This window comes from Pseudomonas migulae, from assembly GCF_043225285.1.
GTDB lineage: Bacteria > Pseudomonadota > Gammaproteobacteria > Pseudomonadales > Pseudomonadaceae > Aquipseudomonas > Aquipseudomonas migulae_C.
Map to the genome: position 1 here is coordinate 2506740 of NZ_CP171224.1, position 56849 is coordinate 2563588.

The window sequence follows — 56849 nt, forward strand, 5'->3', positions numbered from 1 at the left end:
TGGAGAGCACGCTCCACATGGCGAAAAAGGCCACCGCAGCCACGGCGACAAAACCGGATAACGCCGTCCAGAGAACCGTGGCGGACACCCCGAGGCGTTCCAGCACGAAAATCAGGGCGCTGCCCATGATCAGCCAGCGTAAACCGCCCCGCAGCGGCATCAGCAACTGCGGTGGAAACGGGTAGCGCTCGCCCAGTCGAGTCAGGCCTTTGGCGACGAAGCGTTGCGCAAAATAGCCAGCCAACAGGATCAGCAGAATTTGCAAGACGAGCCAGACCGGTTCGATCCAGACCGCCGGCAGCGGCAGCTTGAACGCTTCCATCAGGACAGCGCCTCCAGCTCCGCCTGCATGCTCTCCAGCAACTCCAGGGCTTCCATCCAGGCTTCTTCCAGTTCGGCTTCACGCACCTTCAGCTTGGCTTGCTCAGCCAGCAGATCACGCAGGTCATTCTTGCGCGCCGGCTCGTAAATATCGCTGTCGCCGAGGCTGGCGTCGATCTTCGCCAGCTTCTCGTGCAGCTTGCCGAGCTCGGCTTCAAGCTTGTCGGCCTCGCGCTTGTGCGGTGCCAGTTGCTGGCGCAACGCGGCGGCGGCCTGGCGCTGGGCCTTCTTGTCCGTCTTGTCCGGGTTGACCGGCGTGTTGCTGACCGGTGCGTTGCGCTGGCGGTAGTCGACCAGCCAACGGGCGTAGTCTTCCAGGTCGCCGTCGAACTCCTCGACCTTGCCGTCTGCAACCAGATAGAAATTGTCAGTGGTGCTTTTGAGCAAATGACGATCGTGGGAGACCACCAGTACCGCACCACTGAATTCCTGCAGGGCCATGGTCAGTGCCAGACGCATTTCCAGGTCCAGGTGGTTGGTCGGTTCGTCGAGCAACAACAGATTCGGCCGCTCCCAGGCGATCAACGCCAGGGCTAGACGAGCCTTTTCGCCACCGGAGAAGTTCAGCACCGGCTCGTCGATACGCGCGCCACGGAAGTCAAAGCCACCGAGGAAGTCGCGCAAGGTCTGCTCGCGCTCGGTCGGCGCCAGGCGCTGCAAGTGCAGCAACGGGCTGGCCTTCGAGTCGAGGGAATCGAGCTGATGCTGGGCGAAGTAACCGACGACGGTATTCTCGCCACGGGTCAGCCGACCGGCCAACGGCGAGAGCTCACCGGCGAGGTTTTTGATCAGGGTCGATTTACCAGCACCGTTGGGGCCGAGCAAACCGATGCGCGCGCCGGGGGTCAGTTGCAGCTTGACCTTCTCCAGCACGGCTTTGTCGCCGTAGCCCAGACGCGCGTCGGACAGATCGATCAGCGGGCTGGAAATCTTCGTCGACTCGCGGAAGACGAAATCGAACGGCGAATCGACGTGAGCGGCGGACAGTTCTTCCATCCGCTCCAGCGCCTTGATCCGGCTCTGGGCCTGGCGGGCCTTGGTGGCCTGGGCCTTGAAGCGGGCGATGTAACTTTCCATGTGCGCACGCTGCGCCTGCTGCTTCTCGTAGGCTTGTTGTTGCTGGGCCAGACGTTCGGCACGGGCACGCTCGAAAGCGCTGTAGCCACCGCGATAGAGGGTGATCTTGCGTTGGTCGACGTGGGCGACGTGATCGACCACGGCATCGAGAAAATCCCGGTCGTGGGAAATCAGCAGCAAGGTGCCGGGATAGCTTTTCAGCCACTCTTCGAGCCAGATGATGGCGTCGAGGTCCAAGTGGTTGGTCGGTTCGTCGAGCAGCAACAGGTCCGAGGGGCACATCAACGCCTGCGCCAGGTTCAGGCGCATCCGCCAGCCACCGGAGAAGTCGCCGACCTGGCGATCCATCTGCTCGTTGGTGAACCCGAGGCCGGCCAGCAGCTTGCGGGCGCGGGCATCGGCGGTGTAACCGTCGGCGCTGTCGAGTTCCGAGTGCAGACGGGCCTGAGCGGCACCGTCATGCGCCGCTTCGGCGGCGGCGAGGTCACGCTGTACCTCGCGCAGACGCAGGTCGCCATCGAGCACATAGTCGACCGCCAGGCGTTCGAGCGTCTCGATTTCCTGGCGCATGTGGGCGATGCGCCAGTCGGCCGGCAGGAAGCAGTCACCCGAGTCCGGGTGCAGCTCGCCCCGGATCAAGGCGAACAGGCTCGATTTGCCGGCGCCGTTGGCACCGATGAGGCCGGCTTTGTGGCCGGCGTGCAGGGTCAGCTCGGCGTCTTCTAGCAGACGTTGCGGGCCACGCTGTAAAGTCAGGTTCTGAAGTCGAATCATAATGGCGGCGGAGTCTACCAGCTTCGCTCGCAACTGGCGCGAGTAGCACTATGTCCTCTGACCTGTGGAGCTTTTCCCTCGGCACTTACGCCCGTCCCGGCGTTGAGCAAGCGTGCCTGACCTTGCAGTCGGCAGACCTGAATGTGTGCCTGTTGCTATGTGGGTTGTGGCTGGGACAGCGCGGGGTCGCCTGCAACGAGCAACGATTGCAGCAGCTTCAAAGTGTGGCCGAGCCCTGGGACGCGGATGTCGTCAGGCCGCTGCGCGCCTTGCGCAGGCAATGGAAAGCCGTCGCGAGTGAGGATGCTGAACTGAAGGCATTGCGGGAACAAGTGAAGGCGCTGGAACTGGAAGCCGAGCGGCACTTATTGCTGCGACTGGAACGGGCGGCGATCAGTTGGCCGCAGAATGAGGCGACCGATTTAACGGCCTGGCTGGAAGGTGTGGCGGCGGGCGCCGCACACCTGGACCGCGACGCGCTGCATCAGCTGCGCGTCGCGGCAACCGGCACTTAGGAAGCGCTGGTTGGGGTGGTGCTGGTGCTCGACGACGCAACTGGCGTTGGCGCAGGGGTGGCTGTCGAGGTCGTGGCGGCTGGCGCAGGAGCGGCCGTAGCGGATGTCGCTGGCGTCGCTGGCTTGGCAGCAGGCGCCGGGGTCGGCTTGGCAACGGCAACCGGCTTTTTCACGGCAGGTTTTGCCGCTGGCTTGGCGGCTGGTTTTGCAGCCGGTTTGGCGGCGGCAGGTTTGGCTGCTGGTTTAGCGGCCGCTGGTTTCGCAGCGGTGGCTGGCTTGGCAGCAGCGGCTGGTTTTGCAGTCGCAGGTTTAGCGGCAGCAGTCCGGGTAGCGGCAGGCTTGGCAGCAGGTTTCGCAGCAGCAGTTTTGGCCGCTGGTTTGGCTGCAGGTTTTGCTGCAGGTTTTGCCGCTGGCTTGGCAGCGGTTTTAGCAGCGACTGGTTTGGCGGCAGGTTTGGCGGCAGGTTTGGCAGCAGGTTTCGCAGCGGCAGTTTTAGCGGCTGGTTTTGCAGCCGGTTTTGCAGCTGGTTTAGCCGCCGTTTTTGCAGCCGGTTTAGCCGCCGCAGTTTTCGCTACGGCCGGTTTGGCAGCCGTGGTTTTTGCAGCCGGTTTAGCGGCAGCTGTTTTGGCTGCGACTGGCTTGGCGGCTGGTTTTGCAGCTGCTGTTTTAGCTGCTGTTTTAGCGGCTGGTTTAGCAGCGCTGGCAGCGACTGGTTTTTTCGCTGCAGGTTTAGCAGCGGCTTTCACCGGTGCCTTGGCAGCAGGCTTGGCCGGTGCTTTTGCAGCAGCGGGTTTGGCAGCGGCTTTCTTGGCAGGCGCCGCAGCAGGCTTGGCCGCGCGCAGGGACAACGCCTTGCCGACAGCCTCTTGTACACGACCGACGCCCTGGGCCAGTTTCAGGCTTTCTTGAGCATCGCGTTTGAGTTGCAGAATGTAGGCGCGGGTGTCGGACTGACGATCCTTGAGGGCATCGAGCACGTCTTCGAGTTGCTGCACGCCGTCCTTCGCCTTGGCTTGTGCCTTGGCTTTGCCGGCCGCCGCAGCGTCCTGCAATTTGGTGCGGGATTTGTGCAATTTTTCCTGCGCTTTGCCGCGCTGTTTTTCCAGTTTGGCGAGCAGTTTTTCAGCATCAGCCAAGGCTTGGGAACAAGCGGTTTCCAAATGCTCGAGCAGGCTGCCCGAGAGTTGTTGGAGTAAATGCAACGGGGTATTTACAGGCTTCTTGGTGGCCGACATGGTTTACCTCCTGGCTGACGTGGGTGCGGCTCATACTAGACCTCTGCAGGGACCGCCGCTAGGGCATGTTGACAGTATCGAAAGCACTGCGTTGCAACGGATCGAAAATCTTCTGCGCTTGCGCAAAACAAGTTCACTGTCGAACGCATTCACACTGGCATAATCTGCCGCATCCCAGGTCGGAGAGTGCCGATGTCGCGCTACCTTTTTTTATCGCTGTGCGTGTTTTTCTCCGTGGCCCAGGCCGCCGAAAAAACCAAGGAAACCGAAGCTCACGATCTCGCTTACAGCCTGGGCGCGAGCCTTGGTGAGCGCCTGCGCCAAGAGGTGCCGGAGCTACAACTTCAGGCGCTGGTCGAAGGTCTGCAGCAAGCCTATCAAGGCAAACCCCTGGCGCTGAAAGACGAGCAGATCGAACAGATTCTGACCGAGCACGAAGCGCAGGTGTCGCTGCAACAAAGCGCGCCACAAAGCGAAGCCGTCCTCGAAAAAGAGCAGCGTTTTCTCGCCGTGGAAAAAGCCAAACCCGGCGTTCATGAACTGGCCGACGGCGTGCTGATGACTGAGCTGGTACCAGGCACCGGCGCGAAAGCCGGCCCGAATGGCAAAGTCCAGGTGTTGTACATTGGCCGTCTTCCCGACGGCACCGTGTTCGACCAGAACAGTCAGCCGCAATGGTTCAGTCTCGACAGCGTGATCAGCGGATGGCGCAGCGCACTGCAAAACATGCCGGTGGGTGCGAAGTGGCGATTGGTGATTCCATCGGCTCAAGCCTATGGCGCCGACGGTGCCGGCGACTTGATCGAGCCGTACACGCCGCTGGTGTTCGAAGTCGAATTGCGTGGCGCCACGAGCTGAATAGCGGAAACGAAAAACGGCGCGCATAGCGCACCGTTTTTGAGGGTGTTGCCGGAAGGGGTTCAGGCTTGAACCGAATCCTCTTCCTTGTGTGCGGTGTGCAGCACTTCGATCAGGCAGTCTTCCAGTTCGAAGCGTTCGTGCAACAGGCCGCCCAGCTCCTTGAATTTCTCCGCCACGCATTTGCCTGCATCGCACAGGTCGTTGAACGCGAGCAGCTTCTCGGTGATGACGTCGATGCGGGGGTAGATGGTCTCGGCGAGCTCCAGACCGCGCTTGTCGTTGAAAGCCTTGGCTTCCCCCGTCAGCTGTTCGTAGATCTCGAAGTGCCCGGCAGACACGTAATCGACCAGCACGCCGCAGAATTCCTGCAATGGCTTGCGGTTCTCGCCCAGTGCCTCAGGCTTGGCGCCGAGAGCATCATAGGCCCGAACCAGTTCGTGACGCTCCTGCAACCAGCGATCGATCAGCAGATGCACTCCACCCCAGCGTTCCTGAGCATTCTGACAACTTTCGAGCATGGTGATCTCTCTTCCCTTGTGGGTCATGCTGCCCTACACCTGCCGCACGCTTGAAGATCAAGGATCGGCCAGGCAGAGCGTCATTCGAGCAACATAATTCCAATGACACGTGCGGGCCAGATTATGCCCGCGCGACTGTCGCTTCAAGGTACGCAGGAGATAAAGTTCATACAAGTGTTTAATCGCCCGCCAGAGCCGGGTGCGACGACGCGCCGCTGAGCGGTCGCTGAAAGGCAATCCGAAGCAGGCGCAGCAACTGATAAACAGCCAGGATCGTCATGGCGAAAAAGAACAGCAGACTCCATTCCGGGACACTCAGGTCGAACAGTGTCCAGGTAATTCGCGCGCAGTCCGCCGTGCCGTTGAACATCTGCTGCAGCACCTCAAACCAGGTGTTGCTGGCCAGCAGATCGCTCAGGTCGGGCGAACAAGGGGACAGCTGTCGCTGCGGATCACCCTGCAGCAACACCTGACGCCACGCGGTCACCGTCCCCGCCAGGCTGCACAGCAAACCCAGCAGCCAATACAGGAACGAACCCACGCGGCCGGGCCCGTGCACCGAAGCCATCAGACAGACACCCGTGAACAACGCCAGGCAAAGCCGCTGCATCAGGCACATGCCACAGGATTGAAGGCCGACGGCATATTCTAGGTAATAGGACGTGCCCAAGGCCAGGGCGCCGGCAACGAAAGCCATGAAGAACAGGGAGCGTGAGCAGGCCAGAGGCATGGCTTTTCCGTACCAGTAGAGACAAGTGGTTACGGTAGAGGAAAGCGTGCCGGCCTTACAAGACAGGGCAGCAGAGACACTTCAGCGCTGACGTAGGGAATTCCCGACAGAATCGAGAGGATCAGGTGTAGGCCTCTGTAGGATTCTGCCTCCAAGGGAACGAGGCTGTAGGAAATCGACAAATTCGGGGGCTGGACACACACCCTGTAGTAACCGCCGCGACTTGCGTTCGGCGGCTACACAGGTAAGCCATCAAGCGCGAGCAAGCACCGGCAACGGCGCCGCCAGCAAGCGTTCATCCAGCAGGCCAAGGCCTTCCTGGAACAACTGATTGCTGCGCTCGGTATCGCCCAACTGCGCCAGCAATCGCGCCAGCTCCGCACACGCTTCGGGATTGCGCTGCACCTGCAGGCTGCTTTCCAGATAGTCCCGCGCCTTGCCCCACAGGCTGTTTTGCAGACACAGGCGCCCCAGGGTCAGGAGCAGGCCCGGATCGGCCGAATGATTCTTCAGCCAGCCTTCGGCGGTCTGCAACTGACGGGCTGGATCACTGCCGCGAACCAGTCCGTAAAGACGTGCCAGATGGCTGTCGTAGTTGCGCTTGAGCGCCGTTCGCAGCACGTCTTCGGCCTCGACATGGGCACCCAGCTGGCGAAGCTGCTCGGCATACGCCAACACCAATTGCGGTTCCTGGCGCTGCGCCGAAGTGAGTTGCTGCCAGGCGCGGTCGAGCGATTGCAAACCGACCGTCCCGTCCTCTTCCTGACGCGCGGCCAGGGACAGGTTTTCTCCCCAGGCCCGGCGTTCCAGTTCGGCCAGCTCGGCGGGTGGCAGGACCTTGTCCTTGCGCAGTTCCGGCAGCAGCCGGATCACCGCCGACCAGTCACCGCGCTGTTGATGCAGACGCTGCAACTGGCGCAAGGTCTGAACGCTATGGGGATGACGCTCATGCATCGCCTGTAACGTCGCCAGCGCGCCGTCGGTATCACCCCGGTCGGTCTGCAACTGTGCGTGGCTCAAAGCAATCGCCAGCTCAGCCTGGGGTTGGCGCTCCAGGGCGCGCTCAAGCAGGCTGTCGCTTTCCTCGTAATGACCTTGTTCGTTCGCGGCACGGGCCGCACCGAGGTAGTACAGCAGTGGCTGGCGCTCGGCTTCAGCGGCGCGATGCAAATGACGCTGTGCGCTGGCCCAACGACCTTCAGCCAGGTCCAACTGACCGTGCTCGATCGCAACCTGTACCCGGCGACTACGATTGCGCCGCGACCAGGGATTGACCACGCCACTGGAAGTCGTGACCAGTTCAACCAGCGCCTTGATACCCCAGAACACCAGCCACAAAACCGCCACCAAGGCCAGGGTCGCCCACAGGCTCGATTCGAAACGGAAGCTTTTGTAGGCGATCAGCACGTAGCCGGAATGCTCGGCGATCGCCAATCCCAATGCAGCCGCAGCGGCAATGACCAGAAATACGATCACATAGAGGCGCTTCATGGGGTGGCCTCCTGGGCAGTGTTCGCGGCAGGTTTCGCCATAGGCTTGATCGAGTCTTCGGCGTTGACGTTGCGGCGCTCCAGATAACCCTGAACCGCGCTCAACGTACCGCTCAAATCAGGCGTCACCACCGTGACCGGCTCCTTGCTCAACTCACCAACCTGCTCAAGCATCACTTTGCTCTGCGGGTTATCCGGGTTGAAGTTGCCCTTGAGCACGTCCCGCGCCTCCGCCAGCGCCTGGGTATACACCGCCGCCTGACCGTTGAGCGCCGCCCACTGCGCCTGCTCCAGCGCCAGGCTCAGGGCCAGGCGCACCTGGCTCAGGCTCTGCCCCGCCAGCAGCGGACGCACGTTTTTGTCAGCGTTGAAATCGATGCGGATGTAACGCGAGATCTGATCCCACCATTGCGCCCAACGACTGGCGCCATCGCCATCGGCGGTCAGGCCGAGCAGCGAATCGCCACGGTCCTTGTACTCGGGCGCCAGCTCGGTGAGGTTGACCACCTGATCACGCAACGCACCCAGACGCAGGAACAGGCCGGTACGGTCCGGCTGTTCGGTACTGCGCAAGGCGACCAGGGTTTTCGCCACTTGCTCGCGAGCGGCGAAGGAACCGGGATCGTTCTGTTCGCGAAGAATTTCATCGGCGCCCTGCACCAGGGCCTGGGCACTGCTGATGTCCTGCAACGCCGAAAGCCGCAAGCTGGCCAGACGGAGCAAATGCTCGGCCTCGGCCAGGCGCCAGTCCTTGCGGCTTGCGCCGAGGACGGTTTCCAGTCGTTGATTCAAGCGCTGCTGATCGCCTTGCAGCTGGACCACCAGACGGCTGCGCGCGTCCAGCTCTTCAGCGGCGGGCATTTGCTCAAGGCGCGCGCTCAAACGCTGTTCGTTGAGTTTCAGACTCTGCGCCTGATCATTCAACGCCTGCACCTGACTCAACTGCTCCTGGGTATTGGCTTGCAGGTGACGCACCTGCCACACCCCCCAACCACCTACCGCCACACCGGCGGCGCCCAGCAGCAGCGCGACGATTGCCAGCCCGTTACCTCGGCGCTGCACGGCAGCAGGTGGTGCGTTTTCAACCGGCGTTTCCACCGGCGCATCGAGATCGATCACTGGCCGGGAGTCATCTTTAGGCAAGGCAGTTTCGTTCACGTATCCATCCTTTGCATTATAGAACGGGTTCGGGATGCTCCCGCAACGCCGTCAGCAAAGCCGCGGCACTGGCGCCACGACAATCCACAACTGTTTGGGCCCCGGCGGCACGTGCCAGCTCGGCGACCCTGGGGCTTGGAACAAACAACGGCAACCGCGCCAACTGCGGCCAGGCATCGCCGGCCAATTGATGCAGGTGCTCAAAACCCTGTCCACTGCTGACCACCAGCCCGTTCAAGCGTTCCGCCCCGATCCGCTCAGGCAATGTCGCCGGCGGATAGTGCGGCAGCTCGCGGCGGTACAACTCCAGATACTCGACACTAGCACCAAGCTCGCGCAAACGCTCAGCGAGCAACTCGCGCCCACCCTCGCCGCGCATGATCAACACCCGCGGATCCGGCCGGGCGACAGCCGCGCGCAGTTGAGCAAGTTCGAGCAAGGCTTCGCTGTCGTCGCCCTCGCCGGGGAAACTCACATCCAGGCCATGATCATCAAGAATCTGCGCCGTCGCCGCCCCCACGCTGAACCACTTCAGACGCGGTGGTTGTGGCCAGTACTGCTTGACCAGATCCACCGCGATTCTGGCGGCAGGTTTACTGATCACGATCACCGCGCAATAACGATCCAGCTGCTGAATCACCTCGCGCATTGTGTCAGAGGCCGGAATCGGTTCGATTTCCAAAAGCGGCAAGCTGCTGCTGAAAATCCCCGCTTCGGACAGGACAACACTCAGCGCCGCCGACTCATCCGCCGGACGCGTCAGCAGCAGGCGCCAGCCTGTCACTCGTGACCTGCCTCGCCGTAGACCGCTTTCAGAATGTCGTTGGCGCCCTGGTTCAGAAGGTCTTCGGCGACTTGCACACCCAGGGTTTCGGCCTCGCTGCGCGGTGCACGGGCCTCGGCACTGAGCAGCAAACCGCCGCTCGGATCACCCACCAGACCGCGCAACCAGATCTGCTCGCCTTCCAGCACGGCGTAGCAGGCGATTGGCACCTGGCAGCCGCCATTCAGATGTTTATTGAGCGCACGTTCGGCCGTCACGCGGGTGGCGGTGTCCTGATGGTGCAGCGGTGCGAGCAACGCGTGGATTTCGGTGTCTGCGGTGCGGCATTCGATGCCGACGGCGCCCTGGCCACCGGCCGGCAGGCTGTCGTCAACGCTGATGGCCGAGGTGATGCGGTCTTCGAAGCCCAGGCGAATCAGGCCCGCAGCGGCGAGGATGATGGCGTCGTATTCGCCGGCATCCAGCTTGGCCAGGCGCGTGTTGACGTTACCGCGCAGGAAGCGGATTTCCAGGTCCGGGCGACGGGTCAGCAACTGGGCCTGACGGCGCAGGCTCGACGTGCCGACGATGCTGCCTTGTGGCAGCTCGTCCAGGCTGGCATAGGTATTGGAGACGAAGGCATCACGCGGGTCTTCTCGCTCGCAGATGCAGAACAGGCCCAGGCCTTCGGGGAAATCCATCGGCACGTCTTTCATGGAATGCACGGCGATGTCGGCTTCGTTTTCCAGCAGCGCGGTTTCCAGTTCCTTGACGAAAAGGCCCTTGCCGCCGATTTTCGACAGTGGCGAGTCGAGCAGCTTGTCGCCGCGACTGACCATGGGCACCAGCGTCACGAGCAGACCCGGATGGGCCTCTTCAAGACGGGCTTTGACGTATTCGGCCTGCCACAGGGCGAGAGCACTTTTGCGGGTGGCGATGCGGATTTCGCGAGAGGACATGGATCAATCCGTACTGAATAGATACGGCGGATAATAACAGCTCAGCCAAATCCACTTTGACTTGAATCAGGTGTTGCCCGGCCTCCCTGGCCCCGGATGTCCGGCAATCGGGTGAGAAATTCGCCTGCGGACAGCGAATTAAAGCTGTTGCATCATTTTGCGCACACCGGCCACATGCCGCCGGCTGACGATCAGGGCGTCACCGTTCAGGCCTTTGAGGAACAGCTGGAAATGCCCCAATGGCGTGCGCTGCAGACGCTCGATGCGCTCGCGGGCGACCAGGGCGTTGCGGTGAATACGCACGAACCGGTCACCGAATTCATCTTCAAGGGCCTTGAGCGGCTCATCCAGAAGCACTTCGCCGCCTTCATGGCGCAAGGTCACGTATTTGTGGTCGGCAATGAAGTAGACCACCTGACCCAGCGGAATCAGCTCAATCCCCTTACGGGTTCGGGCGCTGATGTGGCTGCGGGGGCCGCTGCCGGTCTCGGCGGCGGGACGGGTCAAAGCCGCAAGCTGGACACGATTGGGCCGCTCGGCTTTTTTCAACGCTTCATGCAAGTGTTCTGTACGCACAGGTTTCACCAGATAGCCTACGGCGCTGGCCTGTAAGGCTTCCACGGCAAATTCATCGGGCCCTGTGCAAAACACCACGGCAGGCGGGGTTTCGCGTTCGCACAATCGGGCAGCCACTTGCAGGCCGTCCAGGCCCGGCATGCGGATATCGAGCAAAACGATATCCGGCTTGTGGCTGTCGATCAGTGCCAACGCTTCTTCGCCGTTCGTGGCGCTGGGCTCCAGGACGCTGTATCCCTCGAGTTCGCCGACCATTCGGCTCAGGCGCTCGCGGGCAAGGGGTTCGTCATCAACGATCAGGACATTCATATTGCGCTGGATTCCTGCGTGAGTCTCGCACAAGGATAGCGTAGACAGGTGAAGTGACGTCCGTCACCGCGATCCACGCTAAGACTAGCGCGAGGGCCAAAAAGTGCCGCCCGTCCGACTGCTAAATTTTTATTTGCCGGGCAATCGGCGGTTGGCGAGGCATCGCCGTAGGGTTTGCTGATACACAATATGAACACCCCCTCTTCTTATAGTCCGCTGCAGCGCCGAGAAGTGCGCTGATCCTACTGTCCAACTGTAGACGGTTGCCGGGACGTTATTGCTCAATTGAAAAATATCGTTGCGCAATTGCCCTCGGGCTGGCCGCAAGCATAGGCCGCGGCATGAGAAAAAAACGTGTCGACCAGTGTCAGCGACAGGATTGGCAACCCTGTTATTATCCGCGGCAGCTTTCAACGCCATCTTTCTTCAGCCGATACGAGCGAATTCATGAGCACTGACAAGACCAATCAGTCCTGGGGCGGCCGCTTCAGTGAACCCGTCGACGCCTTCGTCGCCCGCTTCACCGCCTCCGTCACTTTCGACCAGCGCCTGTATCGCCACGACATCATGGGCTCGATCGCCCACGCCACCATGCTGGCCAAGGTCGGCGTGCTGACCGATGCCGAGCGCGACAGCATCACCGATGGCCTGAAGACCATCCAGGGTGAAATCGAGGCCGGCCAGTTCGACTGGCGCATCGACCTCGAAGACGTACACATGAACATCGAGGCGCGCCTGACCGACCGCATCGGCGTGACCGGTAAAAAGCTGCACACCGGCCGCAGCCGTAACGATCAGGTCGCCACCGACATCCGCCTGTGGCTGCGGGACGAGATCGACCTGATCCTCGGCGAAATCACCCGCCTGCAAAAAGGCCTGCTGGAACAGGCCGAGCGCGAAGCCGACAGCATCATGCCGGGCTTCACCCACCTGCAAACCGCGCAGCCGGTGACCTTCGGGCACCACATGCTGGCCTGGTTCGAAATGCTCAGCCGCGACTACGAGCGTCTGGTCGACTGCCGCAAGCGCACCAACCGCATGCCCCTGGGCAGCGCTGCACTGGCGGGCACCACCTACCCGATCGACCGCGAGTACACCGCGCAACTGCTGGGCTTCGACGCCGTGGGCGGCAACTCGCTGGACAACGTGTCCGATCGTGACTTCGCTATCGAATTCTGCTCGGCCGCGAGCATCGCGATGATGCACCTGTCGCGCTTCTCCGAAGAGCTGGTGCTGTGGACCAGCGCCCAGTTCCAGTTCATCGATCTACCTGACCGCTTCTGCACCGGCAGCTCGATCATGCCGCAAAAGAAAAACCCGGATGTGCCGGAGCTGGTGCGTGGCAAGACCGGCCGTGTGTTCGGTGCGCTGATGGGCCTGCTGACCCTGATGAAAGGCCAGCCGTTGGCCTACAACAAGGACAACCAGGAAGACAAAGAGCCGCTGTTCGACGCCGCCGACACCTTGCGCGACTCGCTGCGGGCCTTTGCCGACATGATCCCGGCGATCAAACCCAAGCACGCAATGATGCGCGAAGCGGCGCTGCGCGGTTTCTCCACCGCCACCGACCTCGCCGACTACCTGGTGCGCCGTGGCCTGCCGTTCCGTGACTGCCACGAAATCGTTGGCCACGCCGTGAAGTACGGCGTGGAAAGCGGCAAGGACCTGGCGGAAATGAGCCTGGAAGAACTGCGCAAGTTCAGCGACCAGATCGATCAGGACGTGTTCGCCGTGCTGACGCTGGAAGGCTCGGTGAACGCCCGTGACCATATCGGCGGCACTGCGCCGGCGCAGGTCCGCAAGGCTGTGGTTCGCGGTCAGGCGTTGCTCGCCAGCCGCTAAGAGCTGCCTGAAGCCTGAGGCCCGCAAGGGGCCTCAGGCTTTTTCATGAAAAAACTATCCCCGGACCCTCGCCAGAAATGCAGGCCATTCGGCCTCTTTGTCCGCCGCCACCTTTTGCACATTCGGGTTCTGTGCCAAGCGATCCAGCAACGCCTGAGCTTCGGGCATGCCGTCCAACAGGTCTTTACCCAGCACTGACTGCCCTACCTCACGGGCGTGTTCAACGCTGTACAGAAAGTACAGATCGGCGAGCGTGAAATGCTCCCCCGCCACATAGGGCGCAAATTTCCCGTGTCGCGCCAGCGTGGCAAATCCCTTCAACAAGTCCCGGCCAGCCTTGAGCCTGATAGCCTCTGGGGTCGGACGGCAGCCAAAAACGACTTCGACATAACAGGTTCGCGCCGGCAGTTCGATGTACAACTCGATTTCCTTGGCCAGCGCCCTGACACCGGCCCGCGCAAACGGATTTTCGGGCAGCAGCGCGATCCCGCCTTGCGTCTCTTCGATGTAATCAAGAATGGCGTCCGTCTCGCTCAGGAAACCTTGCTCGGTTTCCAGCACCGGCACTTTTCCGCGAGGGCTGACAGCCAGGATGTCCGGATTCTGGCACCCGTGAAAAGGCACGGTTTCAAACGGCACGCCTTTTTCCAGGAGTGCCAGTTTGACCATGTTGAAATAATTGCTGGCTGCGAAGCCATAGAGTTTGAGCATCGTAAGGTCTCCTTGACCGTGTTGCTTCCTGATTGGAAAACGATGCTCAAAGTAAGCGAGGCTCGAAAAAGCCTGTAAGCGCCTGATTATTACTGTGTACGACCCAGGCGCCGGAAAGCTCCGTCGGACAAGGGCGCGTGACATATGGGACAAAAAGTTGCGATCTCCCAATACACGCAAAATGGCCGTCCCTGCTTTTTATCGCTTGGACGCCACCATCGCCATAAATGCCGGCATCGCCGCCTCCTTGTCCGCCGCAATCCGCTGCACGTTCGGGTTCTGCTCCAGTCGCTCAAGCAATGCCTTCGCTTTCGGCATCTCGGCCAACAGATCGAGACCGAACAGCTTGTGCCCCACGGCACAGGCCAGCGGCACGCTGTACAGGAAGTACAAATCCGCGAGGCTCAGGCTGTCGCCCGCGACATAAGGGGCAAACTTGCCATGCCGCCCAAGCGAGGCAAAACCCAGCAGCAACTCGGCTTTGGTCTTGTCCTTGATCGCGTCCGGCACCGCCATGCCGAAAAAAGCTTCGGCGTAGCAGGCGCGAGCCGGCAGTTCGATGTACAGCTCGATTTCCTTGGCCAGTGCCAGGACCTGTGCGCGCTCGAAAGGATCGCTCGGCAGCAGCGGCGTGCCCTTCTGACTCTGCTCGATGTATTCGAGGATGACCGCGGTTTCGTTGATAAACCCTTGCTCGACGCGCAGCACCGGCACCTTGCCCCGCGGGCTGATCGCCAATGCCTCGGGGCTTGTGCCGGCATAAAACGGCACTTCCTCGAACGGCAGCCCTTTCTCCAGCAGCGCCAGTTTCACCATGTTGTAGTAGTTACTGACGGAAAATCCGTAAAGCTTGAGCATCACATAGCCTCCAGGCCGTGCGGGGGGTTGGCAGTGGATGTTTTATAGAACGCCAAGGCACTTCTCGCCAGCAGCATCACGGCGCTGAATGCAGGTAAACTGCCCGCCTTACCTAGAGGAGCCTGCCATGAGCGAGCCAACCGACATCGATAGCGACGAAGAAGAATTCACCGAGAACACCCTGGTCGAAGCGATCGAAAACCAGATCGAAAGCGACAACCCGCCGGCCGCCAAGGCGACCTTCAACAAGCTGACCCTGGTGGGCTACGAGCGTGAGGAAATCCTCAACCTGATGGCCCACGTTTTAGCGGTAGAAATCGACGCGATCCTCGAAGAAGACCGCGCGTTCAATACCGAATGGTACGAAGCCGCCCTGCGCGCCTTGCCGGAATTGCCGCCGGAAAAGAAGTAAGCGAATACCTGTCGGGAGCGGCTTCGTTCGCTCCCACACAAATTGTCACCCATCCATTTCTGCCTTCCCCCAGACCCTGACTACACTGGTACGCACCCCGCTGCCGCACCACTCGCCGGGGAATGCTTCCCGTGGTGAAAAAACCCTGTCGCGAGCACTGGACATGCCGCACGAGTGGGATCACCTTAGGGGCGCTGTCGTCCAATTCCTAGAAAGTCTGGAGTCCTTATGTCGCTTACCCCTGAGTTGGTTGCCGAACTGGAAATCCTCGCACTCTTCAACCTGGACAGTTCCCAGGAAGGTTTGAAAATTCATCAGACCGCTGCCCCGAAAGCCATTGCTGCCGCTCAACGCCTGTACGAAAAAGAACTGATCGACCAGCCCGACGGTGGTTACCTGACCAGCCTGGGTCGTGACGCCGCGCAAAGTGTGCAAACCGTTCTGACCATTCTGAGTGTTCAGGAAACGGCCTGAGCATCACCGCCTCGCCCACGGGAACCCCTGCTACGGGATTTCCGCGGGCAATCTCCGCGACTGACTGTCGCCTCGCGATAGAAATCTGACGCCAAAAAAGCACAATCAGCCTGAACGACCCAGGCCCGAGACGCTAAACTCCCCTTCATTCTGAGACCTCCGACGTCCGAGCCCCGCGAGCCGGTTTGAGCTGACATGACCCGCACCCATGAAATCCGCCCCGATCTGGACGAGGGAATTGACCGCAAGGTTCTCAGCCAGCTGCGCGCACGCTTTCTGAAACTCAACGAGGGCCGCATGGCGCGAGCCATGGAAGGGTTGTCGACGCGCCAGCAAGGGGTGCTGACCCTGCTGCCGCTGTTTTTCCACGTCAATCATCCGCTGTTGCCGGGCTATGTGTCGGGCAGCACTCCCGCCGGGCTGTCGAACTTCGAGCCCGACGCCAACGCCCTCGCCGAAGCCCAGCGCCTGACCCGCTCGTTTTCCTACAAACCGCGCCACGGCAGCAATCCGCCGCGCCCGATACACGGCCTGTTCCTGATGGGCAGCCTCGGCACCCTCGCCCAGGCCGACCAGAGCGACATGGACGTGTGGGTTTGCCACGCACCGGACTTGAGCGAAAGCGAACTCGCCGAGCTGCGCAAAAAATGCCAGTTGCTTGAAATCTGGGCTGCCAGCCAGGGCGCCGAGGCGCATTTTTTCCTGATCGACCCGGCCCGCTTCGTGCTCGGCGAGCGGGACAATCAACTGAGTTCGGAAGACTGCGGCACCACCCAGCACTACCTGCTGCTGGACGAGTTCTATCGCACCGCCATCTGGCTGGCCGGGCGTACGCCGGTGTGGTGGCTGGTGCCGGTGTACGAAGAGAACGCCTACGACCGCTACACCCATACGTTGCTATCCAAGCGTTTTATTCGCGCCGATGAAACTCTCGACCTCGGGCATCTGGCCTACATCCCGCCCGGCGAATTCATCGGCGCCGGGCTCTGGCAGTTGTTCAAGGGCATCGAGTCGCCCTACAAATCGGTGCTCAAGCTCTTGCTGACCGAGGTCTACGCCAGCGAGCACCCCAGGGTTCAGTGCCTGAGCCTGCGCTTCAAACAAGCGGTGTTTGCCAATCAACTCGATCTCGACGAGCTGGATCCGTATGTCGTGGTCTATCGGCGCATCGAGGAATACCTCACCGCCCGTGGCGAACCCGAGCGCCTGGAACTGGTGCGGCGTGCGCTGTACCTGAAGGTCAACCGCAAGCTCACCGGCAACAGTCGCACCCAGAGTTGGCAACGCTCGTTGCTTGAGCGCCTGGCGCACGAATGGCACTGGGATCATCGTCAACTGGCGCTGCTCGACAGCCGCAGCCAGTGGAAAGTCCGCCAGGTCAGCTCCGAACGCCGGGCGCTGGTCAACGAACTGAATTACAGCTATCGCTTTCTGACGGAGTTTGCCCGCAGCGAGCAGACGGTCAGCCTGATCAACAAGCGCGACCTCAATGTGCTGGGGCGACGCTTGTATGCGGCCTTCGAGCGCAAGGCGGACAAGGTCGAGTTCATCAACCCGGGCATCGCCCCGGACCTGGCCGAAGACACCCTGACGCTGGTGAATGCGCCCAACAAGAAAGAAGCCGGGCAAACCCAGTGGGGCTTGTACAACGGCAGCCTGACCGCCCTCGAATGGGAGCATTTCGCGCCGATCAAGCGCAGCCGCCAGTTGCTGGAGCTGCTGACCTGGTGCCACCGCAACGGCGTGATCGACAGCAGCACGCGCCTGGCCCTGCACCCCGGCGAAAGTGACCTGAGCGAGTTCGAACTGTTCAACCTGCTCGGCAGCCTGCAACAAAGCATCGCCCTGCCCCTGCCCACCGTTGCCGAAGAACCCTTGCTGCGTGCCGCCGTGCCGAGCGAAGTGCTGATCCTGGTGAACGTCGGTGTCGATCCGCTCAAGCATCATCGCGACCTGAACATCCTGATGACCACCGAGCGCACCGACTCGCTGAGTTACGCCGGGGTCCGGGAAAACCTGGTGCTGACCCTGGACCAGGTCACGCTCAACAGCTGGAACGAGGTGCTGGTCAATCGCTTTGACGGCCCTCACGCCCTGCTCGACTGCCTGCGCGACTACCTCAACAACCTGCCGAACGGGCCGCGGCAACCGAAGCTGCGGGTGCGTTGTTTCTGCCACAACCGCGCGCAGTTCATTGCGCAACGGGTCGAGGAAATTATCGACACCGCGCAGACCCTGCTGCTGAGCAAGCTCAATCATCGCTACCTGATACAGGTCCAGCAGCATTACCACGTGCTGGAACTGGTGCCGGGCCAGGTCAATCATGTCGCCCTCGCCACGCTGCCGGCGCTGTTCGATTACCTCGGCGAAGAGCTGGCGAGCTACAGCCCGCTGCACCTGGACCCGATGGCCCTGGAAGATCAGGACCTGGCGTTGATTCTGCCCATGGGCCTGCCGGAGAGCATTCAGGTGTTCTACCGGATTCACGACGACCAGGCCGATCTGTACGTGCTGGATGAATTCAACGCCTTGTGGCAGCAACGCCTGCCCTATCACGACGAACAAAGCCTGCTGGTGCCGCTGCAACGCTTCCTGCAATCGATCCAGTACCGGCGCGATGCCTTGCTGCCGATGGACGCCGCCCAGCCATTGAACGTGGACACGCTGTATTACCAACTGCTGCCATCCGGTCCCGGGCGGGCCCGTCGCGTCGAGGCCCGGGCCGCGCCGCAAACCCCGGTCAACAAGCCGTTCTACGACGTGCAGGCGATCGTCGGCAAAGCCGCACCGGGCGAGGTGCAGGTCACGTTGTATTGCAATCAGCGGGAGTTTTCAGAGCTGGAGCACGGCGAACAGCTGTTCAGTGTAGTCGCCCGGGAAATCGTCGAGCAGCGCCGTGAAACCGAACGCTATCGCTGCTACATCACCGACCTGGACCTCTCGGGCCTGCTCGGTGATGGTCAGAGCTCAAGCAATTTGTACCTGCGCTACAAGGCCGACCTGGAGCGCGCCTTGAACGACGCGCTCGAACTGGTCTAATGAAGCTTATTCCGGGAAATCGCCGCCATTGGCTGGCTGCGATTCGACTTCAAGCAGGGTCAGCTTGAGGGTTTTGCCGCCCGGTGCGGGCCAATCGATGTGCTGTCCGACTTTCAGGCCGAGCAACGCACTGCCCACCGGCGCCAGGATGGAGATCTTGCCTTCGTCGGCGTTGGCATCCTTGGGATAGACCAACGTCAGGTGATAGTCCTTGCCACTGCTTTCTTCACGGCAATGCACCTTGGAATTCATGGTCACGACGTCAGCAGGCACTTCTTCGTGACTGACCAGCGTATCGGCGCGATCCAGTTCGGTTTGCAGCGCGATAACGCCCGGCAGCGTGTCGTCCAGGCTGTCGATCAGGCGCTCGAGACGTTGCACGTCCAGTCGGGTAAGGGTGATGGAAGGTGCGGTCATGATCAGGGCAGACTCCTTTCTTCTGCACGAAAAAAGCAAAACCCCGCCAGAAAAAGGCGGGGTTTTCACGAACCTCGATGGGTTGAGGCGTAGCCGGACACTATCACAGCTCAAAAAATATACAAGCTGCCACCGGACAGCGCGCGGTCCCTGTAGGAGCGAGCTTGCTCGCGAAGAACGAGAGGGCACCGCGTTCATTCAGGCAACCCTCGTCATCGTTAACGACCATCGCGAGCGAGCTCGCTCCTACAGGGGGGCGGTGTTGGCTTTGCGATGGGAGGCCTGGGCGCAAATCGTGCGCCGACGCTCATCGTCGGCCGAACGCCATTCGCGGATGTCTTCAACATGGCGAAAACACCCCAGGCAGACTTTCTGCTCGTCCAGCCGGCAGACACCGCTGCACGGCGAAGGAACCGCCGGGCTGACATTGCTGTAGAGCGGTTTCGGCGGGCGGGCGGGTGCAGGCTGAGTCACGATCTCACAGACCTTCGAAATCGAATTCAACACCAGCCTGTTGCTGGACGATGCGCTCAAGCATCTCGCCGAGTTGCTCTTCGCTCTTGTCGCACATCCAGCGCTCGCTCTCTTCGTCGTAGTCGAAGTGGAAACCGCCGGACACTGCCGCCAGCCACAGCTGACGCAGGGGTTCCTGGCGGCTGAAGATCAACTGGCTGCCGTTCTCGAACTTGACGGTGAGCACACCGGCCGAGCTCTCCAGGTCGATATCCAGGTCGCTCTCGTCGAAAATATCCTCCAGCGTTTGCTGGGTGGCATCGACCAGGTCGTGGAAGCGGGCTTCGGTCAAACTCATTACGGCAACCTCAAAAAGTGTGTACTCACGCTCAAGCGCCGCAAGATACGGCCGAGCCCCGGTGATTGCAAAGAATAACCGACAGATCACTGAACCTGTGGGAGCGAGCCTGCTCGCGAAAGCGATGTGTCAGGCGACGATAATGTTGAATGTACCGGCGCTTTCGCGAGCAGGCTCGCTCCTACAGGGAATGCGTGATCTCAAAGGCATGTGGCAAGCCCCGCCGGACGGGAGCCCCGTCGCATAGGCAAGCTGCCGGGTGGCCGGTATACTCCGGCGCAATTAACGCATTTTTCAAGGATTTCGCAATGAAGCGCTTGATCTCCTCCCTTGCTGCGCTCCTCGCGGTTGCCTGCCTTGTGTCGGCCTGCGGTCAAAAAGGTCCGCTGTACCTGCCTGACGATTCCCAGGACCCTGCCGAGCAGGCCCAGTCCTCGCAAAAGCAGCCGTCGAAAGCACACAAGCACGACGTCTACCAATAAGGGAACGCCATGGACGCTTTTAACTACCGTGACGGCGAGCTGTTCGCGGAAGGGGTTGCCCTGTCCGCCATCGCCGAACGCTTTGGCACCCCGACCTACGTCTACTCCCGTGCCCACATCGAAGCCCAGTACCTGGCGTATGCCGATGCACTGGCCGGCATGCCGCACCTGGTCTGCTTCGCGGTCAAGGCCAACTCCAACCTGGGTGTGCTGAATGTCCTGGCGCGCCTGGGCGCCGGTTTCGACATCGTTTCCCGTGGCGAGCTGGAACGAGTACTGGCCGCTGGCGGCAGCGCCGACAAGATCGTGTTCTCCGGTGTCGGCAAGACCCGTGACGACATGCGTCGCGCCCTGGAAGTCGGCGTGCATTGCTTCAACGTCGAATCCACCGACGAGCTGGAACGCCTGCAGGTTGTCGCCGCCGAGCTGGGCGTTCGCGCACCGATCTCGCTGCGTGTGAACCCGGACGTCGATGCCGGCACGCACCCGTACATTTCCACCGGTCTCAAAGAGAACAAGTTCGGCATCGCCATTGCCGACGCCGAAGACGTGTACATCCGCGCCGCACAGCTGCCGAACCTGGAAGTGGTCGGCGTCGATTGCCACATCGGTTCGCAACTGACCACCCTGCCGCCTTTCATCGACGCCCTCGACCGCCTGCTGGGCCTGGTCGACCGCCTCGGCGATTGCGGCATCTACCTGCGTCACATCGATCTCGGTGGTGGCCTGGGTGTGCGTTATCGCGATGAAGAGCCGCCACTGGCTGCCGACTACATCAAAGCCGTGCGCGAACGTCTCGACGGTCGTGACCTGGCGCTGGTGTTCGAGCCGGGTCGCTTCATTGTCGCCAACGCCGGCGTGCTGCTGACGCAGGTCGAGTACCTCAAGCACACCGAACACAAAGACTTCGCCATCGTCGACGCGGCCATGAACGACCTGATCCGCCCGGCGCTGTACCAGGCCTGGATGGACGTCACCGCCGTGCGCCCTCGCGCCACCGCCGCTCGCGCCTACGACATCGTCGGGCCGATCTGCGAAACCGGCGACTTCCTGGCCAAGGACCGTCAGTTGGCCCTCGAAGAAGGCGACCTGCTGGCCGTGCATTCGGCTGGCGCCTACGGGTTTGTCATGAGTTCCAACTACAACACCCGCGGCCGTGCCGCCGAAGTGTTGGTGGACGGTGATCAGGCATTTGAAGTGCGTCGCCGTGAGACGGTAGCCGAGTTGTATGCTGGCGAAAGCCTGCTGCCGGAGTAAAACCATGCTGCTGCGTTTTACCAAGATGCACGGCCTGGGCAATGACTTCATGGTCCTCGACCTGGTCAGCCAGCACGCGCACATCCTGCCCAAGCACGCCAAGCAATGGGGCGATCGGCACACGGGCATCGGTTTCGACCAGTTGCTGATCGTCGAAGCGCCGAGCAACCCGGATGTGGATTTCCGCTATCGGATCTTCAACTCCGACGGCTCCGAAGTGGAACAGTGCGGCAACGGTGCACGGTGCTTTGCCCGTTTTGTGCTCGACAAGCGCCTGACCGCAAAGCGGCAGATTCGCGTCGAAACCAAAAGTGGCATTATCGAACTGGATATCCGCAGCGACGGCCAGATCAGCGTCGACATGGGCGCACCGCGCCTGGTGCCGGCCGACATCCCGTTCGTAGCGGACAACCAGGCGCTGAGCTACTCGCTGGACGTCGACGGCACAGCGGTGGAACTCGCCGCCGTGTCGATGGGCAACCCGCATGCAGTGTTGCGCGTCACCGATATCAACAACGCACCGGTGCATGAACTGGGGCCGAAAATCGAACATCACCCGCGCTTCCCGGCGCGGGTCAACGTCGGTTTTCTCCAGGTCATCGACCGCAATCGCGCGCAGCTGCGCGTCTGGGAACGTGGCGCCGGGGAAACCCAGGCCTGCGGCACCGGCGCCTGTGCAGCCGCGGTGGCCGCGATCAGCCAGGGGTGGATGGATTCGCCGCTATTGATCGACCTGCCCGGCGGGCGTTTGTCCATTGAATGGGCAGGCCCTGGCCAACCGGTATTGATGACCGGCCCGGCAGTCCGTGTTTACGAAGGACAAGTACGTCTTTGAGTGAGTCAAACCCATGACCGACAAGCCCCAGGTTCCCGCCCTACAGCCCGACGAATCCCCTTCCGAAAGCCTTGAGGCGGCGGCGATTGCCGCGTACCTGGAGGCTCATCCGGATTTCTTCGTCGAGCACGAAGAACTGCTCCCGGCCCTGCGCATCCCGCACCAGCGAGGCGACACCATTTCGCTGGTCGAGCGCCAGATGACCATCCTGCGCGACCGCAACATCGAACTGCGCCATCGCCTGTCGCACCTGATGGACGTGGCCCGGGACAACGACCGCCTCTTCGACAAGACCCGCCGACTGATCCTCGCGCTGATGGACGCCACCAGCCTGGAAGACGTGGTGATCAGCGTCGAAGACAGCCTGCGCCAGGATTTCCAGGTGCCTTTTGTCAGCCTGATCCTGCTCGGTGACAACCCGATGCCGGTCGGCCGTTGGGTGACCCACGCCGACGCGCAAACAGCCATCGGCGGTCTGCTCTCGGAAGACAAAAGCGTCAGCGGCAGCCTGCGCGAGCACGAACTGGACTTCCTGTTTGGCGAAGAGCAGCGCAAGCAGATCGGCTCCACCGCCGTCGTTGCCATTAGCCATCAAGGCATCCACGGCATCCTGGCCATCGCCAGCCGTGATCCGCAGCACTATAAAAGCTCGGTGGGCACGCTGTTCCTCAGCTACATCGCCGAAGTCATGGGCCGCGTGCTGCCACGGGTCAACAGCTCGCTGCGCTCGGTACGCTGAGCATGGAACGGCAACTGGACGCTTACTGCGAACACCTGCGCAGTGAGCGGCAGGTGTCGCCCCACACGCTGTACGCCTACCGCCGCGACCTCGACAAAGTGCTGGGCTTTTGCGTCAAACAGAACATCGGCAGCTGGGCCGCGCTGGATATCCAGCGCCTGCGCAGCCTGATCGCCCGCCTGCATGCCCAGGGCCAATCGTCCCGCAGTCTGGCGCGCCTGCTCTCGGCGGTGCGCGGGCTCTATCACTACCTGAACCGCGAAGGTCTTTGCGACCATGACCCGGCCAATGGCCTGGCGCCGCCGAAAGGCGAGCGCCGACTGCCGAAAACCCTCGACACCGACCGCGCGCTGCAACTGCTCGAAGGCGCGGTAGAGGATGATTTCCTGGCGCGGCGAGACCAGGCGATTCTGGAACTGTTTTATTCCTCCGGCCTACGGCTTTCGGAGCTGACCGGGTTGAATCTCGATCAGCTGGACCTGGCTGATGGCATGGTCCAGGTGCTCGGCAAGGGCAGCAAGACTCGCCTGTTGCCGGTGGGCAAAAAGGCCCGCGAAGCGCTGGAGTTGTGGCTGCCGCTGCGCGCCATGACCAACCCGGCGGACGACGCGGTGTTTGTCAGTCAGCAAGGGCGGCGCCTGGGCCCTCGGGCGATACAGGTGCGGGTCAAGGCTGCCGGCGAGCGCGAACTGGGGCAAAACCTGCATCCACACATGCTGCGACACTCTTTCGCCAGCCACCTGCTGGAATCCTCCCAGGATCTGCGCGCCGTGCAGGAACTGCTCGGCCACTCGGACATCAAGACCACCCAGATCTATACCCACCTGGACTTCCAGCACCTGGCAACGGTCTACGACAGTGCCCACCCGCGGGCCAAACGCATTAAGGGCGATGATTCATGACTATCCAGCTGATCACCTTCGACCTCGACGACACCCTGTGGGATACCGCCCCGGTGATTGTCAGCGCCGAAGCCGTACTGCGCGAATGGCTGACCGAGCACGCGCCGAATCTGGGCGCGGTTCCAGTCGAGCATTTGTGGGCGATTCGCGAACGCATTCTGGGCAGCGAGCCGAGCCTGAAACATCGCATCAGCGCGTTGCGCCGCCGGGTGCTGTTCCATGCGCTGGAAGAGGCGGGTTACGACCATGGCCAGGCGTCGGACTTGGCCGATCAGAGCTTTGAAGTGTTTCTGCACGCGCGGCATCAGATCGAGGTGTTCCCCGAGGTCGAGCCGACGCTGGAGATTCTCGCCAACCAGTACGCTTTGGGTGTGGTCACCAACGGCAACGCCGACGTGCGCCGTCTGGGGCTGGCGGATTACTTCAAGTTTGCCTTGTGCGCCGAAGACATCGGCATCGCCAAGCCGGATGCGCGCCTGTTTCATGAGGCTTTGCAGCGTGGCGGCGCAACGGCCGAAACGGCGGTGCATATCGGTGATCATCCGGGCGATGACATTGCCGGGGCGCAGCAGGCCGGGTTGCGGGCAATCTGGTTCAACCCGCAAGGCAAATTGTGGGAAGCGCAGAAAGCGCCGGACGCCGAGATTCGCAGCCTGACCGAGCTGCCGGCGTTGTTGGCGCGGTGGAATGTCCATCACTGACCTTGAATTCACCACCGACCCTGTGGGAGCGAGCCTGCTCGCGATGAGGCCTTAACATTCACAATTGATGTTGACTGACACACCGCCATCGCGAGCAGGCTCGCTCCCACAGGGGATCTACACAGGTCTCCAGACTTTTTTACAGGCATGAAAAAGCCCGCAGCGACGGCGGGCTTTTTCAGCAAGCAAGGACAGGCGCTTAGATTGGGCGGCTGCCGTACTTGTTGTCAGGCTTCTTGGGCGGATCGGCGACCACATTGGCCTCCACTTCCTGCACCTTGCCACCTTTGGCCAGGAACTCTTCCATGGCCTTGGCCAAGGCATCACGTTCCTTGTTTTTTGCTTCGACGCTCGGCAGCTCATCGACCGATACCGCTGCCTTGGCTTTGCCTTTGGCGGTCGGAACGGGCGCTTCACCGCCGTCGTCTTCAACGACGTCGTCCGTCGCTGCTTCCAGACCTTCTTCGGTTTCGTCGTCGTCGCCTACTTCGAGGTCGTCGTTTTCCAGATCATCGTCGCTCATGTTCTACCTCATGACTTGCGAAAAGCAGATTAGTTATAGCCCAGCTTTGCCCTCTGTCGAAGGCTGCCGGAAAAAAATCAACATCCGCTGGTGACCAGCGGTTTATGCCCCTTCACCGTGCACGGTGGCGAGGACTTTACGGGCACCGCCATGATCGCGGTGCTCGCCCAGATAAACGCCTTGCCAGGTCCCTAGCGCCAGCCGGCCTGCCGTAATCGGCAAACTGAGCTGACAGCCAAGCACGCTGGCCTTGAAGTGCGCCGGGAGGTCGTCCAGGCCTTCGTCGTTGTGCTCATAGCCGTCTGTTCCTTGTGGGATCAGACGATTGAAAAATCGTTCGAAGTCGCGACGTACCGCCGGATCGGCGTTCTCGTTGATGGTCAACGACGCCGAGGTATGCTGCAGCCACAAATGCAACAGACCGACCCGACATGCCTTGAGTTCAGGCAGGCCGGCGAGTAACTCGTCCGTTACCAGATGAAAGCCCCGGGGCCTTGCCCGCAGGGTAATCAGAGTCTGTTGCCACATACAGTTCTCCGCACGTTCGGGGCGCATTCTAGCGCGCTCTGGGAAAAAACAAAGGCCCTAAGTTTCCTTCAATCATGTAAGCCATTGGCCGTAGAAAAACGCCTGCGGTAAACGCGCCGGAACGTGTACGAAAAAACCTTTCAGCAATACCCCTACGGACAAATTCCAGACAAAAAAAATGCCCGGCAAGCCGGGCAAATTTTTATGCGCGTGCTTACAAGTTGTAGCCGCGTTCGTTGTGGAGTGCCAGATCGATACCGACGGCCTCTTCTTCTTCAGTAATGCGCAGACCCATGACGGCATCCAGCACCTTGAGAATGATGTAGGTGACGATCGCGGTGTAGATCACCGTGAAGCCCACGCCTTTGCACTGAATCCAGACTTGTGCGGCGATGTCGGTGACGGTGCCGAAGCCACCCAGCGACGGTGCGGCGAACACACCGGTCAGGATCGCGCCGAGGATACCGCCGATGCCGTGTACACCGAAGGCGTCCAGGGAATCGTCATAACCGAGTTTGCGTTTCAGGGTGGTGGCGCAGAAGAAGCACACCACGCCCGCTGCCAGACCGATGACCAGCGCGCCCATCGGGCCCACGGTGCCAGCGGCCGGGGTGATGGCGACCAGACCGGCGACCACACCCGAAGCGATACCCAGTGCACTTGGCTTGCCGTGGGTGACCCACTCGGCAAACATCCAGCCCAGTGCGGCAGCGGCGGTGGCGATCTGAGTCACGAGCATCGCCATGCCGGCAGTGCCGTTGGCCGCTGCGGCGGAACCGGCGTTGAAGCCGAACCAGCCAACCCACAGCATGGCCGCGCCCATCAGGGTGTAACCGAGGTTGTGCGGGGCCATCGGGGTGGTCGGGAAGCCTTTGCGCTTGCCGAGTACGATGCACGCCACCAGACCGGCCACACCGGCGTTGATGTGCACCACGGTGCCGCCAGCGAAGTCGAGCACGCCCCAGTCCCACATCAGGCCGCCGTTACCGGACCAGACCATGTGCGCGATCGGTGCATACACCAGGGTGAACCAGATGCCCATGAAGATCAGCATCGCGGAGAACTTCATCCGCTCGGCGAAGGCACCGACGATCAGCGCCGGGGTGATGATGGCGAAGGTCATCTGGAAGGTGATGAACACCGCCTCAGGGAACAGCGCTGCAGGCCCGGTCAGGCTGGCTGGCGTGACACCGGCGAGGAACGCCTTGCCCATGCCACCGAAGAACGAGTTGAAGTTGACGACGCCCTGCTCCATGCCAGTCGTGTCGAACGCGATGCTGTAGCCATAAATGACCCACAGAATGCTGATCAGACCGGTAATGGCGAAGCACTGCATCATCACGGAAAGAATGTTTTTGGAGCGAACCATGCCGCCGTAGAACAGCGCGAGGCCGGGAATGGTCATGAACAGCACGAGAGCTGTCGAGGTCAGCATCCAGGCGGTGTCGCCGGAATTGAGGACTGGGGCCGCCACTTCGTCTGCCGCCATGGCCAGGCTGGGCATTACGAGGGACAACAGGGCTCCTAGCCCTGCGAATTTACGCAGAGTCATATTGTTTTCTCCTGGGGCGTTGGGGTTTGTGGCGGCTTAGATCGCGTCGGTATCGGTTTCGCCGGTACGGATGCGAATCGCCTGTTCCAGATTGACCACGAAGATCTTGCCGTCACCAATCTTGCCGGTGTTGGCTGCCTTGGTTATCGCCTCGATAACCCGGTCAAGATCCTTGTCGTCAATGGCGACATCGATCTTCACCTTGGGCAGGAAATCGACCACGTATTCCGCGCCGCGATACAGCTCGGTGTGACCCTTCTGCCGACCGAAGCCTTTGACTTCAGTGACGGTAATGCCCTGCACGCCGATCTCGGACAGCGACTCGCGCACGTCGTCCAACTTGAACGGCTTGATGATGGCAGTGACTAGCTTCATGAAAACTCTCTCCCGAATTGGTGGACTTGCCCCAGGAAAACAAACCCGACTCAAGTCTAAGCGCAGTGCCTGGCTTTGTAACGCATCGTCGGCCTTACCTGCCCGTCCGACGCCAGCTAACCGCTCCGCACGAAACACTTCCCCGTTCCGCTTGGCGCACTGCATTCGTCACATCGACTGCATCAGTGCATGGGTCACTAGGCTCTTAGCAGAAAGCTTGCCATCTCCACAAAAGTCTCTGTTTTCAAGCCTTTGGCTGTAGATGCCCGCCACATCGCTGCAACACCGCACGCGTTACGCACAACAACGGTGCGATGCCGTCCGTCCGCATGCGCGAAAAGCGTGCATCCCTGTCGTCGGGATTGACTATAGACACTGCGTGATACACTGCCGGCCATTGTTTCCAGGACCTTTCCCATGCTCGCGCCCAAAGACTTCCTCGACGCCCTGACCGGCACCGCCTCCCGCCTCTTCAGCGGCGACACCCCACTGCCGAAAAGCGAAATCGAAAGCCAGTTCAAGGCATTGCTGCAGAGCGGCTTCAGCAAACTGGACCTGGTCAGCCGGGAAGAATTCGATAGCCAGATGGTCGTGCTGGCGCGCACTCGGGCACGCCTGGAAAGCCTCGAAGCGAAGGTTGCCGAGCTCGAAGCAAAGCTCAATCCCCCAACCGAGTAACCCCGCAAACCCCACTTTGAAACCCTATCCAAATGTGGGAGCGAGCCTGCTCGCGATTGAAGGTCGGCACGACCTTCGGATGCATCTGTAGGAAAGGGTGCCAAGGGCAATCTCAAGCCCTCAAAAATCCCGGCACCTTCCTACAACAAAACCACCGCCGTCCGATTGCGCCGCCATGCCTCCGATTTCTAAGCTCACCCCATGCTGAATGTTCAGCACTGGGTTTGGCGACCTGGAACCAAGCAATGCAGCGCATATCATTCGACATCAGGTATCTATTTCCCGATTCGAGTTATGGCGGCTGTGTGTGGGAGACCCCAGGGTCTGCCGGGATTTGCTTGGCCGGTTCGCCAACCCGCACGCAGCTGCCACCCTATTGTTTGGCGACGATAAGTGGCGGTCATCTACCAAGCGAAAATTTGGGTACTGCACGATGGACGAAAACTATCTGACTCCTCACGTCTTCACCCGCCACAAACTCCACCTCCACGCCCTCCTCCTTCAAAACCAACCCTGGTTCAGCGCCCGAGACCTCGGCCGCTTCCTGCGCCTCTACCTCGACGACCGCGCCGTCCGCAAACTCGACCCCGACCAGCGCCAGTCGGCACGAATGCTCATCCACGGCAGCATCGAAAACACCCTGCTGATCAGCGAATCCGGCGTCTACGCACTACTGATCTACCACTACTGCCCCGAACACCGAGCCCTGCGTGAATGGCTGACCCACGACGTAGTGCCAGCCCTAAGGGATGCCCAGCAACCCATATCTATCGACCGGCCGATCCTGAGCCTGCTGCACTGGCCGGAGATGTCGCTGAACTTGTTGCACTGGAATAACCAGCCGTGGATTCGTCTGCAGGATGTGCCGCAGATGCTGCCTGATCAGGAGTCTTCAAGGCCTGCTATCAGTGCACCTTGGTGGAAAAGAGCCGCGAAAATGCTTCACGCATTCTGAATAAAAAACCCCACGCTTTTTGCGTGGGGTTCGGTAAATCCAAGAGAACAATCAGGCGCAGTGTGCAAGCCGCTCGACCTGATCCCGAATCGCGGCCCCTCGCTCAATCTCGGCTTTACGCAAATCGTAGGTCGATTGAAGGTTGAGCCAAAATTCCGGGGTCGTATCCAGACAGATAGATAGCCGTAGAGCCATATCAGCACTCACCCCGCGACGCTGCAGCACGATGTCGTTCACCGTAGGCGTCGACACGCTCAGCGCTCTAGCCAAAGCGGCTGCCGTTAGGTTCAGAGGCTCCAGATATTCCTCTTTGAGGATTTCGCCAGGGTGCACCGGGCGCATACCGTTCTTAATCATCACGCCCCATTGCCTCCTACCCCGAGAATGAATCTTCAGCGTTGAGCAGCGATGCCTACTCAAAACGCGAAGTATCTAAATTTCGTACAAATCAAAAACCGCCCCAGCCGAAGCTGGAGCGATTTCCACCGGGTCAATCCTTACAACGGATTATTCCAGCGGTCCCGCAGAAACTCGTACAGGCGGAAAGCCCATAGCGCGTTTCTAACGAGGCTCCACATATGTTTAAGAAACTTAGACATACTTTGGCCCTCCTAGCGTGAGGCCAAACCTCCAGTGCACTTTCCGGTGTACGCGCACCTTTGGGAATACAGGTGAGTGTTTCCATTGAGGCGGCCGGGTGTGGACTTCTCAAAACCACAGCCGGCACGATTCTCACGTCGTGTTGAGAAGCATAAAAATCTTTACGCCCCCGGCCACGCCTCGCGAACCACTTACTCATCGAGCCTCATCGCCGCGAATGCTATCGCAGTTCCTTCAATACTTACCGTTCAAAACTTCTAACGAGTTGTATCAAATCATTATATTGCGAACGTCCTCTCCAACTCCTCGCTGTCGTTGGTTTCTACCAATAGCAGACCGTTATTGACGCTTGCCTGGAGGATCAATTTTTAATAGGCTTCACCCAGTGAGTGTTTCCGTTGAGGATTTGCAGGCCTTGGCCTCACCGAAGCCTGCAAACAAAAAAACCGCCTCCTAAAGGCGGTTTTTTTTCGCCTTAGATTTAGCCTTCGTCGACATTTTTCATCGCTCCAGGCAACGTTCTGCAAAGACCTCATCAAGCGACTTTTTTCGTTAGCATTCCCCATTTCCTTACGTTTCCCACCAGAAAGACAATCGCAACATTCTGTGAAAGTTTGGCACCCCCGTCGCGACGCGAAACCATCACCTCCCAACTACCCTTCAAAAACCCGCAGGAAGCGGCTTCCCGTAAAGCTCAAGGAACGACCATGTCTCTCTCCATCGTCCACAGCCGCGCCCAAATCGGCGTGGATGCGCCCGCCGTCACCGTCGAAGTCCACCTGGCCAATGGCTTGCCATCGCTGACCATGGTCGGTTTACCCGAGGCGGCAGTGAAGGAAAGCAAGGACCGGGTGCGCAGTGCAATCATCAATTCAGGCCTGCAATTCCCGGCGCGACGCATCACGCTGAATCTCGCTCCCGCCGACCTGCCAAAGGACGGCGGGCGATTCGATCTGGCGATTGCACTGGGGATTCTGTCCGCCAGCGTGCAGGTGCCAACGCTGACACTGGATGACGTGGAATGCCTGGGCGAACTGGCGCTGTCAGGCGCAGTGCGTGCCGTGCGAGGTGTGCTGCCAGCCGCACTGGCCGCGCGTAAGGCCGGGCGTTCACTGATGGTGCCGCGGGCGAATGCCGAGGAGGCGTGCCTGGCGTCGGGACTGAAGGTGATCGCGGTGGATCATTTGCTGGAAGCGGTGGCGCACTTCAACGGGCACACACCGGTCGCGCCTTACGTGTCCAACGGTTTGCTCTATGCCAGCAAACCTTATCCAGACTTGAACGAAGTACAGGGTCAGCTCTCGGCCAAGCGCGCACTGCTGATTGCGGCGGCGGGCGCGCATAACCTGTTGTTCAGCGGGCCGCCGGGCACTGGAAAAACACTGTTGGCGAGTCGTCTGCCGGGACTGCTGCCGCCATTGGCCGAACATGAAGCGCTGGAAGTCGCCGCCATTCAGTCCGTCACCAGTTGCGTGCCCTTGAGCCATTGGCCGCAGAGGCCTTTCCGCCAGCCCCATCACTCGGCCTCTGGCCCAGCGTTGGTGGGCGGCGGTTCGAAGCCGCAACCGGGTGAAATTACCCTCGCCCACCATGGCGTTCTATTCCTCGATGAACTGCCGGAGTTCGACCGCAAGGTGCTGGAGGTTTTGCGAGAACCGCTGGAGTCCGGGCACATCGTGATTTCCCGCGCCAAGGATCGCGTGAGGTTTCCGGCCCGTTTTCAATTGGTGGCGGCGATGAACCCGTGCCCCTGTGGATATCTTGGCGAACCCAGCGGCAAATGCAGTTGTACGCCGGACATGGTCCAGCGCTACCGCAACAAGTTGTCGGGACCGTTGCTGGATCGCATCGATCTGCACCTGACCGTCGCCCGGGAAGCCACGGCGCTGAATCCTGCACTCAAACCCGGTGACGACACGGCCACCGCCGCCGTTCTGGTGGCCGATGCCAGAGAGCGTCAGCACAAGCGTCAGGGATGCGCGAATGCGTTTCTTGATCTGCCGGGCCTGCGCAAGCACTGCACGTTATCCACAGCCGATGAAAACTGGCTGGAATCCGCCTGTGAACGCCTGCTGCTGTCATTACGATCGGCCCACCGCTTGCTCAAGGTCGCCCGCACGCTGGCGGATCTGGAGCAGGCTGACGGGATCAGCCGGCAACATCTGGCGGAGGCATTGCAGTATCGACCCAGTGCTCATTGAAAGGTTTTTATCGCAACGACAACGACCTCAAGCAACATCTGCTTTCTTACGCTAGTCTCATACGGTTTTGGACCATCAGCTGATTGACGGCGACATCATTATGACATTAAGGTCGCCAGCTAATTGCAGGAGCAAGCACGGGCATTTCCGCCCGTCATTTGCGCAACGGATCATATGGAGTTTGGATGCGCGGGGCACTATTACGCAGCGGTAAGAGCGGGTCATTCACTGCCCTGGGCGAAACAGGTCAACCGGTCTACCGGGCGGCCTTGCAATTGCGCGAAGCGATTCGCCGCAAGAACCCCGAGATGGTCGATCACCTGGCCATTCCGCAAAGCGATGAACTGGGTAACCAGATCGACTGGTACAGCGGCCTCGACGGCGATGTGATCCCGTGGAGCAGCGCGACCGAAGAAGAACGCGCCCCTGCGCGTCGTCAACTCGAAGCCCTGAAAACGGCACTCGATGACTTGAGCCTGCGGTTCCTGGGCACCGACCCGGCCGAACAGCAGCAAGGCGACAAGGCCGTGTTCGGCAAGCTGCTCAAGCGCGTCATTCATTTCCCTGACGAAAACTTCGTCTACCTGGTGCAGGGCAAACCGGTGCTGACCTTCTGGGGTTTCGAGCACGCCGGCGCCGACCGCAATCGCGATCCCCTTCACTGTCTCTATCAGGTTCCACCCGTGTTCACCCTGCCGCCCGTGGCTGAAGCGCCGGCCGTTGCACCGGTCGCACCGCTCGTACCGACGGTGACTCGTCCGTGGTGGCGTCGCTGGTGGTGGCTATTGCTGCTGCCATTCCTGCTGCTGTTGTTGTGGCTATTGCTCGGCTTGCGCGGTTGCGTTCCGATTCCTCTGGTGGCGGTTGATCTGTTACCACCGGGCATCGTGCCGGTGGAAAAACAGCTGGAAGAACCGCAACTGACCGGTAATGCCACAACGTTGAATGGCGTTCCAGTGAACGGCACCATCTCCGGCACAACGACGGGCAATCCCGTAGTTGGTACCCCTGAGGTAGACGCTACGGCACTCGACGGCAAGGACACCGGTGCCCCGGCGATCGACCCGGCCAATGACCCTGCAGCCGAAGCGGCCACCCCACCGCCTGACCAGGCACCGCCGAAACCCGAAGCGCCTGGGGCCCCACCTCTCGACGCAGAGAAACCGGCAGCCACCCAGGCCAAACCGGGCCCGGCGCTGAGCATTCCTCCGGACGCCGCCGACGGCGCCGCCAAATTCCTCGACGGTCAGTACCGCGCCGGTGCCGGTATTCAGGATCGCCGGACCGGCAAGCCGCTGCGTCTTGAATATCAGTTCAAGGACGGTAAAGGCGAAGTCACCGTGCACCAGGCCGACGGCTCGAAATGCAGCGGCCCGGTGAGCGCCGCCATGAAGGGCGGCAGCCTGGCCATCGACAGCCAGGGCCAGGCCGTTTGCGCCGATGGCAGCACTTACGACATGCCCAAGGTCAATTGCCGCAAAGGAGCGACCACGGTCGCGGACTGCACCGGCGGTTACGGAAAAGATCAATTCCCCATGTCCATGCGGCAAATGGGCGAATAAGCACGGAATAACCCGACATGTTGCCTGAAGTCACCCAATTCGAAGACACCGTCACGCTCGTCAGTGACACCGGTATCCAGTTCATGGATTTCGCCCTGCGCCTGGATCCTCGCAAGGAACCGGCGGGCGAGTTCGCGCCGATGATCAGCGGGCTGATCTGCCGCTTGATGTACAACGAAGAGAAAGACTTCTACTTCTACGAGCCTGAGCCGGAAAAGGTCGAAAAGGCCAAGCCGGCGTTCAGCGTCGACATGAAAAGCAGCCTCGAACTGCTGGACGGTGTCTGGCTGCCGACGCCGTTTTTCCGCTTCATGCCGCCGCATCGCTTCGATGAAGGCCCGAGCAACTGGTCGCGCATGCGTCTGGTGAAGCTCGCGACACCCGATATCGACGGCAACACCCATCGCCTGACGATGGCGTTCGACAGCCGCGTGATGCCCAAGCGCGACGGCACGGCCTACCTGGCGCCGAACGAAGAAGACATCAGCTCCGGCGTGTCCTTCAAACTCGCGACCAAGGCCAGTGAAACCCGCTGGTTCCTGGCCCAGCCATGGGTCAACGAATGGCTGCTCGAAGTGTTCAACGAGAGCAATGCCCACCGTTCGCGCGAAGAACTGGACATCGACATCCGTGCCAACTATCACCTGGCGCACTACCTCAACTTGCTGAGCCTGCTGAGCAAGCCATCAGCGGCGGAGCAGTCGACTGCCCGGCCGAAAGTCGAGATTCCTGAACTGAAAGTGGTCGCCAATGACAGCAACGGCCTGGTCAAACCGATTCCGGTGGACCTGGTGCTGGACGTCGGCAACTCGCGCACCTGCGGCATTCTGATCGAGAACCACGGTCAGGCCGGCTCGGGCCTGAAGCAGAATTACGTGCTGGAACTGCGTGACCTGATCACCCCCGAACACACCTACAATCTGCCGTTCGAAAGCCGTGTCGAGTTTGCCCAAGCGTATTTCGGCAAGGACCACTGCTCAGTCAAAAGCGGCCGGCATGATGCATTCCAGTGGGCGACGATTGCCCGCGTCGGCAATGAAGCCAGCCGTCTGGCCAGCCGTCGCCGCGGCACCGAAGGCTCGACCGGCCTGTCCAGCCCGAAACGTTACCTGTGGGACGAAAACGCCTACGGTCATGGCTGGCGCTTCAACTGCTCGTACATCAAGACCGACAACGAGCCGTACGCCACCGCCGCGCCGTTCTCGCACCTGATCAACGAAACCGGCGAAGCGCTGTACAGCCTCGAAGAAGACGATCGCCTGCCAGTGTTCATGCCGCGCTACTCGCGCAGCTCGCTGATGACCTTCATGCTCGCCGAGGTCCTGGCCCAGGCCCTGTCACAGATCAACAGCCCGGCCCAGCGCTCGCGCCAGGGTCACACCCGTGTGCCGCGCCAACTCAACAGCATTACGCTGACCGTGCCGCCGGGCATGCCGCAGGCAGAACGCAGCATCCTCAACGAACGCATGCAGCAGGCCATCGGCCTGGTGTGGAAAAGCCTCGGCTGGCACGCCGGCGAAGAAGACCCGCATCAGGATCAGGCCGTCAGCCCGCGCACGCCGATCCCGAGCATCCGCGTCGAATGGGACGAAGCCTCCTGCGGCCAGTTGGTGTACCTGTACACCGAGGTCAACGAGAACTTCGCCGGTCACCCGGAAGAGTTTTTCGACACCATCGCCCGCCCGGACAAGACCGACCGCGAACGCATCACCCTGGCGACCATCGACATCGGCGGGGGCACCACTGACCTGGTGATCACCGACTACCGCCTCGACCGCGCCGGCAATACCGGTAGCGGCAGCAACGTGCACATCGTGCCCGAGCAGCGTTTTCGCGATGGCTTCAAAGTGGCCGGTGACGATATCCTGCTGGACGTGATTCAGGACTTCATCCTGCCGAGCTTCGAGAAAGCCTTGCAGAACGCCGGCGTGAAAGCCCCGGATTCGCTGATGTCGCGGCTGTGCGGCGATGAATCGGTGAGTGCGCAAGACATGATTCTGCGCCAGCAATTGAACCTGCAGGTGTTCTCACCGCTGGGCCTGGCGCTGCTCAAGGCCTACGAGCATTACGATCCGCAAGTCCCGCAGGAAGTCAGCCCGCAAAGCTATCGCCAGTTGCTGGGCGACAACGCGATCAGCCAGACCGTGCTCGATTACGTCAACGCCGCCGTGCGCCGCGATGTCGGCGGTCAGAACGGTTTCGACCTGTACGAAGCGCCGATCAGCTTCGACCTGCAAAAACTCCACGCCGCGTTCCTCAATGATCAGATCAACATCACCAAGATCCTCGGGGCGTTGTGTGAAGTGGTCGCGCATTACCCGTGCGACGTCCTGCTGTTGACCGGCCGCCCTTCGCGACTGCCCGGCATCCAGGCGTTCATCCGCAAGGTCCTGCCGCTGCCACCGGGACGTATCCTCGCGCTGCAGAATTACCGCACCGGCGGCTGGTACCCGTTCCACAAGAACGGCCGCATCGACGACCCGAAAAGCACTGCTTCGGTCGGCGCGATGCTGTGCCTGCTGTGCGCCAATCACAGCGTGCCGAACTTCTACTTCCGCTCTTCGGCGCTCAAGCCTTATTCGACGGTCAAGCACATCGGTGTCATCGACCTGAACAACGTGATCAAGGATGCCGACGTGCTGTACCGCGACATCCAGTCCGAAGACTACAAAATCAAGCTGCCGGAAATCGGCACGGGCGACGCTGCCGACACGCCACAACTGGAAATGCGCGGCGATCTGCGCCTCGGATTCCGTCAGCTGGCCGCCGACCGCTGGGCCGCTTCTCCGCTGTACACCTTGCGTTTCACCAAGGCCGGGCGGGAGAAGTTCTCCCGGGCGATCGGTGAAAACGGCAGCGCGCCGCTGCTTAAGGTGCGCTTCGAGGTCAAGCCGGCGGACAAATACACCCGCAAGCAGGATCTGGTCAGCGACCGCCTCTCGGTCCGTGACATCGAATCCAACAGCAGCAACGTCAACTTCAACCCGCGCAGCGACCTCGAGCTGGAACTCAACACCATGCTCGACGCCGGCCTGAGCGAGACCAAGTACTGGCTCGACAGTGGAAGTGTGAAACGCAAATGAATGACCTGACCCCCGATCAACATCAGCTCTCTACCCGTTGGGCCGCTGTTTATGAAGGTGCCGGTCAGGCGCTGGAGTGGATTGGCCAGACCCGCGTCAACGCACCGCGTCTGGACAGCGAAGCCGACAACCTGAACATCCGCCTGCATCGTGCCCGCAACCTGGCCCACAGCCTCGGTCGCGTGGCCTGCACGCCAATGACCATCGGCTTTTTCGGTTTGTCGCAGGCGGGCAAGTCCTACCTGATCTCGGCCCTCGCGGCCGGGCAGAACGGCAAATTGGAAACCGATTTCGGCGGACAGCGCCTGGACTTCATCAAGCACATCAACCCGGTGGGTGGCGGCAAGGAAGCCACCGGCCTGGTGACGCGCTTCAGCCGTCGGGCCACACCGAGCCCGGACCGGGATTTCCCGGTGGAGCTGACGCTGTTCAAGGAAATCGAGCTGGCGAAGATTCTCGCCAACTCCTGGTTCAAGGATTTCGACCTTGAGCGGATTTCCTACGAGATCGATGAAGAGCGCATCCAGCGTGTGCTGAAACCGTTTGAAGGCCGCGAGACCGGACCGTTGCAGCCGGGCGTCAGTGCCGACGACCTGGTGTCGCTGTGGGATTACCTGCGGGACAACTTCCGTAACTCGGTGAAAAAACTCGAGCACCTGTATTGGCCGAAAGCCTTGCAGCTCGCGCCGCGCCTGAATTTCCAGGAGCGTGCCGAGCTGTTCGCCATCCTCTGGGGCGAACAGAGCGAACTGACGCGCGTTTACCAGCAACTGGCGGGGGCGCTGCACAAGCTGGGACTGCCCGAGACCGTGTTTGCGCCATTGAAGGCCTTGGTGAGTTTCGAGAACGACACCTACAGCCAGCGCGACAGCATCATGAACGTCGATATCCTCGAGCGCTTCGGCAGCCCGCGGGATTTGCCGATCGACGTGCGACCACGGGTCGACGGACGCCTGCAAAACAGCCAGGGCATTGCGGTTGCACAACTGGCGGCACTCACGGCGGAAATGACGTTCTGCCTGATCGAGGCCCCGGCGGACGACATCGTCAACCAGGTCGACCTGCTCGATTTCCCCGGCTATCGCGGACGCAAGAAGCTGCACGAGATCGCCAACTCCAACGATCCCGAGTCCGCCACCAAGGACAACTCCGTCTCGCAACTGATTCTGCGCGGCAAGGTTGCGTACCTGTTTGAACGCTACACCGACAACCAGGAAATGAACGCGCTGGTGGTGTGCACCGGCTCGACCAAACAGAGCGACGTCAACGACGTCGGCCCGGTGCTGACCCGCTGGATCGAAAAGACCCAAGGCGCCGATTCGGCCGCTCGCAGCAAACGCGACACCGGCCTGATCTGGGCACTGACCATGCTCGACCTGCGCATCACCAACTCCCTGAGCCTGACGCCCGATCAGTACGACGAGAGCTGGAACGGTATGGTCAAGCTGACCATGCTGGAGCGCTTCGGCAGCCTGAGCTGGATGAACGACTGGGCCGGCACGCCGTTCCAGAACACCTTCCTGGTGCGCAAACCGCGCATGGACGCGGCGTTCATCGTCCAGGACGCCAGCGGTGCGGAAACGGGGATCAACGCCAGTTACCAGGAACGCGTCGATGCGCTGGGCACCAGCTTCGCCAGCAACGCCCTGGTGTGCAAACACGTCAACAATCCCGCCAACACCTGGAAGGAAATGCTGCGCAACGATGACGGTGGCATCAGCCACTTCAGCGGCAGTTTCAAGGGCGTGGCCAATATCGAATTCAAACTGCAACGCATCCGCGAGCAGCTGGACGAATGCCTCGAAGGCCTGACCACCCACGGTCTGAGCACCTGGTATCACGCTGACGGGGACGGCGCCGCCGCCGCGAAGAAAGCCCAGGCACAGATGATTCTGACCGGCCTGGGCCGTCGTCCGGCGGTGCTGGGCGAACTCATCGATCAGCTCGACATGCCGAGCGAAGAGGTGCGTGACCTGTACCTCAGCGGCGTGTACGAAACCGACGACGAGCCCGCCGCCAGTGACGAACCGGTTGCCCCGACGCCGAGCCACAGCCTGTACGGAAGCGACGCCGGTTTCGACTTCGATTTCGGTGATGACACCGGCGCCGACAGTCCGCCGGCCAGCAGCAAAACCGTCGCCGCGGCGCCAGAGCTGCAAAGCAACGAACACCGTTTTGCCAAAGCCGCGTTCAAGGCCTGGATCGCGCACCTGCGTGAACTGACCACCCGGCAAAGCCTGCTCAATCTGCTGGGTCTGGAAAAGGCCTTGCTCGAAGCCGTGGTCGACGAACTGATCACCGCCGGCTATCGCCAGGACCTGCCGGGCCAACTGAGCCGCGCGGTGCTCAAGCGTGCACAAAGCGGCGCGCGGCGCGATCAACTGGTCGAACGCCAGGTCCTGGAAGTGCAACGCGTGCTGCGCGATTTCGTGTCGTGGTTCGGCTACATCCAGAAACCGGTCAGCGAACGGCCGAACAGCCGCGCCGGTGCCAAAGCCCCCCTGTTCTCGTTCTATACCGACATCGGTCCGGGACAGGTGCCGGAGTTGCCACCGCAACCGGCGAACCAGGCGCAACGGTTTCTCGGCGACTGGCTCTCGGGCCTGGCCTACATCACACAGGACAACGCCGGCCATGGTGCCGGTCGCGAAATCACCCCTGAACAGAACGAACGGCTGGGCCACGTGCTCACAGCCTTCGCAGCGAGATAAGCAATGCCAATTCGTGTCGACCTGCTCGCCCTTGAACCCAACGTGCCTGGCCGGGCCTGCCTTACTGTGAAGAAATGGCAGGGTGGCGAAGAACAGCTGGAGTTCTCCATTCAGCGTAACCAGGACGGTTTCTACCTCCAGGACCAACAGGCCTGGAGCAACAACCCGTTCTGGTTCAAGGTGTCGCGCTTCAATGTCGCCGCCAGCGGCGAAGCCCTTGAAGCCCAGGTTGGCCCGGAAGTGGTCGACCCGTTGCTGGAAGGCAGCGCCAGTTCGCAATTCCAGATCGAGCTGCGTGAGCAGAGCCTGGCGCACGCCGACAAAGGCGTGGTCCGTCCAGGCGTAGGCCTGCTGCCATCCACGGCCGGCGGCCAGACGCGCTCCACGTACGGCGGCGCGGATCTGAATGCTCCAACAGCACCAGCACCGGAAATCCCGGAGTTACCCGAGCTGATCCTGCCGACCGCCGAACCGGAAATCGTACTGGAATCGGTGCCCAACGAGCCTGCCTACACCCCTCCTCCGCCCCCACCGAAAAAAAGCAACAAAGGCCTGATCGGCCTGGCGCTTGTGGTGGTATTGCTGCTGGCGGCAGCGGCCGGGTTCTGGTTCTACAAACGCACGCCGGCACCAGTCCCCGCGGTCGCGGCCACCGCACCGGCCAGCGCCGACGCACAAGCCTGCACACTGGACAGCATGAACAGCCTGCCGGAACTGACCTTCGTCCAGACCTGCATCAAGGCGGCACCCGACAGCGCCAAGCTGCTGGAGATCATCAACGAAGCCAAGGCCGGCGAACACTGCGGCGTCGCCCAGCGTCTGTACGCCAACCGTGCCCAGGCCGGTGACGCGCTGATCGCCAATGCCTATGCCCGCGAATACGACCCGAAATACCTGAAGGCCAGCAAGTGCTTCCCGGTCGCGGACAACGCCACCGCTGCCTACTGGTACGAAACGATCCTTACCCAGGACCCGAACAACGCCGAAGCCAAGCAACGTTTCGAGGAATTGCAGAAGTGATGCGTTCGCCCGTGAGTCGTTTTCTGCTGAGCAGCGCCGCGCTGTTGGCGCTGTGCATCAGCCCGCTGTCCCAAGCGGATGACAAACCGCTGATCCAGGCCGGTAAAAAGACCTTGTTCCAACGGGTGCTGACCACGCCGGGCTGCAAGATCAGCCCGACAGCAGGCGGCGCTGCGGGTGATGCGCAACCGGTATTCAGCCGCTTCTACGTGTACGAACGTGCCCAGGCGGGCAACGCCGAGTGGCTGAAAGTCGGCCCCGACAGCTATGGCAAAACCATCGGCTGGCTGCCGGCCAGTTGCACCACCGACTGGAAGATGCAGCTGACCCTGGCCTTCACCAACCCGGCCAACCGTGACCGGCTGCTGTTCTTCAAGGAACGCGCCACGGTCGAAGGCATTCTCGATGCGCCGGACCCGGTCAGCAAAGTGGCCCCGCTGCGCGCCGCACTGAAAAAAGGAAAGCCAGCGCCCGGCGTACTGGCCGAAGAGCCGGAATACTTCGTTGACCTGCAAAAGCAGTTCTACCTGTTGCCCGTGCTCAGCGGCGAAGAAGTCATGACCGAAGGCGGCTTCCGCACGCGTCTGCTCAACGTCGCCTCGGTCAGCAAGCCCGACGACAAAGACCCCAAGAGCGGTGCAGCCAACAGCGCGGCCGGCGGCAAGGAGGCCGAAGACAAGGCAGCCAGCCAACTGAAGGAATTCAGCGCGGCGGTGGTGTTTGTCATCGACTCGACGATTTCGATGGACCCCTACATCGACCGCACCCGCGAAGCGATCCGCAAGGTGTATCAGCAGATCGAATCGCAGAACCTCGGCAAGCAGGTCAAGTTCGGCCTGGTGGCGTTCCGCTCCAATACCCAGGCGGTGCCGGGGCTGGAATACACCACCAAGATGTACGCCGACCCGACCAAGGTGAAAGACAGTGCCGACTTTTTCGCCAAGATCGCTGACCTCAAACAGGCCAAGGTGTCGAGCAGCAGCTTCGATGAGGATGCCTTTGCCGGCGTCATGGAGAGCATCGACAAGGTCGACTGGAGCCAGTTCGGTGCGCGCTACGTGGTGTTGATCACCGACGCCGGCGCCATCGAAGGTGACGACAAACTGTCGAAAACCGGTTTGAGTGCTGCACAGGTGCGCATTGAAGCGGCCAACCCCGGCGTGGCGATTTACACCTTGCACCTGAAGACCCCGGCCGGCATCAAGGATCACGCCAAGGCCGAGACGCAGTACCAGAATCTGTCGACTTACCCGGGCACCAACACCTCCCTGTACTACCCGGTGAATGCGGGTGATGTGCAGGAGTTCGGGCGCAAGGTCGACACACTGGCCGCCGCGATCACGACACAGGTGAAAGCCGCCTACATGGGCGAAGACGCCATCGGCAGCGCGGCGAACGCCAAGCAGGACCCGGCCGAGAAGAAAATGCTCGAAGACGCCGCGCTGATCGGCCACGCCATGCAGCTCGCCTACCTGGGCGAGAAGACCAACAGCAAGGCCCCGCCGGTGTTCAAGGCGTGGATCACCGACCGCGACCTGATCAAGCAGAACATCCCGACCACCGACGTGCGGGTGCTGCTGACCAAGTCCCAGCTCAGCGACTTGAGCGACGTGATGAAGCAGATCCTCGACGCCGCCAACGAAGGCCTGATTTCGCCAACGGAAATGTTCGACCGGCTGCGCTCGGTGGCGGCGACCATGGGCGCCGATCCGAATCAGCTCAAGCAGAACGGCAACGCCAAACTGGCGGACATGGGCGTACTCGGCGAGTACCTCGAAGACCTGCCGTACCAGAGCGAAGTGCTGAACCTGGATGAAGAGACCTGGAAGAGCTGGGACGGGCTGGCGCAGGAAAAATTCATCCGCACGCTCAACACCAAACTGCGGCACTACCAGCGTTACAACGCCGACGTTGACCGTTGGGTGGCGTTAGCCAAGGACAGCGATGCACGGGACAACGTTTACCCCGTGCCTCTGGAAATGATGCCTTAACGAGACGCCCATGCTCGATATCAGGAACCTGCTGGTGCGCCGCGGTGAAGGCGCGCTGGCCCACCACGTGCGCCTGCCGAACTTGCAGGTCGGCGCCGGTGAAATCCTCGCCATCACCGGCGAGAGCGGCAGCGGCAAAAGCACATTGCTCGAAGCCATCGGCCTGTTGCTGGCGCCGGTCGAGCTTGGGCGCTTTCGCCTGGGCGCCGCACAGGGTCAGGACATCGCCCAATTGCTCGCCACGGACAATCAACCGGCGCTGGCCGCCGTGCGCTCGCGACACCTGGGGTTCATTTTGCAAAACGGTGGCCTGCTGCCGTTTCTCAGTGTGCGCGACAACATCAGCCTGCCACGGCGCTTGCTCGGCATGCCGGCGCACAGTGCGCACATCGACCACGCGGTTGAAGTCCTGCGGCTGCAAGGATTACTGGATAAACACCCGCAGGCGTTGTCGATCGGCGAGCGGCAGCGCGTGGCCTGCGTGCGAGCCATTGCCCATGAACCGCAGCTGCTGCTGGCTGACGAACCGACCGCCGCGCTCGATCCGCACAGTGCGCGGCGCCTGTTTGAGTTGCTGCTGAGCCTGGTGTCGAGCATGGGCCTGAGTGCGCTGGTGGTGTCCCATGACTGGGCCTTGTTGAAGGATTTCGGCTTGCCACGGCTCGGCGCTGTCAGCCGTCAGGGAGAGACACTGTTTGAACCGATGGATTGACCGCCTTCGCCTGCTGGGCACGCTGGCCCTCCAAGACCTGTGGCACGACCGCAAGGTGTCACTGTGCATCGCCGCCTCGTTGGTGGCGGTGATCGCGCCGTTGCTGTTGCTGTTCGGCCTCAAGCACGGGGTGGTCAGCCAGCTGCAGGACGAACTGCTGCGCGATCCGCGCAACCTTGAAGTAAAAATGCTCAGCAACGGCAATTACGACAGCGCCTGGATCGAGCGCCTGCGCCAGCGTCCCGAAACCGGTTTTGCCCTCGGCCAGACACGCTCGCTCAACACCCAGGCAGATTTGCTGATCGGTATGCAGCGCTTTGTCGAAGGCGCGGAAATCATCGCCACCGAACCCGGCGACCCGCAACTGAACCTGCCGCAACTCAACCCGACCGGCCACCAGGTGATCCTCAGCGCCCGCGCCGCGCAACGCTTGCAGGCCAAGGTCGGTGACAGCGTGCAACTGCGCGTGCTGCGTCGCCTGGAAGGTGTCAATGAGCGCGGCGAGATGACATTGAGCGTGCTGGCGATTCTTGATGGCGCCCGTTTCGGCCGCGCCGCCGGGTTCGTCGCCCCTCCGCTGCTGCTGGACCTGGAGCGTTTTCGCGATGGTTATCAGGTCAGCACGTTCGGCATCGGCACCGGCAAGCCTCAGGGCGATCTGCAACCGCTGTATGCCCGCGCTCGCGTCTATGCACACGACATCGATCAGGTCGCACCGCTGGAGCGCTGGCTCAACGAACAACACATCGAGACCTCGAGCCGTCTGGCCGACATCGACAACGTCAAAGCCATCAACCATGTGCTGGGACTGATTTTCGGGGTGATCGCCCTGGCGGCCTTGATCGGTTGCGTCGCGTCGATGGTCGGCGCGTTCCTGGCCAACATCGACCGTAAGCGCAAAAGCCTCGCGGTCTTGCGCCTGCTGGGTTTCAAGCGCACGGCGGTCGGCGGTTTCGTGGTTCTGCAAGCGCTGCTGCTGAGCCTCGCCGGGTACCTCGGCGGATTGGGGTTTTATGCGGTCGGCAGTCATCTGTTCGATTACCTGCTCGGCAGCAGCCAGGCCACCGGCACCTTTGTTTGCCACATCACCCTCTGGCATGGCCTCGCTGCCCTGCTCCTGACCTTTCTGGTCGCTGCACTGGTGGCCGTGATCGGCGCCGTGCGAGCCATCAGCATCCAACCTGCGGAGAGTCTGCGTGAGCTATAAACGTTTTGGCTTGCTGTTGCCCCTGAGCCTGGGCTATTTGCTCGACGCCTCGGCGGCGGGCTGGGAAGAGAAGTATTACAACCCGATGCCCGAAGCCAGCGACGTCGTGTTGCCGATGCCGTGCGAAGGCTCGATGGTGTTCCGCAAAGTGTTCATCCCGGTCGCCGGGCCGCTCGACGACTACCCGATCAACATCGGTCAGGACGGCGCGGAATACGGCTACGTCGAACAGACCCGACCGACGTTTATCGCCGGCAGTTTCACCGGCGCCAAGAACGACAAATCCCGCTACTACCTGATGGCCAAGTACGAGATGAGTCAGTTGCAGTACGCCGCGCTGACCGACGAAACCTGCCCCACCGCTGCGACCAAGATGCGCCTGCCTCAAGTGGCTGTGAGCTGGGTGCAAGCGGTCGAAGCGGCTGACAAATACAACCTGTGGCTGCGCAAGAATGCGGCCGACAAGCTGCCGAAAGAAGACGGCGCCCTGGGTTTCCTGCGCTTGCCGACGGAAGTCGAGTGGGAGTTCGCCGCACGGGGTGGCCTGGAAGTCGGCGCCGCGGAATTCCGCGATACGCGCTACCCGATGCCCGACGGCATCAACGCTTACGAGTGGTTCGCCGGGGCGCAGTCGTCCAACGGAAAACTGCAATTGTCCGGCCTGCAAAAGCCCAACCCGCTGGGCCTGCACGACATGCTCGGCAACGTCGACGAGATGATGTTCGAGCCCTTCCGCCTGAACAAACTCGATCGCCAGCACGGCCAGGCCGGCGGCTATGTCGTACGCGGTGGCAACTACCTGACGGCCCAGGCCGACCTGCGCACCGGGTTGCGCAAGGAAGAGCCTTACTACAACGCCGAAGGCCAGGTGAAAAACAAAACTACTGGCCTGCGCCTGGTGCTGGTCTCGCCGACCCTGACCTCTCGCGAACGCGTGGCGAGCATTGAAAACAGCTGGAAGAAGCTCGGTACCGGCAGCAAGGAAACCGAATCGGCCGACAAAGGCACGGTCCAGTCGCTGAACACCCTGGCCTCGGGCGTTGAAGACAAGGCGCTGAAGGAAAAACTCCAGGCCCTGGAAAACCAGCTGCGCGCCAGCAACCAGCAGCAGGAAGAAACCCGCGACCAGGCGATTCGCGCCAGCCTCAATCTGGGTGCGTTCCTGTGCACCAAGATGCTCGACGACGGCCAGTACGTGGACTTCCTGCAGAAAAACTACAAGCTCAATTGCGAAGCCGCCGACAAAGACGCCAGCTGCGACATGCGCAAGGGCAAACTCGACGAGCAGAAGGATCGCCTGCACAAACTCAGCCGCTACTACGCCAGCAGCCTGGTGGAGTCGGCGACCTTGTACGGTCAGCCATTGCTCGAGGCACAGGTTCCGGTGATGGAAGAAATCATCACCCGCAACAAACAGCTTCAAGACCTCAAACCCTACTTGCGCACGCACTGGGCCAATCAGAAGACCTTCCTGCAAAAGCAGAAGATCGACACTGAGGCCTGGCTGACCAGCTGCAAGACCGTCACTCAATAACAACGCCAACACCGTCACCAAGGAGTTTCACCATGTCGCGCAGCCTTTGGACTCGCTTCAAGCTACAGATCGCATTCGTCGTTGCCGGCAGCCTGTTGCTGACCGGTTGCGCCAACACCGGCAGCTCGATGCTCGGTGGTAGCGACGGCGCAGACCCACGCCTGACCCAGGGCAATGACGCGCAGTTCTTCAGCAAGTCCGGTTACCAGGCCTGCGCCGTCGGCGCCGGTGTCGGCATCCTCGGTTGCGCGCTGTCCAACAGCAGCAACAAGGCGGTCTGCGCCATCGCCGCCGGTATTACCGCCTGTGGCGTGGCCATGGGCGCGAACTACTATCTGGATCAACGTCGCAGCGAATACTCCGACACCACTACCCGCCTGGCGAAGATGAACAGCGACGTCGAGCAAGACACGCGCAATGTGATCGCCCGCACCGAGACCGCTCAGCAAGTGATCAAGGATGACCAGGCACGCATCGCCCAGATCAAACAGGACATCGCCAGCAAGAAAGTCGACAAGACCAAGGCCCAGGTGCAAATCGCCGAGATCGATTCGAACATCGCGCGTCTGCGCAAGGACCTCGGCAACATGCGCAGCAAAGTCACCGAGTACACCAAAGTGGCCGATGCCGAACGCGCCCAGGGCTCCAGCGCCGAGATGAAGCAGGTGGATGTGAGCATCCTGAAAATGAACGAGAAAGTCGCGGCCCTGCAGAAGGAAGTCGACGGTCTCTACAGCCAGCGTTCCGCAATCACTCTGGGTTAAACACATGACGCTACGACAGCTGGCGGTCCTCACCGCCGTCCTCGCCCTGAGCGGTTGCGCAACGAAGCCGGGCGAATGCGATGCGACCAATCGCGACAGCAGCATGCTGACCAAGATGAACTGCGACTACTCCGGCGGTTACAGCGATCAGGTCAAGCAGAAGGAACAGGCCCTGGCCGAGTCCCGTCAGCAAAACGCCATGTTCCGCCAGGTCTACGAAAACATTCAGGCCCAGCAGCTCAGCACCAAGACCGACCTGGCGAGCCAGCAGAAGTCCCAGGCTGAACTGAACCAGTCGCTGAGCAAATTGCTGACCTCGCTGAAGGCCCGGCGTGGCAATGAAGGCCAGGTACAGAAGCAGATCGCCGGGCTCGAACAGCAACTGAAGGACTCGCAGGCTGCGCCCGTGACCAAGTCCTCGCCGGCGACCCTGGCCGCCAAGCAGGAGCAGTTGAAGGCGTTGCAGAAAAAGGTCAATCAACTGCAATTCAGTCTCGGCTACGAAGAGTAACTTTTCACCCCGCAGGTCTCCCGCCGGAGACCTGCAGCCTTTTCAGGAATCGACGTCATGCAGCGGGTCATCAGGGATGCGCAAGCCACACAGGAGGGGATGAGTGCGCTGCAAGCCAAAGTCGCCCTCATCCAGAAACACTTTCCGCCAACCGTCGCCAGCCTCTTCGCCATCCCGCGAATGGGCAGCGGCGAGGTGCTGGAATGGTGGACCGAACTGGGTGGCCAACCCACGCCCTATGCAGACCTCAACGAGGACGCTCGACGGCGATTGCTGGAAACCTATGAAGTGCGTCAGACGTCCCTCGGACAGCTGGCGGACGAACTGCAAAAACGCGGTCAGCCCACGGTAGCGGAAGACCTGCGCAGCCTGCTCGGCGCGCCCGAGCTGGACAAACTCTACAGCCTCAACGGTGAACCGCTGGTGGTGCGCTGGAACCAGCGCCCGCCCAAACCAGTGCCGCCGCCGGTGGTTCCACTGGCTCCGGTGGCCGCCGCCGTGGCACCGTCGCGCCGTGGCTGGTGGATCGCCGCCGCGTTGCTGGCGCTGCTGTTACTGCTACTGGCGCTCTGGGCTTACTGGTGGTTCATGCACCGGGAAAAAGTGGTCCCGGTCGAGCCGGTCGCTCCAATCGTTACGCCGATCGAGAAACCGGTCGAACCGATTCCCGAGCCAGTAGTAGAGCCGGAGCCTGTACCGGCTCCTGAACCAGAACCGGTACCGGAACCCGTCCCGGAACCCAAGCCGGTTCCGCCACCAAAACCGGTGGTGGCCGCACCGCCTCCGGCACCGACGCTGGACAACTTTGCGTGCCGCAAAAAAGCGCCCAACGCAGAGATCCCGCAATTCGTGGTGGTGCTCGACACCTCGGGCTCGATGGACTTGAACATCAAATCGGTGAAAGCCGATGAGGACTGGTTCTTCGGCAATGAGCTGAACAAGTACCTGGATGCGAACCGCACCATGCAGATTTTCGCCAAACCCAGCCGCATGGACGTCGCCAAGGAATCGCTGGCCGGCATGATCAACGGGCTGGACCCGAAGATCGACACGCGCCTGATCACCTTCCAAGGCTGCGAACGCACACCGGACCAGGGTGTGTTCAAGTTTGCCGACCGGTCACGGCTGATCAACGGGATTCAGGGCCTGGTACCCAACGACGGCACACCGCTGGCCGACAGCCTGGCCTACGCGGCAAGCACCGTTGACGGGCGCAACAACGATGCGGTGATTGTGATGTTCGTCGACGGTGAGGATGGCTGCCAGAAGGATGTTTGCGCGGTATCCCGCCAAATCGCCAAGCAACAACCGCGTCTGCGGGTCAACGTGGTGAAAATCGGCGCCGGTGGCCCGTCCCGCTGCATCGCTGAAAACACCGGTGGCCGGGTTTACAGCAGCACCAACGCGGCAGAGCTGGGCAAGCAGCTGAAACTGGCGAGCAAGGAAGTGTCGAGCAACGCCAAGTGTGATTGATCGGCAGATCCGTAATTTGCGATGACCCTATCGCGAGCAGGCTCGCTCCCACAGGTTTAGCGTCGTTCACAACAATGTGGAACGCCACATTTCCTGTAGGAGCAAGCTTGCTCCGGGCGGCGTTCCGACGAAGGCTATTTCAGGGGCGCCTCAACGAAACCGGTCAACCTCCTGGCGCAATTCTGCCGCCAGGCTCTCCAGCTCTTTGGCGGTCACAGCCAGGTTCGACACCACTTCCCGCTGCTCGCTGTTTGCCAGCGCAATGCTTTGCAGGTTGCTGCTGAGCAAGGTTGCGGTGCTGCTCTGCTCCTGGGTCGCGGTGGTGATCGCCGCGAACTGCTGACCGGCCGAGCGGCTCTGCTCATCGATGCGCGCCAGTGCCGAAGCGACGTTGGCGTTGCGCGACAAGCCTTCCTGCATCAGGACATTGCCCTGTTCCATGGTGCTGATGGCATTGCCGGTTTCCTGCTGGATGCTCTGGATCATCCCGGAAATTTCGTCCGTGGCCTGGCGAGTGCGGGAAGCCAGGTTGCGCACTTCATCGGCGACCACCGCAAAACCGCGCCCTTGCTCACCGGCACGCGCCGCTTCGATGGCAGCGTTGAGCGCCAGCAGGTTGGTCTGTTCAGCGATCGAAGTAATCACGCCGACGATGCCGCCGATTTCCTGAGAGCGCTGCCCCAGGGTGTTGATCACTGTGGCGGTGCTGTTCAGCGCGCCAGCGATCTGCTCCAGCGACGAGGACGCTTCGTCCATCGACGTACGACCGATCTGGGTTTGCTGTGCGTTTTCCTGGGCCAGACGCTGGGTGCTGCCCATGTTGTCGGCAATGTTCAACGAAGTGGCGCTGAACTCTTCCACGGCACCGGCCATGCTGGTGATTTCACCCGACTGCTGCTCCATGCCTTCGTAGGCACCGCCCGATAGACCGGACAGCGCCTGGGCACGGCTGTTGACTTCCTGCGAGGCCCGGCGGATGTGCTCGACCATCGTCGAAAGCGCCTGGCTCATCTGGTTGAAGGCGCGGGCCAGCTGACCGATTTCGTCGTTGCTCGACACGTTCAGGCGCACGCTCAGGTCGCCGGCCCCCAGCGCTTCGGCCTGACGCACCAGATCACCCAGCGGCGCGAGTTTGCTGCGCAGCAGCCAGACTGCCGAACCGACCGCGATCAACATCGCCAGCAGGCTGCCAATCGCCAATTGAATGCCGACGCTCCAGGTCACCGCACTGATTTCCTGCTGCGGCATGCTCGCTACGACCGACCACGGGCCATCCTGGAACGGCACGGAAACACTGTAGAAGTCTTCGGAAGTGTCGCTCCAGAAACCGCCCTCGCTCGGGGTTTTCGCCAGAGCGGTGATGGCTGGAACGGCTTTATCCAGCCCTTGCACGCCAGCGATCGGCACCAGCCATTTGTTCTGCTCGTCGAGCAGCGCCAGTGAACCGGTCTTGCCGATGCGGAAACGCTTGAGGTTTTCGAACTGGGCTTTTTGCGCGTCGGTGTAATCGAAACCGACGTACAGCACGGCAATGACCTTGCCGCCGCTGTCGCGTACCGGGGTGTACTGCGACATGTAGTAGCGTTCAAAAAGCAGAGACCGTCCGACGAAGCTCTGCCCCGCCATCAAACGGGCGTAAGCCGGGTTCGCATGATCGAGAACCGTGCCAATGGCACGACTGCCATCCTGTTTGGTGACGTTGGTACTGACTCGAATGAAGTCCTCGCCGCTGCGCACGAATACCGTGGCCACGCCGGCGGTCATCTGCTTGAACTCGTCCACTTCCTTGAAGTTGTTGTTGAGCACTTCGCCGCCCAGTTGCAGGCCCGGCGTCTGTGTGCCCGCCACGTTCACCGGCGCATCCGGGTGCACGCTCAGCCCGCCGCTGAAACGCTTTTCGAACAATCCGGCAAGGCGCAGGGTGCTTTCACGCAACGTGCTGTGAAAGGTACTCAACTGATCGGCCAGCAAGCGGGCTTCACTGGCCAGGTGCTCCTCACGGGTGGCGAGGTTGGCCGTGTCCAGCGAACGCAAGGCGAACAAAGTACTGCCGCTGATGACAATCGCCAGAATAACGGCGAGCGCGAGACCAAGCTGTGAGGCGATCCGGGCACGAGGTTGAGACATGACAGCTCCTGGCCGAACAGCTTGATCTTCCGTGATCGGCCGCTCAGCAAAATTTCTAATAATGGGAATTGCGTCGAACCTGCACGAAGGTTCCATCTGCAGATTTTCGGCGGCAAAGCTGAATACTTGAGTCTCTGACCGGGATATGGCTCAAGGCCGCTACTTCAGGGGCTCTATCGATTCAGCCCAAGTGCTCGACGTCCGGCAACTGCATGGCCCGCACTTCGCTTTGCAGGAAATCGCTGAGACGACGCAAACGTTCACCTCCGGGGCGTGTTTTCGGCCAGACGAGGTAATAATTCTCACCGCTGGCGACGGCGGTCGGCCACGGAAGACTCAGACGTCCCTGGGCCACATCCTCGGCCACCATCAGCAGATCGCCCATGGACACGCCGTAACCCCGAGCGGCGGCAATCATGCCCAGCTCCAGCGTATCGAACACCTGCCCGCCCTTGAGCGACACCTGATCGGTCAGCCCCATGCGCTCCAGCCAGTTGCGCCAGTCACGCCGGTCCGGCGTCGGGTGCAGCAGTTCGGCATGGGCCAGGCGCGCGACATCCCAGGGTTGATCCTTCAGCAGATTCGGCGCTCCCACCGGAATCAGTTCTTCCGGGAACAGGAAACTCGCCTCCCAGTCCGGCGGAAAATGCCCATTGCTGAGAATGACGGCGCAATCGAACGGTTCATGGTTGAAGTCCACCGAGTCGACGTCCATCCAGGCGCTGGTCAGTTGTACTTCATTACCCGGCTGCAGGTGTCGGAAACGACTGAGTCGCGCCAGCAACCAGCGCATGGTCAGGGTCGACGGGGCTTTCATGCGCAGGATGTCATCTTCGGCGCGCAAGGTATTGCAGGCGCGTTCGAGCGCGGTGAAGCCTTCGCGAATGCCCGGCAGGATCAGCCGCGCCGACTCGGTCAATTGCAGATTGCGCCCGCTACGGTGAAACAGCCGACAGGCGAAATGCTCTTCGAGCGTACGAATGTGCCGACTGACCGCGCTTTGCGTGATCGACAACTCTTCGGCGGCGCGGGTAAACGAGCTATGTCGCGCCGCTGCTTCGAATGCGCGGAGGGCATAAAGAGGAGGAAGACGACGGGACATGCGGAAAGCTCCTATGGCGCAATTCCGTCAACTTATCAGAAACTCCCCAGGATGAGTTTTAATCATGCTATCCATCCTTTTTATCCCTTTGTGCAAACCCCGCAGAGCGCCGAGAATCGACGCTTTCCTGTTCTCTTTGATAATCGAGCGTGATGACCATGCAGCATCCTGCGCGTATTGAACTCTGGGCCATCCTGCGGCTGGCGGGGCCGTTGATTGCCTCGCAGTTGGCGCACATGCTGATGGTCCTCACCGACACCCTGATGATGGCGCGCCTGAGTCCTGAAGCCCTGGCCGGCGGCGGGCTCGGCGCAGCGACCTATTCGTTTGTATCGATCTTTTGCATTGGCGTTATTGCGGCGGTCGGCACGCTGGTGGCGATCCGTCAGGGCGCGGGCGATATCGTCGGCGCGGCGCGGCTGACCCAGGCCGGGTTGTGGCTGGCGTGGTTGATGGCACTGGTGGCCGGGTTGCTGCTGTGGAACCTCAAACCGGTATTGCTGCTGTTCGGCCAGACCGAAACCAACGTCCAGTCGGCCGGGCAGTTCCTGTTGATCCTGCCGTTCGCCCTGCCCGGCTACCTCAGCTTCATGGCCCTGCGCGGCTTCACCAGCGCGATTGGCCGGGCGACTCCGGTGATGGTGATCAGCCTCGGCGGCACAGTGGCCAACTTCGTGCTCAATTACGCGTTGATCACCGGGATGTTCGGCCTGCCGAAAATGGGCCTGGTGGGCATCGGTCTGGTCACGGCGATTGTCGCCAACCTGATGGCCGTGGCACTGGCGCTGCACATTCGGCGGCACCCGGCGTACGACGCCTATCCGTTGCGCCAGGGTTTGTCGCGGCCGAACCGGCAGTACCTGAAAGAGCTGTGGCGCCTGGGCCTGCCGATTGGTGGCACCTATGCGGTGGAGGTCGGATTGTTCGCGTTCGCGGCACTGTGCATGGGCACCATGGGCAGTACGCAACTGGGCGCGCACCAGATCGCGCTGCAGATCGTCTCGGTGGCGTTCATGATTCCGGCGGGGCTTTCCTACGCGATCACCATGCGCATCGGCCAGCACTATGGCGCCGGGCAATTGCTGGACGCACGATTGGCCGGGCGGGTCGGGATCGCTTTCGGCGCGGCGTCGATGCTCGGTTTTGCGATGGTGTTCTGGCTGTTGCCGAATCAGTTGATCGGTTTGTTTCTCGACCACAACGACCCGGCGTTCCGCGACGTCATCAACCTGGCGGTGAGCCTGCTGGCGGTGGCGGCATGGTTCGAGCTGTTCGACGGCACGCAAACCATCGCCATGGGCTGCATTCGCGGGCTCAAGGACGCCAAGACCACCTTTCTGGTCGGCCTGGGTTGCTATTGGCTGATCGGCGCGCCGGCCGCGTGGTGGATGGCCTTCCATTTGAACTGGGGGCCGACGGGCGTCTGGTGGGGGTTGGCGTTGGGCCTGGCCTGCGCGGCGGTGAGCCTGACGCTGGCGTTCGAGTGGAAGATGAAGCGGATGATTCGGCGGGAGCCGTCGCAGCAGCGTTTCGAAGTCGCCCAGCCAGACTGAGATCCCTGTAGGAGCGAGCCTGCTCGCGATGGTGTGTCAGCTAAGAAAGTGTCGGCTGACACACCATCGCGAGCAGGCTCGCTCCTACAGTGAGTGTGTCAGCTCACGATTTCCAGCATCGGCTGCTGACTGCTGCCAAAACTCAAATACTCCACCAGCTCCGTCAGCGGCAACGGCTTGCTGATCAGATAGCCCTGCACCTGATCGCAACCAAACCCGCGCAACAAATCCAGCTGTTCCACGGTTTCCACCCCTTCGGCAACCACTTCGAGGTTGAGGTTGTGTGCGAGGTTGATCATCGCGTGCACCAGTTTTCGGTTCTCTTCGCGCCCTTCCATGCCGCCGACGAAACTCTTGTCGACCTTCAACAAGGCGATCGGCAGGCTGTTGAGGTGCACGAAGGAGGAGAACCCGGTGCCGAAGTCATCGAGGGAGAAGCGCACGCCCAGGCGCCCGAGGGCATCCATGGTCTGCTTGACCAGATCGCTGCGGCGCATGACCGCGGTTTCGGTCAGTTCGAATTCCAGCCACTGCGCCTCGACACCACGTTCGGCAATCAAGCGGCTCAGGGTCGAGAGTAACTGACTGTCCTGAAACTGCCGGAACGACAGGTTGATCGCCATGTGCAGCGCCGGTAGACCGAGCTCGCGCAACGCCTGCATGTCGCGCAACGCGCGGGAAATCACCCAGTAACCGAGCGGCACGATCAAGCCGCTTTGCTCGGCCAGTGGCACGAACTCGCTCGGCGGCAGCAACCCGCGCTCGGCATGACGCCAGCGCACCAGGGCTTCGAGGCCGACGATCTGGCCGTCTTCGAGATTCAGGCGTGGCTGGTAATGCAGTTCCAGCTCATCGCGGCGCAAGGCCCGGCGCAGCTCGCTTTCGAGGTCGGCCATGCTGCGGGCATTGCGGTTGATGCGTTCGTTGAAGATGTGAAAAGTGCAGCCCTGGGTGCTCTTGGCTTGCTGCATGGCGATGTGCGCGTGCCACATCAGCGGATCGGCACCGGCCTGGGCCCGGGCGTGGGCAATGCCCAGGCTCGAACCGATCAACAGGCTTTCGCCGTCGACCCAATAGGGTTCGGCCAGCGCTTCGGTGATGCGTTCGGCCATCCATTCCGCGCGTTGCGGCGCGCGGCGGGTGTCGATCAGCAAGGCGAACTCATCGCTGCCCAGTCGTGCCAGCTGATCGCCGGCTTCGAGCTGGCTTTTCAGCCGCGCAACCACTTGCAGGATCAAGCGATCACCGGCCTGGTGGCCAAGGGCGTCGTTGGCGTGGCGGAAGTTGTCGAGGTCAAGGTGACCGAGCGCAAGCCCACGGCCGTCGTTTTCCGCCAGCCGTGCGGCCAGCAAAGTCTGGAAGCCCTGGCGGTTGGCGATGCCGGTCAGCGGGTCTTGTTCGGCCAGGCGTTGCAGGGTGTTTTCCAGCACGCCGCGCTCGCGCACATGCCGCAGGCACCGGCGCAACATGCCGGAATCGAGATGATCACGCACCAGCCAGTCGCTCACGCCATCGGGCGGCAACAGCGGTTCGTGCTCAAGCAGCAACACCGTCGGCAAATTGCAACGGCCGGGCGCCGGCTGAAGGGCCGGGATCGTCAACAACACCGCGCTGCGGTTGTCTTCGAACAGAGTGCTGACCGACTCCCAGCTCGGAGCGCTTATGAGCACGGCCGAGCTCCCCATCGGAGCCAGACACTCGCGCAACAACGCTGCCCACGCTGGCTCTTCGGCCAGTAGCAGCAAACGCAAGGGTTCGACAGGCGTAGACAAGCTAGCTCCCTAGACTCTGCAAAGATGTAGGCGACGGGCATTATGCCGTGCCAATAACTAATGACCAATGACATCAGTTATCAAACGAGGCTTTTGTATCCGGAATTACGAACATTAGCCGCAAATTCCTCTCGCATCCTGCGTGAAAGTAACAAAACCGGCAAATATAGATAGCGTATTGCGTCACAAGTCGGAGAGAGCAGCACAATTCGCTGAGCCTGTTAAAATGCCGGCCCATTTCGTACTGACTCCTGAATTTACGTATGTCCCGACTCAATCCCCGGCAGCAAGAAGCCGTGAGCTACGTCGGCGGCCCTCTTTTGGTGCTCGCCGGTGCAGGCTCCGGCAAGACCAGCGTGATCACCCGCAAGATCGCGCACCTGATCCAGAACTGTGGCATCCGCGCCCAGTACATCGTCGCCATGACCTTTACCAACAAGGCCGCGCGCGAGATGAAGGAACGGGTCGGCACCCTGCTCAAGGGTGGCGAAGGCCGCGGCCTGACGGTGTGCACGTTCCACAACCTGGGCCTGAACATCATCCGCAAGGAACACGTGCGGCTGGGCTATAAACCGGGCTTCTCGATCTTCGACGAGACCGACGTCAAAGCCTTGATGACCGACATCATGCAGAAGGAATACGCGGGCGACGACGGCGTCGACGAAATCAAGAACATGATCGGCTCGTGGAAAAACGACCTGATCCTGCCCGCCGAAGCCCTGGAAAACGCGCGCAATCCCAAGGAACAGACCGCCGCCATCGTCTACACCCACTACCAGCGCACGCTCAAGGCGTTCAACGCGGTGGACTTCGACGACCTGATCCTGCTGCCGGTGAAACTGTTCCAGGAACACGACGACATCCTCGAAAAGTGGCAGAACAAAGTCCGCTACCTGCTGGTGGACGAATACCAGGACACCAACGCCAGCCAATATTTGCTGGTGAAATTGCTGATCGGCACGCGCAACCAGTTCACCGTGGTGGGCGACGACGACCAGTCGATCTACGCCTGGCGCGGCGCCCGCCCGGAAAACCTGATGCTGCTCAAGGAAGACTATCCGTCCTTGAAAGTGGTGATGCTGGAGCAGAACTATCGCTCCACCAGCCGCATCCTGCGTTGCGCCAACGTGCTGATCTCGAACAACCCGCACGAGTTCGAAAAGCAGCTGTGGAGCGAGATGGGTCACGGCGACGAGATCCGCGTGATCCGCTGCCGCAACGAAGACGCCGAAGCCGAGCGCGTGGCCGTCGAACTGCTGACCCTGCACTTGCGCACTGATCGGCCGTACAGCGATTTCGCGATCCTGTATCGCGGTAACTATCAGGCCAAGCTGATCGAGCTGAAGCTGCAGCACCACCAGATTCCGTATCGGTTGTCGGGCGGCAACAGCTTTTTCGGACGTCAGGAAGTAAAAGACCTGATGGCCTACTTCCGCCTGATCGTGAACCCGGATGACGACAACGCCTTCCTGCGGGTGATCAACGTCCC

Annotated in this window: 51 protein-coding genes and 1 pseudogene (2 of these 52 cut by a window edge); 28 read left to right on the plus strand and 24 right to left on the minus strand. The window is 61.3% G+C overall.

Annotated elements, in window-relative coordinates; genetic code table 11:
* Together ACF6ZU_RS11630 and ACF6ZU_RS11635 are read right to left on the minus strand one after the other, a co-directional pair.
* Positions 1-322, minus strand: the 5' portion of a protein-coding gene (locus ACF6ZU_RS11630; RefSeq protein ID WP_392892502.1) for a mechanosensitive ion channel domain-containing protein. The gene continues 260 nt to the left of window position 1, outside the view; 322 of the gene's 582 nt are visible here — the first part of the coding sequence; the start codon lies at positions 320-322; its stop codon lies beyond the left edge, outside the window.
* Entirely contained in the window at positions 322-2232 is a 1911-nt protein-coding gene (locus ACF6ZU_RS11635) for an ATP-binding cassette domain-containing protein (RefSeq protein WP_392892504.1), read from the minus strand. The genes ACF6ZU_RS11630 and ACF6ZU_RS11635 overlap by 1 nt, the downstream gene beginning before the upstream one ends.
* A 50-nt stretch (positions 2233-2282) precedes the next feature.
* Here ACF6ZU_RS11635 and ACF6ZU_RS11640 point away from each other — a divergent pair, with 50 nt between their 5' ends.
* Complete coding sequence (locus ACF6ZU_RS11640; protein ID WP_392892506.1) at positions 2283-2747, plus strand: TIGR02444 family protein; 465 nt, start codon at positions 2283-2285, stop codon at positions 2745-2747.
* Here ACF6ZU_RS11640 and ACF6ZU_RS11645 read toward each other — a convergent pair.
* Complete coding sequence (locus ACF6ZU_RS11645; RefSeq protein WP_392892508.1) at positions 2744-3982, minus strand: AlgP family protein; 1239 nt, start codon at positions 3980-3982, stop codon at positions 2744-2746. The genes ACF6ZU_RS11640 and ACF6ZU_RS11645 overlap by 4 nt on opposite strands.
* A gap of 192 nt (positions 3983-4174) precedes the next feature.
* On the opposite strand from ACF6ZU_RS11645, the gene ACF6ZU_RS11650 reads away from it, so the two are divergent.
* On the plus strand, positions 4175-4840 hold the full coding sequence (locus ACF6ZU_RS11650; protein WP_392892510.1) for an FKBP-type peptidyl-prolyl cis-trans isomerase: 666 nt from the start codon (positions 4175-4177) through the stop codon (positions 4838-4840).
* Positions 4841-4902: 62 nt separating this feature from the next.
* On the opposite strand, the gene ACF6ZU_RS11655 is transcribed toward ACF6ZU_RS11650, so the two are convergent.
* The 8 genes and pseudogenes from ACF6ZU_RS11655 to ACF6ZU_RS11690 form a co-directional block, all read right to left on the minus strand.
* A complete protein-coding gene (locus ACF6ZU_RS11655; protein WP_064680385.1) occupies positions 4903-5361 on the minus strand; it encodes an Rsd/AlgQ family anti-sigma factor in 459 nt (152 codons plus the stop codon).
* A gap of 178 nt (positions 5362-5539) precedes the next feature.
* Positions 5540-6091, minus strand: a complete 552-nt coding sequence (locus ACF6ZU_RS11660; protein ID WP_392892512.1) for a disulfide bond formation protein B — start codon at positions 6089-6091, stop codon at positions 5540-5542.
* A 252-nt stretch (positions 6092-6343) separates the two neighbouring features.
* A complete protein-coding gene (locus ACF6ZU_RS11665) occupies positions 6344-7582 on the minus strand; it encodes a heme biosynthesis protein HemY (RefSeq protein WP_392892514.1) in 1239 nt (412 codons plus the stop codon).
* On the minus strand, positions 7579-8739 hold the full coding sequence (locus ACF6ZU_RS11670) for a uroporphyrinogen-III C-methyltransferase (RefSeq protein ID WP_392892516.1): 1161 nt from the start codon (positions 8737-8739) through the stop codon (positions 7579-7581). The genes ACF6ZU_RS11665 and ACF6ZU_RS11670 overlap by 4 nt, the downstream gene beginning before the upstream one ends.
* A gap of 16 nt (positions 8740-8755) precedes the next feature.
* Positions 8756-9523 carry a uroporphyrinogen-III synthase gene (locus ACF6ZU_RS11675; RefSeq protein ID WP_392892518.1) on the minus strand — a complete coding sequence of 256 codons (768 nt, stop codon included), beginning with the start codon at positions 9521-9523 and terminating at the stop codon, positions 8756-8758.
* Positions 9520-10461 carry a hydroxymethylbilane synthase gene (gene hemC, locus ACF6ZU_RS11680; protein WP_392892519.1) on the minus strand — a complete coding sequence of 314 codons (942 nt, stop codon included), beginning with the start codon at positions 10459-10461 and terminating at the stop codon, positions 9520-9522. Before hemC ends, ACF6ZU_RS11675 begins: the two co-directional genes overlap by 4 nt.
* A gap of 138 nt (positions 10462-10599) precedes the next feature.
* Entirely contained in the window at positions 10600-11346 is a 747-nt protein-coding gene (locus ACF6ZU_RS11685; RefSeq protein ID WP_392892521.1) for a LytR/AlgR family response regulator transcription factor, read from the minus strand.
* Positions 11343-11653 (minus strand): annotated as a pseudogene (locus ACF6ZU_RS11690) (sensor histidine kinase); the annotation flags it as partial. The gene ACF6ZU_RS11685 and the pseudogene ACF6ZU_RS11690, both read right to left, overlap by 4 nt.
* Positions 11654-11793: 140 nt before the next feature.
* On the opposite strand from ACF6ZU_RS11690, the gene argH reads away from it, so the two are divergent.
* Complete coding sequence (gene argH, locus ACF6ZU_RS11695) at positions 11794-13188, plus strand: argininosuccinate lyase (RefSeq protein ID WP_392892523.1); 1395 nt, start codon at positions 11794-11796, stop codon at positions 13186-13188.
* A gap of 54 nt (positions 13189-13242) precedes the next feature.
* Here argH and ACF6ZU_RS11700 read toward each other — a convergent pair whose 3' ends face one another.
* Both ACF6ZU_RS11700 and ACF6ZU_RS11705 read right to left on the minus strand, forming a co-directional pair.
* Complete coding sequence (locus ACF6ZU_RS11700; protein WP_392892525.1) at positions 13243-13899, minus strand: glutathione S-transferase family protein; 657 nt, start codon at positions 13897-13899, stop codon at positions 13243-13245.
* A 198-nt stretch (positions 13900-14097) separates the two neighbouring features.
* Positions 14098-14757 carry a glutathione S-transferase family protein gene (locus ACF6ZU_RS11705; RefSeq protein ID WP_392892527.1) on the minus strand — a complete coding sequence of 220 codons (660 nt, stop codon included), beginning with the start codon at positions 14755-14757 and terminating at the stop codon, positions 14098-14100.
* A gap of 127 nt (positions 14758-14884) precedes the next feature.
* Between ACF6ZU_RS11705 and ACF6ZU_RS11710 the strand changes: the two genes are divergently transcribed.
* From ACF6ZU_RS11710 to ACF6ZU_RS11720, 3 genes are all read left to right on the plus strand, one after another.
* Complete coding sequence (locus ACF6ZU_RS11710; RefSeq protein ID WP_392892529.1) at positions 14885-15169, plus strand: hypothetical protein; 285 nt, start codon at positions 14885-14887, stop codon at positions 15167-15169.
* 228 nt (positions 15170-15397) lie between these two features.
* Positions 15398-15643, plus strand: a complete 246-nt coding sequence (locus ACF6ZU_RS11715; RefSeq protein WP_135847736.1) for a TIGR02647 family protein — start codon at positions 15398-15400, stop codon at positions 15641-15643.
* A gap of 195 nt (positions 15644-15838) precedes the next feature.
* Entirely contained in the window at positions 15839-18682 is a 2844-nt protein-coding gene (locus ACF6ZU_RS11720) for a class I adenylate cyclase (protein ID WP_392892531.1), read from the plus strand.
* A gap of 6 nt (positions 18683-18688) precedes the next feature.
* Here the strand turns inward: ACF6ZU_RS11720 and rnk are convergent, their stop codons facing one another.
* The 3 genes from rnk to cyaY all read right to left on the minus strand — a co-directional run bounded on the left by rnk (position 18689) and on the right by cyaY (position 19910).
* Positions 18689-19099 carry a nucleoside diphosphate kinase regulator gene (rnk, locus tag ACF6ZU_RS11725; RefSeq protein WP_392892533.1) on the minus strand — a complete coding sequence of 137 codons (411 nt, stop codon included), beginning with the start codon at positions 19097-19099 and terminating at the stop codon, positions 18689-18691.
* 246 nt (positions 19100-19345) lie between these two features.
* Entirely contained in the window at positions 19346-19573 is a 228-nt protein-coding gene (locus ACF6ZU_RS11730) for a DUF1289 domain-containing protein (protein ID WP_392892534.1), read from the minus strand.
* 4 nt (positions 19574-19577) lie between these two features.
* Positions 19578-19910 (minus strand): iron donor protein CyaY, encoded by a 333-nt coding sequence (gene cyaY / locus ACF6ZU_RS11735; protein ID WP_392892536.1) that lies wholly within the window; start codon positions 19908-19910, stop codon positions 19578-19580.
* A gap of 308 nt (positions 19911-20218) precedes the next feature.
* On the opposite strand from cyaY, the gene ACF6ZU_RS11740 reads away from it, so the two are divergent.
* From ACF6ZU_RS11740 to ACF6ZU_RS11765, 6 genes are read left to right on the plus strand one after another with little or no spacing between them, the layout of a single operon-like run.
* Positions 20219-20392, plus strand: a complete 174-nt coding sequence (locus ACF6ZU_RS11740; RefSeq protein ID WP_075946461.1) for a lipoprotein — start codon at positions 20219-20221, stop codon at positions 20390-20392.
* 9 nt (positions 20393-20401) lie between these two features.
* On the plus strand, positions 20402-21649 hold the full coding sequence (gene lysA, locus ACF6ZU_RS11745) for a diaminopimelate decarboxylase (RefSeq protein ID WP_392892539.1): 1248 nt from the start codon (positions 20402-20404) through the stop codon (positions 21647-21649).
* Positions 21650-21653: 4 nt separating this feature from the next.
* Positions 21654-22484 (plus strand): diaminopimelate epimerase, encoded by an 831-nt coding sequence (gene dapF / locus ACF6ZU_RS11750; protein ID WP_392892541.1) that lies wholly within the window; start codon positions 21654-21656, stop codon positions 22482-22484.
* A 13-nt stretch (positions 22485-22497) separates the two neighbouring features.
* Positions 22498-23223: a DUF484 family protein gene (locus ACF6ZU_RS11755; protein WP_392892543.1), complete on the plus strand. Its 726-nt coding sequence runs from the start codon at positions 22498-22500 to the stop codon at positions 23221-23223.
* Positions 23224-23225: 2 nt separating this feature from the next.
* A complete protein-coding gene (xerC, locus tag ACF6ZU_RS11760) occupies positions 23226-24125 on the plus strand; it encodes a tyrosine recombinase XerC (RefSeq protein WP_392892545.1) in 900 nt (299 codons plus the stop codon).
* Positions 24122-24826, plus strand: a complete 705-nt coding sequence (locus tag ACF6ZU_RS11765) for an HAD family hydrolase (RefSeq protein WP_392892547.1) — start codon at positions 24122-24124, stop codon at positions 24824-24826. Before xerC ends, ACF6ZU_RS11765 begins: the two co-directional genes overlap by 4 nt.
* Positions 24827-25025: 199 nt before the next feature.
* On the opposite strand, the gene sutA is transcribed toward ACF6ZU_RS11765, so the two are convergent.
* From sutA to glnK, 4 genes are all read right to left on the minus strand, one after another.
* Positions 25026-25349, minus strand: coding sequence for a transcriptional regulator SutA (gene sutA, locus ACF6ZU_RS11770; RefSeq protein ID WP_253433675.1), 324 nt, complete (start codon positions 25347-25349; stop codon positions 25026-25028).
* Positions 25350-25451: 102 nt separating this feature from the next.
* On the minus strand, positions 25452-25877 hold the full coding sequence (locus ACF6ZU_RS11775) for a secondary thiamine-phosphate synthase enzyme YjbQ (protein ID WP_392892550.1): 426 nt from the start codon (positions 25875-25877) through the stop codon (positions 25452-25454).
* Between the two features lie 214 nt (positions 25878-26091).
* Positions 26092-27429, minus strand: a complete 1338-nt coding sequence (locus ACF6ZU_RS11780) for an ammonium transporter (RefSeq protein ID WP_392892552.1) — start codon at positions 27427-27429, stop codon at positions 26092-26094.
* A gap of 36 nt (positions 27430-27465) precedes the next feature.
* On the minus strand, positions 27466-27804 hold the full coding sequence (gene glnK / locus ACF6ZU_RS11785) for a P-II family nitrogen regulator (RefSeq protein ID WP_002555808.1): 339 nt from the start codon (positions 27802-27804) through the stop codon (positions 27466-27468).
* A gap of 417 nt (positions 27805-28221) precedes the next feature.
* Here glnK and ACF6ZU_RS11790 point away from each other — a divergent pair, with 417 nt between their 5' ends.
* Together ACF6ZU_RS11790 and ACF6ZU_RS11795 are read left to right on the plus strand one after the other, a co-directional pair.
* Positions 28222-28482 carry an accessory factor UbiK family protein gene (locus tag ACF6ZU_RS11790; RefSeq protein ID WP_008030504.1) on the plus strand — a complete coding sequence of 87 codons (261 nt, stop codon included), beginning with the start codon at positions 28222-28224 and terminating at the stop codon, positions 28480-28482.
* A 433-nt stretch (positions 28483-28915) separates the two neighbouring features.
* Positions 28916-29437 carry a Bro-N domain-containing protein gene (locus ACF6ZU_RS11795; RefSeq protein ID WP_392892586.1) on the plus strand — a complete coding sequence of 174 codons (522 nt, stop codon included), beginning with the start codon at positions 28916-28918 and terminating at the stop codon, positions 29435-29437.
* A gap of 51 nt (positions 29438-29488) precedes the next feature.
* On the opposite strand, the gene ACF6ZU_RS11800 is transcribed toward ACF6ZU_RS11795, so the two are convergent.
* Positions 29489-29794: a HigA family addiction module antitoxin gene (locus ACF6ZU_RS11800; RefSeq protein ID WP_392893781.1), complete on the minus strand. Its 306-nt coding sequence runs from the start codon at positions 29792-29794 to the stop codon at positions 29489-29491.
* Positions 29795-30744: 950 nt separating this feature from the next.
* On the opposite strand from ACF6ZU_RS11800, the gene ACF6ZU_RS11805 reads away from it, so the two are divergent.
* The 12 genes from ACF6ZU_RS11805 (at position 30745) to ACF6ZU_RS11860 (ending at position 48806) form a co-directional block, all read left to right on the plus strand.
* Positions 30745-32238: a YifB family Mg chelatase-like AAA ATPase gene (locus tag ACF6ZU_RS11805; protein ID WP_392892587.1), complete on the plus strand. Its 1494-nt coding sequence runs from the start codon at positions 30745-30747 to the stop codon at positions 32236-32238.
* 185 nt (positions 32239-32423) lie between these two features.
* A complete protein-coding gene (locus ACF6ZU_RS11810) occupies positions 32424-33800 on the plus strand; it encodes an SrfA family protein (RefSeq protein WP_392892588.1) in 1377 nt (458 codons plus the stop codon).
* A gap of 17 nt (positions 33801-33817) precedes the next feature.
* Positions 33818-36883, plus strand: a complete 3066-nt coding sequence (locus ACF6ZU_RS11815; RefSeq protein ID WP_392892590.1) for a virulence factor SrfB — start codon at positions 33818-33820, stop codon at positions 36881-36883.
* Complete coding sequence (locus tag ACF6ZU_RS11820) at positions 36880-39594, plus strand: putative virulence factor (protein ID WP_392892592.1); 2715 nt, start codon at positions 36880-36882, stop codon at positions 39592-39594. The genes ACF6ZU_RS11815 and ACF6ZU_RS11820 overlap by 4 nt, the downstream gene beginning before the upstream one ends.
* Positions 39595-39597: 3 nt before the next feature.
* Positions 39598-40614, plus strand: a complete 1017-nt coding sequence (locus ACF6ZU_RS11825; protein ID WP_392892593.1) for a hypothetical protein — start codon at positions 39598-39600, stop codon at positions 40612-40614.
* On the plus strand, positions 40614-42605 hold the full coding sequence (locus tag ACF6ZU_RS11830; RefSeq protein ID WP_392893783.1) for a vWA domain-containing protein: 1992 nt from the start codon (positions 40614-40616) through the stop codon (positions 42603-42605). Before ACF6ZU_RS11825 ends, ACF6ZU_RS11830 begins: the two co-directional genes overlap by 1 nt.
* Before the next feature lie 10 nt (positions 42606-42615).
* On the plus strand, positions 42616-43317 hold the full coding sequence (locus tag ACF6ZU_RS11835) for an ABC transporter ATP-binding protein (RefSeq protein WP_392892595.1): 702 nt from the start codon (positions 42616-42618) through the stop codon (positions 43315-43317).
* Positions 43301-44524 carry an ABC transporter permease gene (locus ACF6ZU_RS11840; RefSeq protein WP_392892597.1) on the plus strand — a complete coding sequence of 408 codons (1224 nt, stop codon included), beginning with the start codon at positions 43301-43303 and terminating at the stop codon, positions 44522-44524. The genes ACF6ZU_RS11835 and ACF6ZU_RS11840 overlap by 17 nt, the downstream gene beginning before the upstream one ends.
* On the plus strand, positions 44514-46058 hold the full coding sequence (locus ACF6ZU_RS11845) for an SUMF1/EgtB/PvdO family nonheme iron enzyme (protein WP_392892598.1): 1545 nt from the start codon (positions 44514-44516) through the stop codon (positions 46056-46058). The genes ACF6ZU_RS11840 and ACF6ZU_RS11845 overlap by 11 nt, the downstream gene beginning before the upstream one ends.
* Before the next feature lie 32 nt (positions 46059-46090).
* Positions 46091-46822 carry a hypothetical protein gene (locus ACF6ZU_RS11850; protein WP_392892599.1) on the plus strand — a complete coding sequence of 244 codons (732 nt, stop codon included), beginning with the start codon at positions 46091-46093 and terminating at the stop codon, positions 46820-46822.
* Between the two features lie 4 nt (positions 46823-46826).
* The gene (locus ACF6ZU_RS11855) at positions 46827-47333 is read left to right on the plus strand and encodes a hypothetical protein (RefSeq protein WP_392892600.1); all 507 of its coding nucleotides are present in this window, start codon (positions 46827-46829) and stop codon (positions 47331-47333) included.
* A gap of 57 nt (positions 47334-47390) precedes the next feature.
* Positions 47391-48806, plus strand: a complete 1416-nt coding sequence (locus tag ACF6ZU_RS11860) for a VWA domain-containing protein (protein WP_392892602.1) — start codon at positions 47391-47393, stop codon at positions 48804-48806.
* A 150-nt stretch (positions 48807-48956) separates the two neighbouring features.
* Here ACF6ZU_RS11860 and ACF6ZU_RS11865 read toward each other — a convergent pair whose 3' ends face one another.
* A complete protein-coding gene (locus ACF6ZU_RS11865) occupies positions 48957-50933 on the minus strand; it encodes a methyl-accepting chemotaxis protein (RefSeq protein ID WP_392892604.1) in 1977 nt (658 codons plus the stop codon).
* 181 nt (positions 50934-51114) lie between these two features.
* The gene (locus ACF6ZU_RS11870) at positions 51115-52035 is read right to left on the minus strand and encodes a LysR substrate-binding domain-containing protein (protein WP_392892606.1); all 921 of its coding nucleotides are present in this window, start codon (positions 52033-52035) and stop codon (positions 51115-51117) included.
* 158 nt (positions 52036-52193) lie between these two features.
* Here ACF6ZU_RS11870 and ACF6ZU_RS11875 point away from each other — a divergent pair, with 158 nt between their 5' ends.
* Positions 52194-53588: a NorM family multidrug efflux MATE transporter gene (locus ACF6ZU_RS11875; protein WP_392892608.1), complete on the plus strand. Its 1395-nt coding sequence runs from the start codon at positions 52194-52196 to the stop codon at positions 53586-53588.
* A 98-nt stretch (positions 53589-53686) separates the two neighbouring features.
* Here the strand turns inward: ACF6ZU_RS11875 and ACF6ZU_RS11880 are convergent, their stop codons facing one another.
* A complete protein-coding gene (locus ACF6ZU_RS11880) occupies positions 53687-55360 on the minus strand; it encodes a putative bifunctional diguanylate cyclase/phosphodiesterase (RefSeq protein WP_392892610.1) in 1674 nt (557 codons plus the stop codon).
* A gap of 263 nt (positions 55361-55623) precedes the next feature.
* Here ACF6ZU_RS11880 and rep point away from each other — a divergent pair, with 263 nt between their 5' ends.
* Positions 55624-56849 carry the 5' portion of a DNA helicase Rep gene (rep, locus tag ACF6ZU_RS11885; protein WP_392892612.1) on the plus strand. Its footprint extends 784 nt past the window's final position, so only the first 1226 of its 2010 coding nucleotides appear in the window; the start codon lies at positions 55624-55626; its stop codon lies beyond the right edge, outside the window.

Bases quoted from the DNA above. Each gene is read 5' to 3' on its own strand.
- ACF6ZU_RS11635 (WP_392892504.1), bottom strand. From the start codon at position 2,232: ATGATTCGACTTCAGAACCTGACTTTACAGCGTGGCCCGCAACGTCTG.
- ACF6ZU_RS11640 (WP_392892506.1), top strand. From the start codon at position 2,283: ATGTCCTCTGACCTGTGGAGCTTTTCCCTCGGCACTTACGCCCGTCCC.
- ACF6ZU_RS11645 (WP_392892508.1), bottom strand. From the start codon at position 3,982: ATGTCGGCCACCAAGAAGCCTGTAAATACCCCGTTGCATTTACTCCAA.
- ACF6ZU_RS11650 (WP_392892510.1), top strand. From the start codon at position 4,175: ATGTCGCGCTACCTTTTTTTATCGCTGTGCGTGTTTTTCTCCGTGGCC.
- ACF6ZU_RS11655 (WP_064680385.1), bottom strand. From the start codon at position 5,361: ATGCTCGAAAGTTGTCAGAATGCTCAGGAACGCTGGGGTGGAGTGCAT.
- ACF6ZU_RS11660 (WP_392892512.1), bottom strand. From the start codon at position 6,091: ATGCCTCTGGCCTGCTCACGCTCCCTGTTCTTCATGGCTTTCGTTGCC.
- ACF6ZU_RS11665 (WP_392892514.1), bottom strand. From the start codon at position 7,582: ATGAAGCGCCTCTATGTGATCGTATTTCTGGTCATTGCCGCTGCGGCT.
- hemC (WP_392892519.1), bottom strand. From the start codon at position 10,461: ATGTCCTCTCGCGAAATCCGCATCGCCACCCGCAAAAGTGCTCTCGCC.
- ACF6ZU_RS11685 (WP_392892521.1), bottom strand. From the start codon at position 11,346: ATGAATGTCCTGATCGTTGATGACGAACCCCTTGCCCGCGAGCGCCTG.
- argH (WP_392892523.1), top strand. From the start codon at position 11,794: ATGAGCACTGACAAGACCAATCAGTCCTGGGGCGGCCGCTTCAGTGAA.
- ACF6ZU_RS11700 (WP_392892525.1), bottom strand. From the start codon at position 13,899: ATGCTCAAACTCTATGGCTTCGCAGCCAGCAATTATTTCAACATGGTC.
- ACF6ZU_RS11705 (WP_392892527.1), bottom strand. From the start codon at position 14,757: ATGCTCAAGCTTTACGGATTTTCCGTCAGTAACTACTACAACATGGTG.
- ACF6ZU_RS11710 (WP_392892529.1), top strand. From the start codon at position 14,885: ATGAGCGAGCCAACCGACATCGATAGCGACGAAGAAGAATTCACCGAG.
- ACF6ZU_RS11715 (WP_135847736.1), top strand. From the start codon at position 15,398: ATGTCGCTTACCCCTGAGTTGGTTGCCGAACTGGAAATCCTCGCACTC.
- ACF6ZU_RS11720 (WP_392892531.1), top strand. From the start codon at position 15,839: ATGACCCGCACCCATGAAATCCGCCCCGATCTGGACGAGGGAATTGAC.
- rnk (WP_392892533.1), bottom strand. From the start codon at position 19,099: ATGACCGCACCTTCCATCACCCTTACCCGACTGGACGTGCAACGTCTC.
- cyaY (WP_392892536.1), bottom strand. From the start codon at position 19,910: ATGAGTTTGACCGAAGCCCGCTTCCACGACCTGGTCGATGCCACCCAG.
- ACF6ZU_RS11740 (WP_075946461.1), top strand. From the start codon at position 20,219: ATGAAGCGCTTGATCTCCTCCCTTGCTGCGCTCCTCGCGGTTGCCTGC.
- lysA (WP_392892539.1), top strand. From the start codon at position 20,402: ATGGACGCTTTTAACTACCGTGACGGCGAGCTGTTCGCGGAAGGGGTT.
- dapF (WP_392892541.1), top strand. From the start codon at position 21,654: ATGCTGCTGCGTTTTACCAAGATGCACGGCCTGGGCAATGACTTCATG.
- ACF6ZU_RS11755 (WP_392892543.1), top strand. From the start codon at position 22,498: ATGACCGACAAGCCCCAGGTTCCCGCCCTACAGCCCGACGAATCCCCT.
- xerC (WP_392892545.1), top strand. From the start codon at position 23,226: ATGGAACGGCAACTGGACGCTTACTGCGAACACCTGCGCAGTGAGCGG.
- ACF6ZU_RS11765 (WP_392892547.1), top strand. From the start codon at position 24,122: ATGACTATCCAGCTGATCACCTTCGACCTCGACGACACCCTGTGGGAT.
- sutA (WP_253433675.1), bottom strand. From the start codon at position 25,349: ATGAGCGACGATGATCTGGAAAACGACGACCTCGAAGTAGGCGACGAC.
- ACF6ZU_RS11775 (WP_392892550.1), bottom strand. From the start codon at position 25,877: ATGTGGCAACAGACTCTGATTACCCTGCGGGCAAGGCCCCGGGGCTTT.
- ACF6ZU_RS11780 (WP_392892552.1), bottom strand. From the start codon at position 27,429: ATGACTCTGCGTAAATTCGCAGGGCTAGGAGCCCTGTTGTCCCTCGTA.
- glnK (WP_002555808.1), bottom strand. From the start codon at position 27,804: ATGAAGCTAGTCACTGCCATCATCAAGCCGTTCAAGTTGGACGACGTG.
- ACF6ZU_RS11790 (WP_008030504.1), top strand. From the start codon at position 28,222: ATGCTCGCGCCCAAAGACTTCCTCGACGCCCTGACCGGCACCGCCTCC.
- ACF6ZU_RS11795 (WP_392892586.1), top strand. From the start codon at position 28,916: ATGGACGAAAACTATCTGACTCCTCACGTCTTCACCCGCCACAAACTC.
- ACF6ZU_RS11800 (WP_392893781.1), bottom strand. From the start codon at position 29,794: ATGATTAAGAACGGTATGCGCCCGGTGCACCCTGGCGAAATCCTCAAA.
- ACF6ZU_RS11805 (WP_392892587.1), top strand. From the start codon at position 30,745: ATGTCTCTCTCCATCGTCCACAGCCGCGCCCAAATCGGCGTGGATGCG.
- ACF6ZU_RS11810 (WP_392892588.1), top strand. From the start codon at position 32,424: ATGCGCGGGGCACTATTACGCAGCGGTAAGAGCGGGTCATTCACTGCC.
- ACF6ZU_RS11815 (WP_392892590.1), top strand. From the start codon at position 33,818: ATGTTGCCTGAAGTCACCCAATTCGAAGACACCGTCACGCTCGTCAGT.
- ACF6ZU_RS11820 (WP_392892592.1), top strand. From the start codon at position 36,880: ATGAATGACCTGACCCCCGATCAACATCAGCTCTCTACCCGTTGGGCC.
- ACF6ZU_RS11825 (WP_392892593.1), top strand. From the start codon at position 39,598: ATGCCAATTCGTGTCGACCTGCTCGCCCTTGAACCCAACGTGCCTGGC.
- ACF6ZU_RS11830 (WP_392893783.1), top strand. From the start codon at position 40,614: ATGCGTTCGCCCGTGAGTCGTTTTCTGCTGAGCAGCGCCGCGCTGTTG.
- ACF6ZU_RS11835 (WP_392892595.1), top strand. From the start codon at position 42,616: ATGCTCGATATCAGGAACCTGCTGGTGCGCCGCGGTGAAGGCGCGCTG.
- ACF6ZU_RS11850 (WP_392892599.1), top strand. From the start codon at position 46,091: ATGTCGCGCAGCCTTTGGACTCGCTTCAAGCTACAGATCGCATTCGTC.
- ACF6ZU_RS11855 (WP_392892600.1), top strand. From the start codon at position 46,827: ATGACGCTACGACAGCTGGCGGTCCTCACCGCCGTCCTCGCCCTGAGC.
- ACF6ZU_RS11860 (WP_392892602.1), top strand. From the start codon at position 47,391: ATGCAGCGGGTCATCAGGGATGCGCAAGCCACACAGGAGGGGATGAGT.
- ACF6ZU_RS11865 (WP_392892604.1), bottom strand. From the start codon at position 50,933: ATGTCTCAACCTCGTGCCCGGATCGCCTCACAGCTTGGTCTCGCGCTC.
- ACF6ZU_RS11870 (WP_392892606.1), bottom strand. From the start codon at position 52,035: ATGTCCCGTCGTCTTCCTCCTCTTTATGCCCTCCGCGCATTCGAAGCA.
- ACF6ZU_RS11875 (WP_392892608.1), top strand. From the start codon at position 52,194: ATGCAGCATCCTGCGCGTATTGAACTCTGGGCCATCCTGCGGCTGGCG.